General features: G+C 60.3%; 40 protein-coding genes, 1 tRNA gene and 1 pseudogene. 6 read left to right on the top strand and 36 right to left on the bottom strand.

The window, feature by feature from the left end; translation table 11 throughout:
* From Q0J60_RS06395 to Q0J60_RS06360, 8 genes and pseudogenes are all read right to left on the bottom strand, one after another.
* Positions 1-245: pseudogene (locus Q0J60_RS06395) on the bottom strand (cytochrome C assembly protein); the annotation flags it as partial.
* Between the two features lie 93 nt (positions 246-338).
* Positions 339-1022, bottom strand: a complete 684-nt coding sequence (locus Q0J60_RS06390) for a cytochrome c maturation protein CcmE (protein WP_294439679.1) — start codon at positions 1020-1022, stop codon at positions 339-341.
* A 231-nt stretch (positions 1023-1253) separates the two neighbouring features.
* Entirely contained in the window at positions 1254-2024 is a 771-nt protein-coding gene (locus tag Q0J60_RS06385; RefSeq protein ID WP_294439676.1) for a cytochrome c3 family protein, read from the bottom strand.
* A 319-nt stretch (positions 2025-2343) separates the two neighbouring features.
* Complete coding sequence (locus Q0J60_RS06380; protein ID WP_294439674.1) at positions 2344-3207, bottom strand: 4Fe-4S binding protein; 864 nt, start codon at positions 3205-3207, stop codon at positions 2344-2346.
* A 1-nt stretch (position 3208) separates the two neighbouring features.
* On the bottom strand, positions 3209-3517 hold the full coding sequence (locus tag Q0J60_RS06375; protein ID WP_294439672.1) for a chaperone NapD: 309 nt from the start codon (positions 3515-3517) through the stop codon (positions 3209-3211).
* Positions 3518-3652: 135 nt separating this feature from the next.
* Complete coding sequence (locus Q0J60_RS06370) at positions 3653-4072, bottom strand: hypothetical protein (protein WP_294439670.1); 420 nt, start codon at positions 4070-4072, stop codon at positions 3653-3655.
* Positions 4073-4092: 20 nt separating this feature from the next.
* Positions 4093-6636, bottom strand: coding sequence for a nitrate reductase catalytic subunit NapA (gene napA, locus Q0J60_RS06365; RefSeq protein WP_294439668.1), 2544 nt, complete (start codon positions 6634-6636; stop codon positions 4093-4095).
* Positions 6637-6795: 159 nt separating this feature from the next.
* Positions 6796-7428: a 4Fe-4S dicluster domain-containing protein gene (locus tag Q0J60_RS06360; protein ID WP_294439666.1), complete on the bottom strand. Its 633-nt coding sequence runs from the start codon at positions 7426-7428 to the stop codon at positions 6796-6798.
* Positions 7429-7723: 295 nt separating this feature from the next.
* Between Q0J60_RS06360 and Q0J60_RS06355 the strand changes: the two genes are divergently transcribed.
* Together Q0J60_RS06355 and Q0J60_RS06350 are read left to right on the top strand one after the other, a co-directional pair.
* The gene (locus Q0J60_RS06355) at positions 7724-9181 is read left to right on the top strand and encodes a PLP-dependent aminotransferase family protein (protein WP_294439663.1); all 1458 of its coding nucleotides are present in this window, start codon (positions 7724-7726) and stop codon (positions 9179-9181) included.
* 251 nt (positions 9182-9432) lie between these two features.
* Positions 9433-9508 (top strand) — tRNA-Ala (locus tag Q0J60_RS06350).
* Between the two features lie 83 nt (positions 9509-9591).
* Here the strand turns inward: Q0J60_RS06350 and Q0J60_RS06345 are convergent.
* From Q0J60_RS06345 to bilR, 13 genes are all read right to left on the bottom strand, one after another.
* Complete coding sequence (locus Q0J60_RS06345; protein WP_294439661.1) at positions 9592-10494, bottom strand: CPBP family intramembrane glutamic endopeptidase; 903 nt, start codon at positions 10492-10494, stop codon at positions 9592-9594.
* Positions 10495-10669: 175 nt separating this feature from the next.
* Positions 10670-11026: a Veg family protein gene (locus tag Q0J60_RS06340; RefSeq protein ID WP_294439659.1), complete on the bottom strand. Its 357-nt coding sequence runs from the start codon at positions 11024-11026 to the stop codon at positions 10670-10672.
* Between the two features lie 106 nt (positions 11027-11132).
* On the bottom strand, positions 11133-12110 hold the full coding sequence (locus Q0J60_RS06335) for a diguanylate cyclase domain-containing protein (RefSeq protein ID WP_294439657.1): 978 nt from the start codon (positions 12108-12110) through the stop codon (positions 11133-11135).
* Between the two features lie 102 nt (positions 12111-12212).
* Positions 12213-13175: a 16S rRNA (adenine(1518)-N(6)/adenine(1519)-N(6))-dimethyltransferase RsmA gene (gene rsmA / locus Q0J60_RS06330; protein ID WP_294439655.1), complete on the bottom strand. Its 963-nt coding sequence runs from the start codon at positions 13173-13175 to the stop codon at positions 12213-12215.
* Between the two features lie 6 nt (positions 13176-13181).
* Positions 13182-13781, bottom strand: a complete 600-nt coding sequence (locus Q0J60_RS06325) for a flavodoxin family protein (RefSeq protein WP_294439654.1) — start codon at positions 13779-13781, stop codon at positions 13182-13184.
* A complete protein-coding gene (locus Q0J60_RS06320) occupies positions 13781-14914 on the bottom strand; it encodes a TatD family hydrolase (protein ID WP_294439651.1) in 1134 nt (377 codons plus the stop codon). Before Q0J60_RS06320 ends, Q0J60_RS06325 begins: the two co-directional genes overlap by 1 nt.
* Positions 14914-16491 (bottom strand): methionine--tRNA ligase, encoded by a 1578-nt coding sequence (metG, locus tag Q0J60_RS06315; RefSeq protein ID WP_294439649.1) that lies wholly within the window; start codon positions 16489-16491, stop codon positions 14914-14916. Before metG ends, Q0J60_RS06320 begins: the two co-directional genes overlap by 1 nt.
* A gap of 549 nt (positions 16492-17040) precedes the next feature.
* The gene (locus Q0J60_RS06310; RefSeq protein WP_294439647.1) at positions 17041-17826 is read right to left on the bottom strand and encodes a MerR family transcriptional regulator; all 786 of its coding nucleotides are present in this window, start codon (positions 17824-17826) and stop codon (positions 17041-17043) included.
* A gap of 63 nt (positions 17827-17889) precedes the next feature.
* A complete protein-coding gene (locus Q0J60_RS06305; RefSeq protein ID WP_294439645.1) occupies positions 17890-19605 on the bottom strand; it encodes a DHA2 family efflux MFS transporter permease subunit in 1716 nt (571 codons plus the stop codon).
* Between the two features lie 243 nt (positions 19606-19848).
* Positions 19849-20469 (bottom strand): M48 family metallopeptidase, encoded by a 621-nt coding sequence (locus Q0J60_RS06300; protein WP_294439643.1) that lies wholly within the window; start codon positions 20467-20469, stop codon positions 19849-19851.
* A gap of 8 nt (positions 20470-20477) precedes the next feature.
* On the bottom strand, positions 20478-21683 hold the full coding sequence (locus tag Q0J60_RS06295; protein ID WP_294439642.1) for an iron-containing alcohol dehydrogenase: 1206 nt from the start codon (positions 21681-21683) through the stop codon (positions 20478-20480).
* Positions 21684-22208: 525 nt separating this feature from the next.
* Positions 22209-23060 carry a 16S rRNA (cytidine(1402)-2'-O)-methyltransferase gene (gene rsmI / locus Q0J60_RS06290; protein ID WP_294439641.1) on the bottom strand — a complete coding sequence of 284 codons (852 nt, stop codon included), beginning with the start codon at positions 23058-23060 and terminating at the stop codon, positions 22209-22211.
* Positions 23061-23251: 191 nt separating this feature from the next.
* Positions 23252-25213 carry a bilirubin reductase, long form gene (bilR, locus tag Q0J60_RS06285; protein WP_294439639.1) on the bottom strand — a complete coding sequence of 654 codons (1962 nt, stop codon included), beginning with the start codon at positions 25211-25213 and terminating at the stop codon, positions 23252-23254.
* 237 nt (positions 25214-25450) lie between these two features.
* On the opposite strand from bilR, the gene Q0J60_RS06280 reads away from it, so the two are divergent.
* Entirely contained in the window at positions 25451-26299 is an 849-nt protein-coding gene (locus tag Q0J60_RS06280; protein ID WP_294439637.1) for an MBL fold metallo-hydrolase, read from the top strand.
* A gap of 278 nt (positions 26300-26577) precedes the next feature.
* Here Q0J60_RS06280 and Q0J60_RS06275 read toward each other — a convergent pair whose 3' ends face one another.
* The 8 genes from Q0J60_RS06275 to Q0J60_RS06240 all read right to left on the bottom strand — a co-directional run bounded on the left by Q0J60_RS06275 (position 26578) and on the right by Q0J60_RS06240 (position 33564).
* Positions 26578-27405 (bottom strand): formate/nitrite transporter family protein, encoded by an 828-nt coding sequence (locus tag Q0J60_RS06275; protein WP_294439635.1) that lies wholly within the window; start codon positions 27403-27405, stop codon positions 26578-26580.
* A gap of 145 nt (positions 27406-27550) precedes the next feature.
* Entirely contained in the window at positions 27551-28804 is a 1254-nt protein-coding gene (locus Q0J60_RS06270) for an MFS transporter (protein ID WP_294439633.1), read from the bottom strand.
* A 9-nt stretch (positions 28805-28813) separates the two neighbouring features.
* Positions 28814-30229 (bottom strand): NAD(P)/FAD-dependent oxidoreductase, encoded by a 1416-nt coding sequence (locus Q0J60_RS06265; RefSeq protein ID WP_367178802.1) that lies wholly within the window; start codon positions 30227-30229, stop codon positions 28814-28816.
* Between the two features lie 222 nt (positions 30230-30451).
* Positions 30452-31543 carry a hypothetical protein gene (locus Q0J60_RS06260; RefSeq protein ID WP_294439628.1) on the bottom strand — a complete coding sequence of 364 codons (1092 nt, stop codon included), beginning with the start codon at positions 31541-31543 and terminating at the stop codon, positions 30452-30454.
* Positions 31540-32025, bottom strand: a complete 486-nt coding sequence (locus Q0J60_RS06255) for an RNA polymerase sigma factor (RefSeq protein WP_294439626.1) — start codon at positions 32023-32025, stop codon at positions 31540-31542. The genes Q0J60_RS06260 and Q0J60_RS06255 overlap by 4 nt, the downstream gene beginning before the upstream one ends.
* 85 nt (positions 32026-32110) lie before the next feature.
* Positions 32111-32671 (bottom strand): hypothetical protein, encoded by a 561-nt coding sequence (locus Q0J60_RS06250; RefSeq protein WP_294439624.1) that lies wholly within the window; start codon positions 32669-32671, stop codon positions 32111-32113.
* 154 nt (positions 32672-32825) lie between these two features.
* Positions 32826-33233 (bottom strand): type II toxin-antitoxin system BrnA family antitoxin, encoded by a 408-nt coding sequence (locus tag Q0J60_RS06245; protein ID WP_294439622.1) that lies wholly within the window; start codon positions 33231-33233, stop codon positions 32826-32828.
* Positions 33202-33564 carry a BrnT family toxin gene (locus Q0J60_RS06240; protein WP_294439620.1) on the bottom strand — a complete coding sequence of 121 codons (363 nt, stop codon included), beginning with the start codon at positions 33562-33564 and terminating at the stop codon, positions 33202-33204. The genes Q0J60_RS06245 and Q0J60_RS06240 overlap by 32 nt, the downstream gene beginning before the upstream one ends.
* A gap of 1060 nt (positions 33565-34624) precedes the next feature.
* Here Q0J60_RS06240 and Q0J60_RS06235 point away from each other — a divergent pair.
* Positions 34625-36196, top strand: a complete 1572-nt coding sequence (locus Q0J60_RS06235) for a sodium:solute symporter (RefSeq protein WP_294439617.1) — start codon at positions 34625-34627, stop codon at positions 36194-36196.
* A gap of 669 nt (positions 36197-36865) precedes the next feature.
* Here the strand turns inward: Q0J60_RS06235 and Q0J60_RS06230 are convergent.
* From Q0J60_RS06230 to Q0J60_RS06205, 6 genes are all read right to left on the bottom strand, one after another.
* Positions 36866-37636: a hypothetical protein gene (locus Q0J60_RS06230; protein ID WP_294439616.1), complete on the bottom strand. Its 771-nt coding sequence runs from the start codon at positions 37634-37636 to the stop codon at positions 36866-36868.
* Positions 37637-37873: 237 nt separating this feature from the next.
* Entirely contained in the window at positions 37874-38734 is an 861-nt protein-coding gene (locus Q0J60_RS06225) for an alpha/beta hydrolase (protein WP_294439614.1), read from the bottom strand.
* A 504-nt stretch (positions 38735-39238) separates the two neighbouring features.
* Positions 39239-39574, bottom strand: coding sequence for a hypothetical protein (locus tag Q0J60_RS06220; RefSeq protein WP_294439612.1), 336 nt, complete (start codon positions 39572-39574; stop codon positions 39239-39241).
* A gap of 715 nt (positions 39575-40289) precedes the next feature.
* Entirely contained in the window at positions 40290-40982 is a 693-nt protein-coding gene (locus Q0J60_RS06215; RefSeq protein ID WP_294439610.1) for a hypothetical protein, read from the bottom strand.
* Positions 40983-41169: 187 nt separating this feature from the next.
* The gene (locus Q0J60_RS06210) at positions 41170-41778 is read right to left on the bottom strand and encodes a 4Fe-4S dicluster domain-containing protein (protein ID WP_294439608.1); all 609 of its coding nucleotides are present in this window, start codon (positions 41776-41778) and stop codon (positions 41170-41172) included.
* Between the two features lie 4 nt (positions 41779-41782).
* Positions 41783-44140 (bottom strand): molybdopterin-dependent oxidoreductase, encoded by a 2358-nt coding sequence (locus tag Q0J60_RS06205; RefSeq protein ID WP_294439604.1) that lies wholly within the window; start codon positions 44138-44140, stop codon positions 41783-41785.
* A gap of 327 nt (positions 44141-44467) precedes the next feature.
* Between Q0J60_RS06205 and Q0J60_RS06200 the strand changes: the two genes are divergently transcribed.
* Both Q0J60_RS06200 and Q0J60_RS06195 read left to right on the top strand, forming a co-directional pair.
* A complete protein-coding gene (locus Q0J60_RS06200) occupies positions 44468-46267 on the top strand; it encodes a DUF3365 domain-containing protein (RefSeq protein ID WP_294439602.1) in 1800 nt (599 codons plus the stop codon).
* Positions 46248-46946, top strand: a complete 699-nt coding sequence (locus tag Q0J60_RS06195) for a response regulator transcription factor (protein WP_294439599.1) — start codon at positions 46248-46250, stop codon at positions 46944-46946. The genes Q0J60_RS06200 and Q0J60_RS06195 overlap by 20 nt, the downstream gene beginning before the upstream one ends.
* A gap of 513 nt (positions 46947-47459) precedes the next feature.
* On the opposite strand, the gene Q0J60_RS06190 is transcribed toward Q0J60_RS06195, so the two are convergent.
* Positions 47460-51419 (bottom strand): acyl-CoA dehydratase activase-related protein (locus Q0J60_RS06190; RefSeq protein WP_294439597.1); only part of this gene is annotated, 3960 nt, incomplete at its 5' end.

The raw sequence follows: 51419 nt of genomic DNA, 5'->3' as shown, positions 1-51419 counted from the left end.
CTGTGGTTTTCGACCACGTACTCGATGGACATATCGCCCGAAAGGAAGCAGTACACCAGAATGCCGCAGCACACGGTGAGCGCCAGGCACGAGAGCAGCGACGCCACGCAGCCGCCCCACGAGAGGGTCTCGGCGGCGTCGGCGCGCCCTGTGCGGCGCAGAATCTGGCCCGCAAGCAGGCACACGATCGACACGGCCACGCCCGCGAAGGCGACGACCAGTCCGATCAATCCGAATGTAGACATGGAGGGGAAATCCTTTCTTATCCTACTCTATCGCCGCCCGCAGGCGGCACGCCCCAGAAGCTGCCCGGGGTCGGCGGGGCAAGAGCAGCCCGCCTAGCCTTCCTGTGCGACGTCGGTTGCGGCAAACGAGCCGTCGGCGGAAAGCGATCCCGTGATCACGACCGACGTGCCGTCCGTGATGGTCTCGGGCAGAGCGCCGTCGAAATCGACGGGAACCTGCACGGAGGCGTCCTCGGCATCGCACACCACGAAGCGTGCGTCGCCCTGGCCCGCCGCGGTAAGCGTGCCTTCGGCCACCGTGCCGGTGACCTTGACCGTGGTGTCCACGATATCGTCGCCGTACTCAAGCAGGCGCGAGACCGAAAGGGCATCCGTGGCCGATTCGTACTTAGACGGGCACTTCGTGACCAATTCGCTTGCCACCAACACAACGCCGTCCGATCCGGAATCCTGCAGCGTGCCCGTGCAGATGGCGGTCACGCCGTTGCCGAAGGTCGAAGAAGCGGCGCCTTCATAGCGCACATTCAGAGTCTGAGACTGGTCGCCTTCGGGATCGTAGATGGAAAAGGTCAGCACGTTGTCCTGGGTGGTAAACGAGTTGTCCACCACATTGCCTGAAACCTGGACGCGTTGGCCGCCATTGGCCCCGCCCAGGGCGTCGCCTACAGAGATGGTCTTGGCAGCGCCGCTTGAACCGATCACGGCAAGCGCCACCGCAAGCACCACGATGATAACGCCCGTGACCACGACGAGCCTGCGCTTGGTCTTCGTGTTCATGTTCGCTCCTAAGGTATTTCATCTGGGCACATATGCCCCCATACGTAAATTGGCCGCAAAAGCAGCAGCGTAAATTATAAAAAGAAAAGCCCGCTCCAAAAGGCGGGCTTTTCAGGTTTCACATCTTCGCCCCGGAAATACGCTTATTGCGGTACGGGGGTGGATGCGGTGTCGTCATGGCGGGGCGCAAACCCCGCCGTTACGAACTAGGCGATGTGCCTAGGTATCGCGCTATTCGGCGTCGATGGTGTGCAGCTGCTTGGCCTCAGACATGGTCAGCCAACCCTCGGGAACGGGGGCGTCGCTGTGGCACTGCGTGCAGTAGTTCACAGACTGGCTGTGAGCCTTGTGGCACTGAGAGCAGGACACGTCGCCGTGCTGGGTCTTGTGCGGGTTGCGCACCTCGGCCAGATCGGCGGTAGCGGCGATCAGGTCGTCGCGGGTCTTGAGCTCGGTGCCGTCATCGGTCACATGGTGGCAGCTGTCGTTGAGGCAGAACTGCTCCTCATCCTCATAGCCGACGCCCTCAGCCAGGGTGGCCAGGTCGCGCTCGGTGGGGATGGTCTGACCCTTCTTGTTAACGCCTTCGACCTCGTAAGATCCGGTCACCCAGTGGATGCCCTCGTTGATCTGCTGGCTGATAACAGGCACATGGCACTCGAGGCAGGTGGTGCCGTCGGTGACCTTGTGGTTGTAGGCCATCATGGCCATCTTGGCGTTCTCGTCGGTGATGTCATTGCCCCACTTGTCCTGGTTGCCGGTGGCATAGGTCTCGTAGGACGCGTCCATGGGAGTGTGGCAGATGGCGTTGCAGAAGCTAGGCTGCTCGTGCCAGACCCAGAAGCCGGCGCCAGCAGCAACGATCACAACGACAACGACACCGAGGATGATCGGGAGCTTCTTCTTGCCGCCCTTGGCCTTCTTGGCCTTGGCATCCGTGGCAGTGGCCTCAGTGGTCTCTTCGACCGCCTCGGTGGCCTCGTTCTTGATCTCGTCAGCCATGGATACCCCCCTTTCGTAGTTCGTTCCTCTTCCTTCACATGTATTCCGCATGCGACTTGGAGGGGAGCGCTGCGCCGCGACGACACTGACGGCAGCCGCGCACCGGGTTTGGTAGGCCGTATGCGAAATGCATCACTGCACTTTAACACACATCCTCCACACCTTAGCCAGAAATCTCTCACCCATTTGGGGGGAATTTCGCATTTATGCAGGTGAAAAACATGCGTATGCAACGATTTCGCAAAAATTGTTACCTGCGACCCCGCGTCGCGACGAAACCCTGGAACCGCCCCGCCTCATCCTAAGGTTGAGAACCGCCCTAGAGATGAGGACGCGCGGGAAGCGTAGGGCCTATTGCGAGCGCCTTGGCGGGACACGCCTCGACGCATTTGCCGCACAGCATGCAATCGCCGGCCGACACGCGATCCTCCTCCCCCGCTATGGCGGGATCGAGGATCTCGGGGGCGCACAGGCACTGCGCCTTGCACGCATCGCATCCCACGCATTTGTCGTGGTCGATCTTCACGCTCACAAGGCCCACGGCTCCCACCGCCTGATAGAAACCGCCCAACGGGCAGAGCGCACGACACCAGACGCGATGCGCCCAGAAAAGCTCAGCGATCACGATGGCGACGAGAGTCCATATCCCTAGAAACGAGCCGAACAGCAGGGCGCGCGACAGTGCGCCCACGGGGCTCAACGCCTCAAACAGCGGCACGGACGTGACCGCCGACATCACGAGCACGACGAGCGCCACGACGATCTTGGCGTGGCGAGGCACGGGATTCTCCTTGACCTTGATGCCAAGCTTCGCACGGAGCCAATCCACTCCCTCAAGGAGAAGATTCACCGGACACACCCAGCCGCAGAACGCGCGGCCGCGAATGACGCCATAAATCACCAACACGGGCAGGGCCCATAGAAGCCCCGAGAACGCGATGTCTTTGGCGGCGGCAGCCACCTGCAATGCCGCAAAGGGGTCAAGCAGGTCGATGCCCACGATATGCGACGACGAAAGGCTGCCCCATACGGGCAGCTCGGCAGGGGTCGCCTCAGGCTCCTCGCCCCCTGCATAGCGGCCGGCGATTCCCCATCCCGCCGCAACAAGAGGCAGGGCGAACAGGCACAGCATGGCAATCTGAACGACACGGCGGGCGACCGTCCACCCCTTGCGCGCCTTCACCTCACTCGCCTCCTGAAGCTTCGGACGTATCCGCCAGCGCACCGGATTCCGATTCGGCGGGGCGGCCAGAAAGATTCTCATCCTCGAAATTGGCGTACACCAAATCCACGCCGCGCACGCCTTCAATCCCGATGAATCCACTTGCGATGCCGTGGCTTTCTTCTATGCCGGGCGCCTCGATGGTGACCACCACTTTGCCTTCGGACTCATCGGCGCCATGTACTTCCACCCCTTCGCGCGCCGCAAGCTCGCGCGCCACTTCGGCGGTGCGCTGCGGCAGCGTTTCCACTATCAAGCTGGAGATGGTCATTGGGATTCCTCCTCCTTGTCGGACAATGCAAGCCCTCTAATCGGCGGCAAAAACTCGACCGGGGGTCGCACCGCGATGCGGCAACGACCCCCTGCGAGACGGGCGGCTTGCGTCAAGGCGCCCGCAAGCCGCCGACTATTCTTCGCGAGAACCGTGCTGGCCGGTCTCTTCCTCGGCCTCCTCGTAATACGAGTCGTCATGCATCTCCTTGTTCGGATCGACCGAATGGCAGCTGCGGCACTCGTTGCGAATGGGGTCGAGCTCCTGGGTGGAGGGGTCGTTGTTCACATAATGGCCGTCGGGCATTGCCGTGGCGTTGCGTGCATTGGGGTTGCCGCGGTCGGTGGCGCCGTGACAGCCATAGCACTGATACCCGGTATCGTCGGCGTACTTCTGATGGTACGCAGGCATGAGCCGAGGTGTGGTCTCGGTGCCGGCAACGGCATCGGAGGGCGCCTCCTGCGAGGAGGCGCAGCCAGCGAATAGCGCACAGGCCAGGGCGAGTGCCGCGGAAACGACGACGATTCGCACGTTCGCCTTCTTGATCTTGGTCATAGTGTCACTCTCCCTTCGTCTTACGCCTTCGCAATTGCCACGCAGGTCTTCTTGTAGTCGGTCTCCTTGGACAGCGGGCAGTAGTAGTCATGCACCGCCAGGTTGACCATCGTCTCGCGGGCGAAGAACGGCGCGAACACCAGGCCCGCAGGCGGGTCGACACGGCCCGACGTGGACACCTTGATGTCGAACGTGCCGTGGCGCGACGTCACGCGAGCCATATCGCCGTCGGCCAGACCGAGATTAGCGGCATCGTCGACGTTCATATACAGAAGCGCTTCGGGCAGCGCGCGGTTGAGCTCTTCCACCTGGCGCGTCATCGATCCGGTGTGCCAATGCTCCAGCAGACGTCCGGTGCAGAACCAGAACGGGAACTCCTCATCGGGCGTCTCGGCCGGCGGCTCGTAGGGGCGGAACACCACCGAAGGCTTTTGGTCGGCCGACTTGTACCAGCTCACATCGCCCGCGAGGCCCGGTGTGCCGTACTGGGCGATGCCCACCTCGTCGAAGCCCTCGGCCTGGCTGCCGTTGGCGAAGCGCCACTTGGTAGACATCCACTGACCGTCCACCTCGCGCACCGGCCAGCACAGGCCGTGCTGGTTCAGGTACTCGTCGTAGGGTGCCAGCTGCTTGGCCTCCATCTTGAGCTTCTTCTCCTCGTTGATGGCCGCGGCGCTTTCTTTGAGCTGCGGGTTGGAGAAGATGCGATACTCCTCCCAGATCGCCCGATTAATCTCGCGATCGTCGCCGTTGAAGTTGTCGGCCTGGGAATCCCAGATGAATCCGAACAAGTGCGTGAAAGCGTCCTCGCCGTCGATGGTCTCGCCCTCGAGCACGCGGCGGGCCACCTGCATAAGCACCCACGCGTCCCACTTGGCCTCTCCCGGCGGGTCCACCGCCTTCTCGAACACCGAGGTGCGGCGCTCGGCGTTGCCGAACTGGCCCTCGCGCTCGACCCACATGGCCACGGGGAACACCACGTCGGCGTAGTCGGTGGTCACGGTGGGATAGACCTCGTTCACCGCAATGAATGTGTCGTAGATGCCCTCGTGCTCGCCGTCGAGCCCCAGAAAACGCGTGAGGTTGGGCAGCGACTGCGCCCAGTTGTTGTGCGCGCTCCACAGAAAGTCGATGTTGCCGTTGGACATCTCGCGGAACAGCTTGATGGTATGGAAGCCCGGCGTCGCGATCTCATCCAGGTACCCTTCGGGCAGATCCCAGATCGCTTCGGTATAGCGACGATGGTCCTCGTTGTTCACCACGAGGTCGGCGGGCAGGCGGTGGGAGAATGTGCCCACCTCGCGTGCAGTGCCGCACGCGCTGGGCTGGCCCGTGAGGCTGAACGCCGTGGAACCCGGCTTGCCGTATTTGCCCGAGATCAGATGCAGGTTGTGGATGTTGTGATTCATCCAGGTTCCGCGGTTGTGCTGGTTCACGCCCATGGTCCACAGGCTCATGATGCGCAGGTCCGGGTCGGCGAACAGCTCCGCCAACTCGGTCAGATCCTCCACCGACACGCCGGAAAGCTCGCTGGCATATTCCAGCGTGTATTCCGACAGCCGCTCGGCATATTCCTCGAATGTAGACGGCTGCGTGGCGTCGGCCGTCGACCCTTGCTCGCTCTTGTCGTAGCCGTCCTCGTAGGCGTTGCCGATGTTCTCGGACCCCGTCTTGAACTGCAGATGGTCGGCCACGAACTCGTGATCGTATTTGTCGTTCTGGATCAGATAGTTGGCGATGGCGTTGGCGATGGCGAGGTCGGTTCCGGGCTTGAACACCAGCACCTTGTCGGCGGACGCGCTCGTACGCGTCCTGCACGCCGTCAGGTCGTAATGGCGCACGTTCTCGCCCGAGAGCTTATGAGCGGTCAGGCGCGAATACAGCATGGGATGCGCCTCGGCCATGTTCGCGCCCCAGGTGATGAACACGTCCGCCGTATCAAGATCCTCGTAGCAACCGGCAGGCTCATCGGTCTGGAACACGTTCATGAAGCCGACGACGGCGCTCGCCATGCACATGCGCGCATTGGGATCGATATTGTTGGAACGCAGGCCCGCCTTCCAGAATTTGGAGGTGAGGTATCCCTCGGTGATAGGCTGCTGGCCGCTGCCCCAGAACGCCAGGCGGCTCTTATCGGCCTTCCAGGTTTCCTTCAGCTTGGACGCCACCAAATCAAGCGCCTCTTCCCATTCGGCCTCGCGCAGGCCGCTGCCGGTGCCCTTGGTGCCGGCGTCGTCGCGGATAAGCGGCTTGGTCAGGCGGTCGGGGCCATACAGAATATTGCCCAGGTAGTAGCCCTTGATGCAGTTGAGGCCTCGGTTGGATTGGTTATCGGGGTCGCCCGTGACCGAAACCACTTTGCCGTCACGGGTCTCAACCAGCACGCCGCAGCCGCAACCGCAGAAACGGCATACCGCGGTGTGAATCTGGCTTTCGCCCGACGCCGGCTGCGTGGTCTGGCCTCCCTGGGAGCAACCCGAAAGCGTCGCCAGGCTTCCGCCTGCCGCCGCCATAGCCGCCGCGATTGCGGTGGCCTTCACAAAATCACGCCTTGTAACTTCCATCCTTCCCCCTTCTTTCTCGTCTCGCACTGTATTCCGTCTTCTCTAGGGCACATGGCCCAGCGGCATCGCCGCATATGAACCCGGGTAAGCGATCGGCCTCGTGATGCCCGACGCCCGGCCAATGCCGACCGACGCCGATCCGGCACCTTGCCGAACGCGTCAGAGCACCGTCTTGGCCTGTTCCTCTTCAATCAGCCGCACGGCCTCATCGCGGTCGCGTACGATTTTTATGGCGGGCTCGGGATCGCCTACGGGGCAGCGCTCCACGCATAGCCCGCACCCCGTGCATTTCTCGGTATCAATGATTGGTTCAAACACCGAATGGATGCTGTCGCCCTCCCGCATGCGGTAATCGATGGTGATTGCCTCGTCGATAAGAGGACATGCGCGATAGCACACCTCGCATCGCATTGCCTTGACGGCGATGCACAGGTCGCGGTTGATGACCGCCAGGCCCATGCGCACATCGCGCCTCGAAGAAAGGGAATGCAGCGCTTCGGTGGGGCAGGCAGCGATGCACGGAAGGTCCTCGCAGAGGCGGCACGCCTGGCTGCGCATGTCGAGCGTAGGGGTGCCCGCAGCGGGACCCACGACAGATCGGTCCGCGTACAGCGCTTTGTAAGGGCACGCCTCGATGCAGCGGCCGCATTTGATGCAGCGCGCCAGGAAATCGCGCTCGTCCAACGCTCCCGGAGGACGAAGCGTGTCGGAGGTGTCACGCGTTAATGCAAGGAGAGCCTCGGCGCCCACGATGGCGCCCGCACACACCTTTGCGACTGTTGAAAGACCCATACGACACCCCCTGGCGCATGATGCCCGCTTGACATTGGGGGAAGGCGGTGGGAACCTGCGATTGTTCAGATCATGCAGGCGTGCCCGGCGTGCGCCTGGCTATATATCCCGCCCGTCTCCCCTTGCGACGGCATCTTATTGCACGGTCTTTACTGTGTTTAGGGATGCTTTCGACTATATTTATAGGGACGCTTTCCGCATTCGGGACGCTTTCCGCATTCGCGGGGAACGCGCACGCGCGCCACTTCGGTTTCGCGCTTTTCGCGGCACACGCGCCGCAGGAGGGAGCAGGACAATGATCGCCTTGGATTTCGAATCGCCTGAGCCGCTCTACCAACAGATATATCGCTCCATTCGCGACGACATCGTCACGCGCAACCTTCCGGCAGGGGCAAAGCTCATCGCCATCCGCCGTTTGGCGGATGACCTCCATGTTGCCCGCAACACCGTGGAAACCGCCTATCTGCAGCTTGCGGCAGAAGGCTACGTGGCCAGCCGACCGGGGTCGGGCTACATCGTGGAAGACTTGGATTTCGACTCGCTGGGCACACCGGGATCGGCCGCCAAACGTGCGAAGGAGCGCATCGAGCGAGCGATGCAGTCGCAAGAGCGATTCCGCGACGAGCCGTTCAACCGCCATGACAAGCTTGCCTACGACTTCACCTACGGCGACCGCCCCGTGGGGAGCTTTCCCTCTCAGATATGGAAGTCCCTTACCGATGAGGCGCTGTTCACCGCGAACAACAAAGCAGCATGCTACGGCGACGGCCTTGGCGAGCCGGACCTGCGCAGGCAGATCGCGCAGCGCGTGCACGTGTCGCGCGGCGTCAATTGCTCTGCCGAGCAGGTGGTCATCCAGCCCGGAACGCAAGTGGCGCTTGGCAACCTGCTCACGCTGTTTGATCCCGCGCGCGACGCCGTGGCCATGGAGGAGCCCGGATACGACGGCGTAAGCACGGTGCTTCGCAACAGAGGATTTCGCCGCATTCCCATTCCCGTGCGACCCCTCGATGGCAAAAAGGCTGGATCACAGGTGTTTTTCGACGCCCTTGAAGCAAGCGGCGCCTCGCTGGCGTTCTGCACGCCGTCGAACCAGTTCCCCACCGGAATGACCATGCCGCTTTCATCGCGCATTCGCATGCTTGACTGGGCGAAGCGAACGGGCGCATTCATCATCGAGGACGACTACTGCCGCGAGTTTCGCTACGAGACGCGACCCATTCCCAGTCTTCAATCGCTCGATGAGAACGACCGCGTTATCTACATGGGCACGCTTTCCAAAGTGCTCTCGCCCGCCCTGCGCATGAGCTACATAGTGCTGCCGCCCGAATTGCTTGAGCGCTGGCGGACGGTGTTCGCCAACTACTACTGCCCCGTGCCTTGGCTTTCGCAAGAAACCCTACGATTGTTCATGGAGAAGGGCCATTGGGACCGATACACGCGCAAAACCGTGACTGAGTATCGTAAGAGGCGCAACGCGCTGATGGCGGCGATAGAACGCGAGCTGGATGGGCGCGTCGATGTACTTGGTGGCCAGGCGGGGCTCCATCTGCTTATGCGAACGCGCGACGAGCGAGGGCAGGATGAGTTGGTCGAGGCGGCGAAGACGCAAGGCGTGCGCGTGTATAAGACCGAGAAGTACTGGATGGGGCAGCCGCACTCGATGGAGGACTACGTGCTCGTAGGCTTTTCAAGCATCAAGACCGAACTCATAGACGAAGGCATCCGACGCTTGGCGCGCGCGTGGTTCTAAAGCGCCCATGCGATAGACAGACGCGCTGACCCCCTACCGCCCATCTCGCCAGTGCCACTGGCGCCGATGACCAGCACGCCGGTTCCCCCGTCTCGCCAGTGCCGCCGGTCTCCCGCCTCGCCAGTGCCACCGCTTCGATGCGCTGCCTTGGCTGCCCAGTCCGCACTCTTCTCCGTGGCGAAATCATGATGTCGGAATTTGCGGTTGACAACCGCATGCAAGAGAGGCACAATACCGTCTTGCCTATTTCTGGGGATGTAGCTCAGCTGGGAGAGCATCACGTTCGCAACGTGGGGGCCGAGGGTTCGAATCCCTTCATCTCCACCAGGAAAACCTAACAGGTCCGGGAGATTCCCGGGCCTGTTTTTATTTCAAGCCCAAAGGGAGACGAGGGAACCGCTTAAAACAACTTACGCGCCTTCACCCTCTTCTTCGCTCATGAGAACGCGCGTAGGTGCTGGGCCGCCGAAATAATCGGGGTCGGTGTTCATCTGGTACCGCTTATACGCGAGCACGGCTAGGTTGTACAACGCATGCGCAACGGCAACAAGCGCGATGCTGCCCGAGCAGAGGTACACGGCACAGAACGCGACTCCGAGAAAGAACGTATTCATCTTCTGTCCCATGTCGGCGTAGTGAGCGTGGGCGAACACAAACAATATCGACGAGACCACCGATGAGATTGCCGCAGAAGCGAAATACGGCACGACCGAAGACAGCATCGCAATACCCAAGCCCAAAAGCGCAAAGCGGAACAGCAGTTCCTCGACGCAGCCGACGATGCCCATAAGTACCACGAGCACCGGAAAGGGCATCCGAGGAACCTCGCCGTCAATGCCGCGGCGGATAGGGATCATCTCCTCGACTCCCCGCTTCGCGATAGCACGCTTCTCAAGGATGAAAGCGACTGCGAAAAGAGCTCCGGCAAACAATACCGCCCCGCCAAGCGTGATGCTCGTCGGCAGCGCGCGAACCGATTGCTCCACAAAAGGCGCCCAGCCCAGACCCACCACGGCTCCCAACCAGTCGCCGGACGTGGCACCAGCGAGAATCGTCGAAACGACCACACCCCAAACCAGCATGATTCCCTGGCTGAGAAGCGTGCTCAACACGATGGCGACCGCCTCATCAAAATCGAGTTTCGCAACCTTCATGTGCTCCTCTTTTGCGAATTTCCCCTGTAAGCCTCTGCGCTTTCCCGCCGCAGACCTGGTTTGCCAACCTACGTGCGCTCCTTGCTGCGTCTCTTGCGCCCCATACTCCTGCACGCCCAGCGCCGCACGCTCCTGCACGCCCAGCGCCGTATGTCCCATACACTTCGCGCTGCGGCCCCGCCTTTTGCAATCTTGCCCTGAAATGCGAAAGGCCCCGAAGGGCCTTTGGTGCGCATTATTTTGCGGGGTGCGCAATCCTCACGACGTCCCGCCATGGGCGATTCTCACAACGCGCGATGCGAGGCATGCCAATTGGACGGTCATGGATGGTCGACTAGAAGTCGTCGTCCTCGTCGTCGGAATCGTCCGCATCGTCGAGCAGAGTGGGCAGATCGTCATCGGTCTGATCGTCCATGAACTTGCCGAACAGCGGCTCACCCGTTGCGGCGTCGAACAGCTCGACCATACCGGTGAGCACATCCACGTACTGGTACGACTGGCGCGCAGTGCGACCGCGCTTGCGATCGACTTCGAGAATGAACAGCGAGGGGTGCGCCTGCTTGAGAACCCCCTCAGCTTCAACGATCTTAGAACGGCCCATGTTGGCACGAATCTTGAGACGGGTGTCGATGCGCGACACGAGCTCCGCCCGAATGTCATCAACGATACGGGCCTGCTTTTCAAGTTCCATACAGTAAGTAATCCTTCGTTTTGATACGCGGCAGTGTAGCCGGAGATGATACCACGATTTGTCAAGTGCTACACTTTAGCGCAGGTCAAACCACATTTTGCACACGTTAGGCAGGGTCAGCGCCCTCAGATGTCTCTTTCAGCTTCGAGCGTTTCGCCGCATACATCGCCGCGTCCGCCCGAGCCACTGCATCGCGAAATACGCCATCCACACGTGCGAATCCCACGGAAATGCTCGGCGAGAAACCCGCCGACCCGCCCACGCCCAGAGCGAATTGCTCATCAACCTTGCGCACAAACGCTTCGGCGGCAGAAATGGAATCCATGCGCGCCATGATCGCAAACTCGTCGCCACCGATTCTTCCTACGATATCCTTCGGACCCGCTTGGCTCAGCAGCGCCGACGCAAGCGCCTTGAGCGCCTTGTCGCCCTCAAGGTGGCCCCATCCGTCGTTGATGCCCTTGAAATCGTCCACGTCGGCGACGAAGCACCACCATCCGTCGGGCTGCGTCGCAACCGCGTTTTCCGCATCTTCGAAGAAGGCGGCGTGATTCAACGTACCCGTCATCTGATCGTGTCGCGCAAGCTCGCGCATGCGGTTGGCAAGTTCGATAGCTTCGCAGGCCTTCTCAGAAAGCGTGCGCGGATAGAACTCCCCCGCCTTCTGCTCGAAATAGGGCAACGATTGGTGGATATGCACAATGTGCCATGCGCCATCGCGGTCGTCGTGCCGAAATACCAGAGAGAACCGCGTATCCATGTCCACAAGCGCCTCGTTTTCATCGGCCCTCTCGCGCGCATGAATGCCACCGTAAACCAGATAGGCCGATTCGCTTATGCGACGATGCTCGTACCATTCGTCGACGATCTCGAAATCGATGCCTTCCGACTCAGACAAATCGAATTCGAGCGCCTTCTTGAAATCGGCCAGATGCTCGTAGAACTCATGCTTGCCAGTGCCGATGATCACGCACGATTCATCGAGAAGCGGCAGCAGCCCCTCTGACGATGAGGAGCCTTCCAATAGATAGCCATGCCACATACGTCGGGCAAGATTGCATAGATATTCGCCAGTTGCGTCCATAATGCGACCTCCTGGAGCATGGGCCGGAAACGCCGGCCGGGGTAAAGCCGCCCCAGTATACTCCCGCGGCAGGTGCCAGCGGCGCGACCGGGCGAGTCCTCGCTAAGCCTCCAGATACGACCCCAGAACGCGACCGAGCTCAATGAATTCCTCAAGCGAAAGCGTCTCGCCGCGACGACGCGCGTCGATGCCGGCGCGCTCGAGGATTGCAGCGACACTCGCAGACGCCTGCTTCATTCCGGCGCGTCCCGACAGATACGTCTTCATGGAGTTGGCGATGGTCTTGCGGCGCAGCGCGAACGCGGCGTCGGCGGCGAGGGACGCAAGTCGCGCCTCATCGGGCGAGATATCGAGGTCGCATCGACGATCGAGCCTGATGACCGACGACGTCACATGCGGCGGCGGAAAGAAGTTTCCCGGCGCCACCTGGAAGCGTCCGGCCGGCTTGGCGAGAAGGCGCAGCTTGACCGTATAGGCGCCGTAGTCTTTCACGCCGGGGTCGGCCGACATGCGGTCGGCGACCTCGCTCTGCACCATCACCGTGGCGCTTTGAATGCTGTCGAAGCGCTGGAAATAATCCAAGACCAGCGTCGCCGCAACCGCGTACGGCAGATTGGCGATGAACTTGCTCGGCGCCTCCCCGGCATCGGCGGCGTCGCCGAATGCGGCCTTGAGGTCTTCCGGCGCAAGGTCGAGCGCGTCCTTGGAGACGAGCGTGAAGTTGTCGAAGCCGCCGAGCGTTTCGGCAAGCACGGCAGGAAGGTCGGGATCGCGTTCCACCGACAGCACGTGCGCGGCGCGCGGCAGAAGCGCCGCGGTCAGCGTTCCGATGCCAGGGCCCACTTCGAGCACCGTATCGCCCTGCCCCACATCCGACAGCTTGCAGATGCGGCCGATAACCTCGTCGTTCACGAGGAAGTTCTGGCCGAGCGACTTCTTGGTGGCAAGGCCGTGGCGCTCCAACACCGCACGCGTGGCGGAGGGAGTGGCAAAAGGAGAATACTCGTCGGCGAAACCGGCGTCATCGCGACACCCCTTGCCGGCATTGCCGTAACCTGCAGCCATCAACACTCACTCCCCTTCCGACTGAGCGGGAAACGTTTGCTTTTCCGATTCGGATTCCGGCTGGCCCCAGCCCACGCGGTCGACGACCTCGACCACGCGAAAACCCGCCGAGCCGAACGCCGAGCGCACGATGGTCTCCAGCGGAGCGAACCCGAACGGGTCGCCGCCCGCGCCGATCACATGCAGCGTCACGGGGCGCTTGGGGGCATCCGCCGCGCCGGGCTGCGCATTGGGGCCGCGACGCAGCTCCCAATACGGCTGAAGCCGATCGAGCACGCACTTGAACTGCCCCGGAGGGCCCGCGAAATACACCGGGCACACCAGATGCACTTCGTCCGCGGCATCGAGCATGGTGTAGAGCTTCTGCATGTCGTCGCGAATGACGCAGTAAGGATGCACGCCCTCGCTCGCATCCGCCGCCCTGCGGGCGGCGGAACGTCTCCTGCATGCTTCGCAGCCTGTGCAGCCACCGACGGAGGATTCCGCCATATTCCACCTGCCGATGCGCGCATCCATGCCGCCAAGCGTCGAGACGAGCTCATCCGCATAGCGAGAGCACACCCCGCGCCTGCGGGGCGATCCCGTAATAACCAGGATGTTCTTCACTACGCCTCCTCGAATTGCTCGGAATCGATGCGCATGGCCTCGGCGGCAGCCGACTCGTGCGCGCGCTGCCACGCCGTAGGCTCGCGGTCAAGCAGGCCAAGCGCCGCCGCGTGCATGCTCTCGAGCAGCGCCGCGCGTCCGGCACCCGGCTCGACCCCACGCTCCTGCGCGATACGCTGGGCGGTGTACAGCGTGAACTCAGGCCCGCATTCGATGCCGCGGAACGGAACCGGCGCCATGTAGGGCGCATCGGTCTCGGTGAGCAGGCGGTCTTCGGAAACGATGCGCACGGAATCGCGCAGTTCGTCGCTGCGGGCGAACGTCACCGCGCCGCCGAACGCCACATAGCATCCGCGGTCGAGCCAACGACGCAGCTCATCGGGGCCTACGCTGCAGCAATGCAGCAGCACGCCCGCCTGGGGCCAGCCCTCTTCTTCCAGAATGGCGAACCCGTCGTCGTGCGCGTCGCGCATATGCAGAACCAGCGGCAGCCCGCATTCGTGCGCAATGACAACCTGACGGCGGAACACGTCGCGCTGCACATCGCGCGGCGAAAGATCGTAATGATAGTCCAGACCCACCTCGCCAAGCGCCGCCGTACGCGGATCGGCGAGCATGGCGCGGAGCCGCGCTTCCACCTGCGCATCCCATCGGCTTGCGACGTGCGGATGCACGCCCGTGGCGATACGCACGTGCGGAATGGGCACCTCAGCACACGGGCAGCGATACGCCCGCCACTCATCGACGGTCATGTCGGTGGGCAAAGGGGCGCCCGCCGCAGCAGCCTCTTCTCGATAAGCTGCCATCGCGCGGCGCGTTGCCTCGAACACATCGGGCAGGATGCGCAGCGCCTCGCTGCGCCACGCATCCAATTCGCGATACGTCGCCCATCCGTCCTCGACGGCGTCGGTGATGGTGCACACGAAATCAACGCCCTGCACGGAGCACCGCGCGAGCGACAGGGCGGGATTGCTCAAAAGCACCAGATGGGCATGGGTATCGGCCACCGGCCCCTCAAGGGCGGGAGCCGGAGCCTCCATAATCTGCCACGCGCCATGCTTGCGCTGTTTGCGAAACAGCGCATCGCCAAACGCCAGATACCCCGCAGGGCTTTCGAGGTCGATAGCCGCCATTACAGCTGGATTTCCTTAACGTCGAGGCGCGGGAAGAGCGGATCGCCCTTCTCCACGAGGTTGCCGGCGGGCAGCTGTCCCCAAGCGCTGGCGGCCTTGATGTCGTCGATGGCGCACACGTCGCCCAGACCCAGGCGACGGAACACCTCGGCGGAGGTGTTGGGCATGAACGGCGCAAAGAACAGCGCCAGGATGCGGCACGCCTCGAGCGCGTTGTAGAGCACCTGCGCAAGCTGGCCCTGCGTCTCCTCGGACTTGGCCAGGTTCCACGGCGCGCTCTCCTCCACGTAGAGGTTCACGCGGCTGGCAAGCTCCTGCACTGCAGCGGCAGCATCGGTGAAGTTCACCTCGGCCATGCAGGCGTTATAGCGCTCATACAGCGTATCGGCGAGCTCCTTGAGCGGGTTGGGCTCGGCGGCAAGCTCGGCCGGAACCTCGGGCACCTTGCCGTCGAAGTACTTGCCCACCATGTTGAACACGCGCGAGCACAGATTGCCCCAGGTGTTGGCCAGATCAGCGTTGTACACCTGCGTCATACGCTCGATGGAGATGTTGCCGTCGTGGCCGAAGCGCACGTCGCTCATGAAGTAGTAACGGTACGCGTCCACGCCGTAGACCTTCACCAGATCGGCGGGCTTGATGCCGTTGCCCTTGGACTTGGACATCTTCTCGCCGCCTACCAGCAAAAAGCCGTGACCAAACACGCAATCGGCCACAGGCAGACCGGCGGCCATGAGCATGGCGGGCCAGATCACGCAATGGAAGCGCGTGATGTCCTTGCCCACGAAGTGGTACTGCATGGGCCAGCGGCGCTCGAACTCGCCCTCGCGCTCGGGGTCGGCGTAGCCGATGCCCGTGAGGTACGCCAGAAGGGCGTCGGCCCACACGTAGCACACGTGGCCCTCGTCGAACGGCAGCGGAATGCCCCAGTCGAACGTGGAACGGCTGATAGAAAGGTCCTGCAGGCCGCCCTTCACGAAAGTGACGATCTCGTTCTTGCGCGTCTCGGGGCGGATGAAATCAGGGTGTTCTTCGTAGAACTTCAGCAGCGGCTCCTGGAACTCGGACAGCTTGAAGAACCAGTTCTCCTCGCCGGAGGCGCGGCGCACGGGACGATGGCAGTCAGGGCACACGAACTCGCCGTCCTCGTTCTTTTCCAGGTCGCTTTCGTTGTAGTAGGTCTCCTCGTGCACACAGTACCAACCCTCGTAAGCGCTCTTGTACAGGTAGCCCTTCTCGTAGAGGTCGGTCCAGAACTTCTGCACCGAACGCGTCTGGCGGTCTTCGGTGGTGCGCACGAAGTCGGTGTAGGTGATATCGAGCATGTCCCACGTCTCTTTGAACGCGGGGACCATGGAGTCGCACCACGCCTGCGGGGTCATGCCGTTCTTCTCGCCCGTCTCGGCGACCTTCTGGCCGTGCTCGTCGAGACCGGTGACGAAGGCCACGTCGCAGCCGTTCATGCGCTGGTAGCGCGCCTCGGTGTCGGCCGCGATGGTGGTGTAGGCGGTGCCCAGGTGCGGCGCCGCGTTCACGTAGTAGATGGGCGTGGTGATGGAGTATGCGGGTTTGGACATGCGATCCTCTTTCTAGCGCTTGGGACTGATGATGCCCCGCGCGCCCTTGCGGCTACGAGCGGCGAATGGTGCCGTTCGCGCCTTTGCGCCGGCGGCCCAGAATGCCGCGCGACGGCCGGTCAGATACAAAGCCTGCCTATTGTAGCGCAGGAGCGGTGCGGGCGGCCGGGGATTGCGGCTTGCCGCCACAAAGTGGCAAGAACCAGAAGCGGGCGAAATCAAAACAGCGGTATGAAAATCTCCTTATGTGCTAAGAAATGGACCCCTCAGTATGAAAACTGGCTTATATGCGTGCCCGATTGCGGCGCCTTCGCAGCATCTTCGCGTTTCACCACCGCCTCTTTCGACAAAACCCCAGGTCGAAAGAATTGCCACGAATTTCGAAGCGGGCCATTCGGCACGAAAGGCCGAATGGCCCCACAAATAAGGGTGTTTTTATACCGAGGGGCTGAAAAGTTAGCCAATAAGGCTGTTTTTATACCTGCACGATGTTTTATACCCGCACGATCGGCATGCTTTTGCATGCGTCAGCAGAGCCGGAAGAAAGAACTACAAGTTCGCCACCAAGGCATCGCGGAGGAATTGGGTGGCACCTGCTCCCGCCGCTCCGTCATAGAACGAGGTGAAGCGCTCATCCGCCAGGTAGCCTTCAGCCAACCCCAGGTGCGCCTCGCGGGAATAAGCGCCTTCAGGCCAGTGGGCTTTTATCCACGCCGCATGCATGCGCGCGAGCTCCTGCGCCTCAGCGCCGTGAGCGTCGCCCGTCGCCATCGCGGCTTTCAGCTGTTCGATAATCGCTTCGCCCAAAGCCTGCACGTCGGTCCACTCCCCTTCGTCCATCGCGAGCAGCTTCTTGTTCGCCGCATCGATCACGTCGTCGCCGTAACGTTCGCGAGCCTCGCGTCCGTACGCGCGCTCGTTGTCTTCAACCGCCTTGCGCTTAAGGCCTTCGAACCGCTCGGTATCAGTCATAGCGTATGCTCCTTCCAGCGATGCGATGGTCTTCTCAACCGTCGCAATCAACGTTTCCAGTTCTTGCTTCTGCGCAGTAAGCGTTGCAAGATGATGGCGAAGGGTTGTTGCCGCGTCGAATCGGGGCTGTGCAAGCGTGCGGCGAACTTCTTCCAGCTCCACCCCGCACGAACGAAACAGCAGAATCTGCTGCAGCGCGTCAACGTCGGTCGGCCCGTATTCGCGATAGCCGTTCGCCTTGCGCTTCGGACTCAGAAGTCCCAGCTCCTCGTAGTAGCGAAGCGTTCGCGCGCTTACGCCCGAAAGCTTGGCCAGCTGGCCCACGGTGTAATAATGCGTCTCGCCCTTTTTCTTCACGCTCATCACCTCGCGCAGCATGGTAAACCTTTCCGCAACGTGAAGGTCAAGAAGAATTGTGCAGACTACTTATTTGCGGCTGCCGTCCTGCTCCTGCGCGTTCGCCCTACGCGCTTCGGCTACCATGTCGCCCGTGGACACGAGCGCATCCTCACCCTCCTGCCACTGGGGCGTGCCGGCGTCCACCACGTCGCCGATCTTATCCATAGCATTGCCCATATGCTCGACGGCGCTGCCCACGGCGCTTTCCACGTGATCGCTGACGATTTCGGCCGCATCCGCAACGGTGTCGACCGCATGCTCGACATGCACGGCAGCGTGCTCCATGCCCTCAATTGCGCGCTCCACCAGGCGCTTCTTCGGCTTGACCACCATGAGCACCACAATGAGCGTGAAAATGATAAGCGCGGTCTGAAGCCCGAAACTCGCATGGAAGCCTACCATGGAAAGACCCGACTCCGCCGTAGGAGCGCCGGGGTCAAGCTCAAGCGTGGCCGCCGCCATCATGGACACCATGAAGCTGGATCCGATGGAGCCGGCAATCTGGCGCACCGTGTTCACGATAGCTGTGCCGTGCTGCACGTCGCCGCCGGTCAGCTTCTCCAGAGCGTACGCCGTCATGGGCATAACCAAAAACGTCAGACCCACCATGCGCACCGCGTACATGGCGGTGATGATAATCGCGCTCGTGTGCTCGTCGAAAATCACAAACGCGAACGTACCCACCGCGAGCACGCTCAGGCCGACCGTGGCGCTCACGCGCATGCCGTGCTTATCGTAGAAATTGCCCACCGGCGCCGAAAGCAGCGCGTTGAGAATGGCGCCCGGAAACAGAATCAGGCCCGACTGCAGCGCCGACATGCCATGGATCTCCTGCACGTAAAGCGGCACCTGCAGCGTGCCGGCGATTACGCCGATCTGGGCCATCGCCACTAGGCCGACGCCCAGAAAAAAGTGCTTGCTGCTGAACAGCCCCACCTTGAGCAGGGGCTCCTCCATGGAAAGCTGTCGGCGAATGAACGCCATCAGCAGTAAGAACGCAACGAGGACGGGCACGTACGCCGACCAGGAATAGACGCCCGTCTGCTCGGCGGACGTGATGCCCAGCATCAGGCACACCAGACCGCCCACGAAAAGCAGGCTCGATTGCACGTCAAAGCGCACGTTGGCGTGATCGACCGCATCGCGCACCGTGAAGAACGCCGCGATCCAGCTGATTCCGCCCAAACAGCCCAGAATCATGAAGATGGATTTCCAGCCCCATAAATCGGTGATGACGCCGGAAAGCGTGGGACCCAACACCGGCGCGAACGCGATGACCATACCCACCAGGCCAAGCGCGAAGCCACGGCGCTCTTTGGGGTAAATCGCCACGGCAACGGTCTGGATGAGCGGCATCAGAATGCCGTTGCCCACCGCCTGCAGGCACCGCGAAGCCAGAAGGCAGGGATAGTTGGGGGAGATGATGGCAAACACGCAACCCAGAACGAAGAAGCCTAACGCCGTAAGGAACAGGGTGCGCGAACTGAATCGCGTGATGAGGAACGCCGTCATGGCGCTGGTGATGCCCAGCACATAGATGTATGCGGTGGTGAGCAGCTGGCCCAACGTAGCATCGACGGAGAATTCCGCCATGATGGCCGGAAGGGCGGAGGTGAGCATGCTGTAGGCGGTCGAGGACACGAACGCGCCCACCAACATGACGAACAGCATCGGCTTGGAGCCGACGTTCAAAACGAACGGATTCTTATGTCGCGTGCCCTGGGCGGCGGAGGTCGCTGCCATCGTCTGCGCCTTTCGTCTCGCGGATCGATGGGGCGGCTGGACAAAAGCTCCTGGTCGTATCACCCATCGACCCAGCTGCGCCGGAGCGCGACGCAGCGTTGTCTTCGGTGTGTTGCATGGGATTGTATAACCGAGTCACACGCTTGGCGAGGCATTCAAATGCAAAAGGAACGTACAGACCACAAACGGCGCGGACGAAAAAGCGCGCCGAGGCGAGTGCATGCCACGACGCGCAAATCGACTTTATCGACGGATGCCGCCCTTGAGCTTCGCTTCGGCTTCGCGCCAATGCGGCAGATGGGCATTGAGCAGCGCCTTGAAACGCGGGCCGTGATTTGCCTCATGCAGATGGCACAGCTCGTGCACCACCACGTATTCCAAACACTCCGGCGGATGCGCGGCCAGCTGCACGTTGATGCAAATGCGCCCGGTTTTCACGTTGCAGCTGCCCCAGCGGCTCACCATGTTGCGGTACGCCAGCTTGCCGGGGCGCACGCCGATGATGGGCGCCCATTTCTCGACGAGCGCCGGCGTGAACGCCTCCACCACGGCGCGCCATTCGGCGAGCTCGGCCTTCGTGGGAGCGCCCTTCGAGCGCCCGCGCCTACCCGCAAGATTTCCCTCCTGCGCACGCGTGCGTTCGCGCTCCAGCAGCTGCGCACGATGCTTGAGAATAAGATCCTTCTTCTCGCGGACGAACCACGTGATTTCGTCATCGGTGAAATGGAGCGGCGCCGTGACCACAACGCGCCCGTCCGGCGGCTTCACGCGCGCGTACATGTTCTTCTGCCGTTTGCGCGTAACCTGCACCGAAAGGCCGTCCACGTCGAGCGTCGAAACGCCGCCCTTGGCCGAACGATTCATCCGCAGCCTTAAAACGCGGAGAGGTAGATCGCCTTGGCGTCATCCATCGTGAGTTTCTTGAAGTCGCCAAACACTTCGCCCTTGTTCTTGGCGAGCGTAGGCAGAAGCTTGTCCACGTCCTCGGGAGCAAGACCCAGCTCGCCCATCTTGGTGGGCATGCCCTGACGCGCGAAGAAATCCTGGAGCTCGTCAATGGCGGCCGTCACGGCATCCTCGATTGCCTCGTCCGTTCCGTTAACAGGTTCGATGCCGAACACGTCCCACGCGAAGTCGAGGAAGCGCTGCGGATCCTCGCGCCACACGTAGCGCATCCAAGCGGGCATGATTACGGCAAGACCAGCGCCGTGCGCGATCGAGGGGTCGAACGCCGACATCTCATGCTCGAGCGCATGGCTCTCCCAGCCGCCCGCGCGGCCGCCCGGCACCAATCCGCGGCCGCATCCGGCCAGGTCGTTATGGGCAAGCGTGCCCGCCCACATGATATTGGCGCGCGCGTCGTAATTCTGAGGGTCGTCCACCAGCTCTTCCGCCGCATCGATGATGGCGCGAATGAGCCCGCAGGCGATGTTGTCGGTCACAGGAACCGCGCCCACGCCACTGAAGTAGCGCTCGCAGATATGGGCAATCATGTCGGTCACGCCGGCGCCCGTCTGGAACGTGGGCAGCGTGAACGTGAGCTCGGGATCCATCACGGCAAGCACGGGACGGAACAAATCGGAGTTCACACCCGTCTTCATACCCAGCTCGTCGTTGCTGATCACGCACGAGTTGGAACCTTCGGATCCCGCTGCGGGAATGGTGAGCACGCACGCCACGGGCAGCGCCTCGCTGATCGTGGCCTTCTTGGAGAAGAAGTCCCACACGTCGCCATCATAGGGCGTACCGAACGCAACCGCCTTGGCGCAGTCGATGGTGCTGCCGCCGCCCACGGCGAGGATGCAGTCAACGCGACGGGCGCGGGCGAGCTCGATGCCTTCGCGCACCAGCCCGACCTCGGGATTCGGACGCACGCCGGCAAGCTCCTCGACCTTGATGCCGGCCTCAGCGAGCGACGCTTTCACGCAGTCAAGCGTGCCCGTGCGCACCACCGAACCCTTGCCGTACACCACAAGCGCATGCTTGTAGCCGCGCGCAGCAAGCTTCTGGCCCACCTGGTCGGTCACGCCGCGCCCAAAGAAAAACTCCGTCGGAGAGTAGTAAGTGAAATCATTCATAAAATGCCTCCTAAATATACCCACATGCCACGCGACCCCGTATCGCATAACCCGACCGCCACGCATGTGGCTTATACGCGATATGACGCGTCGCAACCGCCTGCAAGCCCCACGCCACACATGCGGCTTGTGCGACATGCGTCCGTATCGTTTCGCACTATCGTCCATAGGGTGCCATATTGCAAGAGAATCCACGGTTCATGGACGTTTTTTCGACTTTACCGGGCTTGATGCCAGGTTCGCGCCAAACCCCGCTGTTCTATTGCTGAACGAGAATACTTCTCACCTGCTATTATGCATTTGCGGTTCTCAAGAGATCCACCACCCTATTCCTCCGAATGGCGTTGATGGCCTCAAAACAGCTCTGAAGCGTACTAAACCGCCGGGAAAATCGCAAAAGTGTCCATAAGTTAGCGATTTTCTGGCGGCCGCGGCCCAAAGGAAGATCGCCGTATCGCAACAGAGGAAAGCCTCATGCACGCGGCTAGGGGCGCAGCTTAGGGCACGACAGGATGCCGGGAGCCTCTACGCCCCGTGCACGAGTTCGTATGCTTCGTTGCGCGAGATGCCGAATTCGTCGCGCAGCGCGCGTACGATGTCTTTTTTGGATAGCTCGCCGGCGCTTAAAAGTTCGGCGGCGCGCTCGGCTGCTGAAGCGGCGCTCTCTTCGGCGGATGCTTGTTCCTCGTCAGCAGTCGGCGGGCCGATGACCAGGGCGATCTCGCCTCGCACGCCCTCTTCGGCATCGCGACGGGCGAACTCCTCCGCAGCATCCGGCGCACTCGCGCGGAACACCTCTTCATGAAGCTTGGTCAGCTCACGGCACACCGCCACCTCGCGATGCGGAAGCACCTCGGCAACCACACTCAGCGCGTCGGCAATGCGGCGCGGGCTCTCGTAGAACACCAGCACGGCGTCGAGCGATTTGAGGCCTTCCAAAGCGGCGCGACGTTCCCCCGCCTTGCGCGGGAAGAACCCGCCAAAGTAGTAGCGAGGATTATTGAAGCCGCTGGCCACATAAGCCGTCGATGCCGCCGAAGCCCCGGGGAGCACCACCACATCGCAACCTGCCTGCTGCGCCGCCTCAATCAGACGCGCGCCCGGATCCGACACGCCCGGCATGCCGGCATCGCTGCAGAAGGCGATAACCTCGCCCGCAGCGACGCGCTCAGCCATATGCGTCGCTTGCCGCGTGATGGTGGCCTCATCCAGACGCTCGAGCCGCTTCTCGATGCCGAAGTGTGCCAGCAGCTTGCCCGTCACGCGTGTATCCTCGGCGCACACCACATCGGCCGCACGCAGTTCCTCGAGCGTGCGCAAAGTCATATCGCCCAAGTTCCCGATGGGCGTAGGACAAATGACAAGCCTGCCAGCCATGGTGCCGCCTTTCTGGTGCGTGCGCTCGCTTCGCGCACATCGTCGTGTGTATCGCAGGGATTATAGACGATGCCGCCATGCGAAAACGGAATGCATCAGAAGGTACGCGTGAAAATAGAAGACGCGAAAGGGGCTGTCGAACATGCTCGACAGCCCCTGCCTTTGTTGATATGACTCTTTGCCAGAACGGCTTACAGCGCGCAGGCGGCCAGGTAGCCTGCCGTTACAGCTTCGTCGATGGCGGCTACCTCGTGGCAGTCGCCCACGAATGCCACAGGAATGTCGGCCTCCTCAAGCGACGTCGCATCGAACGACACCGGAGAAGTGCCCAGGGCAAGCACGGCAAAATCGCACGGAATCTCGCGACGCTCGGGCGCCGCGCCCTCACCGCCCGCAACTTCCACGACAACGGCCGGCGTATAGCCCGGATTCTCCGCGAATTCAACCACCTTGGCACCCGTGAGCAGCTCCACGCCATGCTCCTGGAAATCGGCCATCATCGCGGGCAGCACGGTGTTGGATTCCTGTGCGGCAACCTTATCGGCCATCTCGACCACCGTCACATGGCACTCGGGCATGGCGTTGGCAATGTATTCTGCCGTCTCGGCGCCCACCAGGCCGCCGCCGATGACCGCCACGTTGCCCTTGAGCGCGCGCGTCCCACGCAGCACGTCCCACGAATCCACCACGAACGGCGCGTCGATGCCCTCGATACGCGGCCAGGCGTTCTTGCCACCCACGGCCACAATCACCGCGTCGAAGCCGGCTTCCGCCAGCTCGCGCGCCCCAACGGCAGCACCCAGACGCATGTCTACGCTCGCAGCCTCAAGCGCAGCTTTCCACCACTCGATCGAGCGTCCCATCTCGGACTTGCGCGGCGGCACGCACGCGATGGTCAGCTGGCCGCCCAGCTCGTCGCACGCCTCGAACAGCGTGACCTCGTGCCCGCGCAGCGCTGCCACACGCGCGGCCTCCATGCCCGCCGGGCCGGCGCCCACAACGGCGACCTTCTTGGCCTCGGCCGCCGGCTCGATAACGCGCTCGTACTCGTAGCCATTCTCGGCGTTGAGCACGCACGAGAGGAAGCGGCGGTTCTGAATGGCATCCGTACAGCCCTTGTTGCACATCATGCAATGGCGAATGAGCTCCGGCGTGCCCGCCTCAAGCTTGCGCACGTAATCGGGATCGCACAAAAGCGAGCGGCCCAAGCCTACGTAGTCGCATGCGCCCTCTTCGATCATGCGCTCGGCGTCTTCCGGCATGATGATGCGACCCACCGTGGACACCGGCACGCTCACGGCCTCCTTCACCTGGCGCGCGTAATCCTCCATGAAGCAATACGGACGCGTGCCCATGACGGGAATGGTGTCGTTCATGTTGCCGGTATGGTTCGCCTGACCCACGTGGAACGTGTCCACGCCCGCCTCTTCGAGAAGCTTCGCCAGACGCACGGCCTCGTCGATGAACAGGCCACCGCGACCGATCTGCGGGTTCTCGGTAATGATGGGCAGTTTGTAGTCGATGCAGATGTCGGGAGCGCCCGCGCGAATCGCGCGCACCACCTCGAGGGCGAATCGCGTGCGGTTTTCGAAGCTGCCGCCGAATTCATCGTCGCGCTGGTTGATGAGCGGCGAGCAGAGCGAACCCACCAAACGATCGCCGTGAACCTCGATCGCGTCCACCCCGGCCTTCACGCACCGCTCGGCGAGCGCGGTGATCAGGCCCAGAATCTCCTGCAGGCGCTCTGCCGTCACCTCATTCACGTAATGCTTCATGTCGTGCATGAGCTTGGCGCGAGCGCCCTGCATGTCGCCCGCGCGGAAGAGCTCCGCCACGGCAACGGTGTCGTATTCGGGGTGGAATACCTGCAGGCCCAGCTTGCAGTCGAACTCGTGCAGTGCATCGGCCAGACGGGCGAATGAGGGAATCTGCTCGTCGGTCACAAGTTTAGGCGTGGGCGAGATGGTATGCACCGGACTCACATCGCCCACCACCACGTAGGCCACGCCGCCCTGGGCAAGACGGCGGTAGAAGTTCACACTCTGATCGGTGATGGAGCCCGCGCGATCCTCATAACCGGTGGTCATAGGCGGAAACATCACGCGGTTCTTGAGCGTCATGTGATTGATAGCAAGCGGCTCGAGCAGCTTCATGGGCATCCCCCTTCATCGGATTATCTTTACCCATTATAGCTGTTTTGTCCCAAGGAAATGCAGCGTGTCTTGCTGCGATGCGCCATTCTGGCACGTTCCGCTTGCCCAAGATTTCCTGTCCTTGAATATGGTGCTAATATTTTTGATTTCCGAGACGCATTTATACACATACTTGGGCGAAAGCGAATGCACTGCACATGGCGGGCATTGGAGTGCCGAGCTTACACGGAGAACAGAATGCTTAGACTACACATCCTTGCAAGCGGAAGCCGCGGAAACGCATCAGTAATCGAGGACGCCGACACCGGACGCGCCGTGCTTATCGACTGCGGCATCAGTAAGAAAGACTTCATGGCACGTTGCGCCGAGGCGGACTTCGACCCCGCGCGCATCGAGGCCATCCTGGTGACGCACGAACACACCGACCACACCAAAGGCCTTGGCGTGGTGCTGCGCGGGCTGGCGAAACTTGACGCACGCCCCGACGTGTTCGCAAACCCTGCCACGCTCGCCGCAAGCAAGCCGCTTCAAGAGATTGCCGAGACGCACCGTGTGCTGTCGTTTGGGGCGGATGCGAGCGGCACGGGCAAAGCGGGCATCGGCATCGCGCAGAAAAGCGGTCGCCCGACTGAACTCGAGCTCGCGGGCATGCGCATCTTCCCCTTCGTCACGTCACACGATGCGGCGGCATCGTTCGGATTCCGCATCGAGTGTGACGGCGACGTGGTGGGATTCATGACGGATTCGGGCATTGTCACGCCCGCCGCCCACGATGCGCTCCAAGACGTGCGGCTTTTGGCTCTGGAATGCAACCACGATTCCAAGATGCTCGAGCGCGGACCGTATCCGTATGTGGTCAAGCAACGCATCGCATCTGAATTCGGACACCTCTCCAATGCGCAGGCATCCGATGAGCTTGCCTCGCTCTTGAGCAACAGACTCGAAGCGGTTGCCGCCATGCACATCTCCGAGAACAACAACGAATACGACCTGGCCCTTAAGACGTTCGCTGAAACGCTCGCGCGCGAAAATCATTCCGCTCGCGTATGTTGCGGCTACCAAGGACGTCTTACCAGTATCGGATAAATTGCTGACAGTAGCCATTCTTCCTGTTCATGAGTATTTTATACAGTGTATAGAATACTCATGAACCGCATTTTAGGATGGAGTACACCGCTCAAGATCATACATTTGTTGCAGGATGGGCAGCTATCGCCATACTCTTGTCGCCAGGCCGCTGTTGCTGGACGTATCGCTCTGCCGCTGTTTGCCATGCCCCGTTTCCACATCGCTGTCGCTAGGCCGCCATCGCCTTGTGGCTATTGTCGCGCCAACGCCATAGAGCCGCAATCACGCCCGAAGAGCTACTCGCCCTTCTTCGCGTAGATGAACCAGTAGGCCATGCCCACCAGCAGGCCGCCCACGATGTTGCCCAGCGTGGCCGCCGAAAGGTTATAAAGGATGCCGCCCATCGACATGATGCCGGGATCGCCGAAACCTGCCATATTCAGAATGAGGCCCATCGGCAGGAAGAACATGTTCGCCACGCAGTGCTCAAATCCGCATGCCACGAAGGCGGAGATGGGAAGGATGATGCCGATTACCTTGTCGACCACGGTGCGGCCAGCGAACCCGATCCATACCGCCAGACACACGAGCACGTTGCACATGATGCCTTTGAAGAACAGCGTAACCCAGTCGGGCGTCACCTTGCTTGCCGCCACGCTCACCATGGCCTCGCCCACGGCACCGCCGTTCATCGCCCACATCTGAGCGAAGTAGATCAGTGCTACAGCCACCAGCGCACCCGCGAGATTGCCCACCCACACGAGTGCCCAGTTCTTGAGCATGCCGCCCCAGCCTATCTTGCCGGAGGCCTTCGCCGCACACATGAGGATATTGCCGGTGAACAGCTCGGCTCCGCACACCAGCACAAGCGCAAGCCCCAGACAGAAGCACATGCCGCCTACCAGACGCTGCACGGCGAAGGGAATGGTGGGGTCGCCCAGGAAGAGGCAGAAGAACATGCCGCCGAACGCGATGAATGCGCCCGCCAGCATGGCCGACACGAAGCACTTCGCAGGCGCCATGCCCGCTTTGGTAACGCCGATGCCCTCGGCCTTCGCCTCGGTTTGCGCAGGCGTTAGCGCGTCCGGCTTGAGTGCGTTCAGATCCTCCTGAGACAATGCCATATATCGGTCCCCCTTTGCCATGACGCCACAATATATCGTGGTTCACTGATTCGATATGAAACGCATGGTATCGCCGAATCCATCGGCGTAGAGCCCTCAAGAGGCATTTCTTGGCGAGCGGCAGCGAGGCAATATGTGCGCGGCTCTATTGCAGACGTTCGGCGCGACGAGCGGCACGTTCAGCGCGGGCGGCGGCGAGGCGCGCAAGGGCGACCTTCTTAACGGCCTTGGGAAGCACCAAGGCGCACAACGCGCACGACACCGCAACGAACACAAAGCCCACGAACCCGATGGAGCCCATGCCCAAACTCACGCTGGCGGCTCCGCCGATTGCCGCGCCGGTGCCAATCCCTAAGTTGTAGATGCCGGAATAGATGGACATGGCAACAGGAGAAGCATCCTCAGGCGATACCTTGATGACCTCGGCCTGAAGCGCCACGTTGGTGGCGGTTCCGCACACGCCCCACAGCATGCACAGCGCGAACACGGCCGCCGGTGTCAGCGCCGCAACGCGCAGCAGCACCAGCGCCACAGCGATGCCTCCCACCGCAATCGCAAGAAATGCGAAGCGCCGCGTGTCGTACAGGCGCGAGAACAGCACGCTTGCCGCCACGCCCGCCACGCCGAACAGCGCGAGCGCGATGGTGATGCCCTGGTCGGACATGCCGCCCATCTGCTGCAGGAACGGCTCGATGTAGCTGTACGCCTCGTAATAGCCGGTCGCCATGAGCGCGGTGATGATGTAGAGCGCCAAGAGCGCCGGATTCTTCAACAGCTCCGGAAGGCGACGCAATGAGAACGGCGCACCCGAATCAAGCTTGGGAAACACGACGAAGAAATACGCGAGCAGCGCCAGCGATACCGCGGCGATGCAGACGAACGTCGCACGCCACCCGAGCGCCAGGCCAATCACGCGGCCCAGCGGCAGGCCCGCAATCATCGCAATCGAAGATCCCACGACAATCACGCTCATGGCCATGGGGCGATACGGCAACGGCACCAGACGAATGGCGATAGGCGACGCAACCGACCAGAACACCGCATGCGCGCAGGCCACTACAAGGCGAGCGCCCATGAGCATCCAATAATTCGCGGCGATGGCCGACACCGCCTGTCCCAGCATGAACACCGCGATAACGCCCAGAATCATACGGCGGAAATCGAATCGCGACGCGAAAATCATGAGCGGCAGCGACAGAATCATGACCGCCCACGCATACACGCTCACCAGCATGCCCGCCACAGCCTCGCTCACCTGGAAATCGGCGGCGATGTCCACCAGCAGACCCACCGGCATGAACTCGGAGGTATTGAATATGAACGTCGACACCGCCATGCCCAAAAGCGGCAGCCACGCTTTGGCCGTCATCGGCGCGTCTTTCTCCATGCCTTTGCTCATATTCCGCCTCTACTCCCCCGCCAGTCGCTGTCCCATGAGCCAGCCCATGACGCTGGCCATCATGAGGCCGCGCGTCCAGCCGCTCGAATCGCCCAGACAGTGGAGGTTGTCGATGTTGGTGTCGAAGCGCTCGTCCATCTTCACGCGATTGCTGTAGAACTTGAGCTCGGGCGCATACAGCAGCGTCTCGTCGGCCGCGAAGCCAGGAATGGCCTCATCCACCGCGCGCATGAAGTTGATGATGGACGTCATCGTTCGATACGGCAGCGCGCTGGTGATGTCGCCCGCCACGGCGTCGGGCAGCGTGGGCCGCACGTTGGAACGGTCGAGTTCGTGCTGCCACGTGCGCTTTCCGTCCAGAATGTCGCCGAACCGCTGCACCAGAATATGACCCGCGCCCAGCATATTCACCAGCTTGCCAATCTTTTGGGCATAGGCGATAGGCTGATCGAACGGCTCGCGGAAATTGCTCGAGCACAGAATGGCGAGATTGGTGTTCTCCGATTTGCGCTCCTTATAGGAATGGCCGTTGACCACCGCCAGACCGCCGTCGTAGTTCTCTTGGCTCACGAACCCGCCGGGGTTCTGGCAGAACGTGCGCACCTTGTTGCGGAACGGATTGGGGTACCCGATAAGCTTGCTTTCGTAGAGCACGTTGTTCACGCGCTCCATGACCTCGTTGCGCATCTCCACGCGTACGCCTATGTCCACCGGTCCGGGGGCATGCTCGATGCCGTGCATGGCGCACAGGCGCTCGAGCCAATCGGCTCCGCGACGACCCGTAGCGATGACCGTGCGGTCGGCAAGGATGTCGAACTCCTCGCCGTCACGGCACACCCGCACGCCGCGGCAGACGGGCCCCACGTTGTGCACGCCCTCCATGATCACGTTCAGGCATTCGGTCTCGAACAGCAGCTCGACGCCGGCGGCGCGCAGGTGGTCCTCGATGCGACCGTAGATCTCCTGCGCCTTCTCGGTGCCCAGGTGCCTGATGGGGCAATCCACCAGCTTGAGACCCGCCTGAATGGCGCGACGGCGAATCTCTTTCACCTCGTCAGGATTGCCCACGCCTTCCACATGCTCGTCGGCTCCGAAGTCAAGATAGACGCGATCGACCTGCTCAATGGTGCTTTGAGCGAGATCGGCGCCGATAAGGTCGGGCAGGTCGCCGCCCACCTCGTACGAGAGCGACAGCTTGCCGTCGGAGAAAGCGCCGGCGCCCGAAAAGCCCGTGGTGATGCGGCAAGGGTTGCACCCCACGCAATGACCTACCTTGGCCTTGGGGCAGCTGCGGCGTTCGATGGGCAGACCCTTCTCCACAATGACGATATTCGCCGAAGAGCCTGTGGCAAGCATGCCCAACGCCGTGAAGATGCCCGAAGGCCCCGCGCCCACGATGACGACGTCGGTATAACGCGTATTCATGCTGCTCACACCGTGAATGTCAGCGCTCTGATTGCTCATGCGAACTCCGATTTCTCGCAAAGCGAAAAGCCGCGACGGAAATGCGATTCTTCACAAAGCCGTGCGGCAGTCCCAACCCGAAAAAAGGCGCGACGCCGAAGCGTCACGCCGTCATACTCAAAAACGACACGCGATTATAGCAAAGTCGAGAAAAATGAATGCAAAGCGCTTGTCTATTACCCGTCACTCATGTCCATATCCCATGCCGTGGCCGGACCTGTGCCCCTGCCCATGGCCCTGGCCGCCCTGACCGGAACCTGATCCCGAGGCCTGGCCTGCACCCTGACCTTGGTTTTGGCCTTGCCCCTGACCTTGCGCACCGGCGCCTGAAGCATCGTCGCAGTCGACCGATTCCGCATCCGCCGAACCGTCCGAGGCCCCCTTGCCGCTTCCGTGGCCTGCGCCGTGCCCCGCGCCGCAGCCCCACTCGATATCGACGCCGGCATCGGCGCCCAGGTCGTAGAGCTCGCGCATGGTCATGGCGCTGGCCTCATCGGCGGTAATGTCCACGCCCGCGTCGCTGAGCGCCTGATAGGCGCGGTACTTGCCCAAGCCCATCCCGCATGACGCGGCCTCATGATGCTCGTCGGCGGTGGCGCGCGAGCAATGGGCGCCCGATCCCGAACCGCTGAAACAGTTCATGCAGGTCGATTCGATGGAAGCGTAGCGATTGTCGTCATCGCACACCACATTCACTTCGATTACGGAGTCTTGAGCGAGATAGCCCTGATCGGCCATGGCCGATTCGATGGCGGCAAGCGCATCGGCATAGGCCATGCCACGCACCTGAGCCTGGTCGAGCACCGCCTGGCCATCATCGTTGTACGCCTTGGCTTCGACCACGTGGTCAAAACGGTTGATGCCCAGTTCGATGGAAGGGTTCACGTCTATGCCGACGTATGCCGTCGGCGTGGCGATGGCGAACCCGCCCACGCCGAATGCGGCGAGCACCAGACATGCGGCCACGGCGATCTTGGCTCCCAGCAAGCGGAACCCGCCGCGCTTCTCGCGAGGGACGCGCTCCCGACCCGCGACGGACGCCTTGCGAGCGGAATGCTCGCGTCGTTCCTCGCGGCGCACATCAGCAGTCACGTTAACAGCAGCAACGTCGGAATCAATCACGCCAGGCGCCGTGGAAGATGCCAACGTGCGCCCCTCAGAGGCAGCCAGCTCCGCTCGCTTCGCTTCGATGGCGGCAAGGGCGTTCGCCTTCACGCACTCAGGCGCATGCACGGCATCGAAGGCGTCATGGACGCGCTTTTCCATATCGCTCATGACAACGCCTCCTTAAGCCGCGTCTTACCACGCGAAATCCAGGAATACACCGTGCCTTCAGGCATGTCGCATATCTCCGAAATCTCACGTGCGGAATAGCCTTCATACAATGAAAGATAGAGCTGGGTTTTGGGCGGATCGCCCAGCGAGTCCATAGCGTCCAGGATCTCGCGTAATCCCTGGGCGCTCCCCGACTCCACGCCCAGGTCCTCGTTACCGCAGCTCTCAAGCCGCTCATCGAGCGATGCGTTCCTGCGCCGCGCCGATTTGAGCACATCCTTACATTCGTTCATAGCCACGCGCAAAAGCCATGCCTTGACATGCTCGTCACCCCGGAAAGGAGCATCATGCATGGCGAATTTGAGAAACGTATCTTGGAATACGTCCTCCGCGTCTGTCGGGGGAAGATAGAGAATGCAGGCGCGCCACACGGCGTCGCCGAACAGCCCCATGACTCGCTCTATTTCGCGCGATTCACGCACCCATCCCCCTTTGAAGTTCAACCACACAATGCTTCATGCGAAGCGGACCGCATCGCGACCCGCTCTTCGACAGAAGTTCTATCTGCTACCAACGCCCGCAGCCGTGGCCAGCGCCGTGGTGGCCGCCGCCGTTGCCACAACTATAACCGTTGCCGGTGCCGTAGTTATCGCACACGCCGTCGCCGTCGGAATCGACATAGCCCGCACCCGCGCCGTTGCCGGCACCATAACCGTTGCCAGCGCCGTTTCCGTTACCCGCACCATTGCCGTAGCCGTTGCCGGTGCCGTAGTTGTCGCACACACCGTCGCCGTCAGCATCGACGAATCCGGGGCACGATCCGCAGGTGGTCCCGCAGTTGTCACAGATACCGTCGCCGTCTTCGTCCACATAACCGGGGCAGGTCGCCTGAGCGCCTCGCGCGGAAGAACCAACCGCAACCTCCTCGAGCGCCGACTGGGTGGCGGCAACCGCCTGAGACGCATCGGCCTGAATGGCAGGCTCGCCTCCCTCGACCGCATTAGCCGCGCAGCCCGCCAGCGCTGCCATTGCGGCAACCATCAGGGCAGCAGTCGCAGCGGCAATCCAAGCCCGCTTTCCAAACGTCTTCTTGCTTGCGCTGAACGCCATGCTCTCCTTCGCCTTCATAATCGCGCCGCCTTTCTCTCGATATCATAGTGTACGTCTTTTCGCGATTTCCGAGGGGGAATCCGGGCTTTTCACCTTGCCCTTCGACCCTTCTCACCATGAACACGAGCCAGCTCGACGAATCCTTGCAAGAATTTGAAAAATTTTTTCGCTCTTAACCCTCTTTGACGTCTTGCGCTGCCTGGGCCTCACGCTGCGCCAACCTTGCATCGATAATCTTTTTGAGTACGCGTTCATCGGTAACGCACGATACATCTTCCTCGGTCTTAACCATATCGTCCCCCTCACGAATGTAAGTGACCACCCGTCGAGGCAAAGCGGAATGCATCCCGCGACGTTCGAGCCCTTCGTCAATCATGATTTTGATAACCGCCTGGCGGGGAATGCTCAGCCGCGCAGCCTCCCTATCGAGTTGGGTAATCATCCAGACGGGAAGATCAACATTGACCTTGCGCGTTTCCATATTGGGAGCGCGCACCGACCCCTTGACTAAAAAGGGGGTGATGTCCATGCCATCATCAAATAGCCTGTCAAACTCCGATTCGGTAAACTTCTCTGTCATAAAACGCAACCTCTTTCCTTGTCGCCTTTCTCACCGAGATGATTCTCACTTTTTCGCCACGACGCGTTGCTATTGCAACCCAAAGTCCATCCGAAAGATGGCCAATAACTGCAAGACGATACTCCCCCTTATATTCGGAATGCATCTCGAGTTTTCTGGGGTCGCCCCACAGCGCCTGAGCCTCTTCGAAGTCAATTCCGTGCTTCTCCATATTCTGGTTGCTTTTTCGAGGGTCGTATTCGAAGCGAATTTTACCATCTTCTAGGTATTCATTGGGTATCTTTCCGCCCCTTATTAGCCTAAAACGGCCCTTATCTTTATGCTTTGCCATGCCGGCCTCCCACGTCGAGCTTCCGTTTCAAGCATGGCATACAAACCTTGCAGAACCCTTTCCCAGCACCGCCCCAAACCTGCCCGGTTCCATCCCGGACCCTCTTATCGCATGCGACGAATTATTCCCATAGCCCTTGCAAGGTATATGTTGATTCATCGCGCCATTCCCTCGATTTCTGACCAAAACCTTACCGGATTCTTGTCACAATCCATCAGGCTCACCACGGCCAGAACGCAACCGCGCCCGCAGCCGTTCTCGGTCTCGATAGGGAGCACACTCCCATCGTTGCCCCTTTGTAAAATGTAGCGCTTTAACGCAGTAGAGTGTTGACGCAGCGAAGACGCTACGTTATCCTTCGTCCAACGTTTTCGAGCAAACCGCCAAAACGTCGGATTCTGCAACCAACGCCGCGCGCCCTGCGGCACCATGAAAGGCACTGCGTGACCATCGCCTCCAACATATCTTCGAGGCTCGCCGAAACCGGCTCGCTTGCGCACGTTCGCGCATGCGCCGTCCAAGGCGCCATGGGCAGTGCCGCCTTTTACGCAATCTATTCCTATCGATATCTTTAGCACGCGGTCGGGCAGTCCGTGTCGGCGTCGCATTTGCGATGACCTCGCCCGGTTCGTGTGCGCCTTCGCCGCTTGAGCGGCGTTTCTTGTGCTGAGCATCGCGATGAAAGATCGCTTTCCTGCGCTTCGCCCCTAACGCTTCGCTTTTGGCATCGTGCTTCAAGCATCGCATGCCGCATCCAGCGCAAAGCCCCAGCCTTGCGACCGCAGCAAAAGAAACGTCCCGTCAGCACCCCTGCCCGGCTGCGCGCCAACGGGAACCCCTCAAATGTCCCGGCGCCGCAGCAGCCCGCACCTCCCGACCGGACACCCGCGCACGACCTGCTCGCACAACGCCACGGCACAAGCTATCCCGTCATTTTACGCAGCAATTCGCCCGACTCGACCAGATCAGCGACCAAATGACGGGGCTTCCATGCCGATTCGCCCACGGCACCCAGGCAGCGCGCACCAAGCACTTGCACCCCTGCTCGATAGGAACCACCATGCTCGTCAAAATCATCATGGTCGCAGCGTTTGCCGCCGTGGCCGTAGGAATCGGATTCATTTGCCGCCGCCACGCCGCCAGCGTCGATGGCTTCGTCCTGGGAGGACGCAACGTGGGCCCCTGGCTCTCGGCGTTCGCGTTCGGCACCTCGTACTTCAGCGCCGTCATCTTCGTGGGCTACGCCGGCCAATTCGGGTGGAAATACGGCCTAGCTGCCACCTGGGTGGGCATTGGAAACGCCATTTTGGGAAGCCTGCTTGCCTGGTGGGTGCTCGGCCCGCGCACGCGTGAGATGACGCAACGCCTGCGCGCCTCCACCATGCCGGAATTCTTCGGCAAGCGCTACTCGAGCCAAGCCCTGCGCATCGCGGCAGCGGCCATCATCTTCGTGTTCCTCATCCCCTACACCGCCAGCGTCTACAACGGCCTCTCGCGCCTGTTCGGCATGGCATTCGGCTTGCCCTACGAGGCATGCGTCATCGGCATGGCGCTTGTGACCTGCATCTACGTTGTCATCGGCGGCTACATGGCCACCGTAGTGAATGATTTCGTACAGGGTATCGTGATGCTATTTGGCATCGTGGCCGTGGTGGCTGCCGTGCTCGCCGGCAACGGCGGGTTCAGCGAGGCAGTCATCGAGCTTTCGCAGGTACCGGCGGAAGGCACCGAGCTGCAAGGCGCGTTCGTGAGCATGTTTGGCCCCGACTTGCTCAATCTCCTAGGCGTCATCGTGCTCACCAGCCTGGGCACCTGGGGTCTGCCGCAGATGATCCAGAAGTTCTACGCCATCAAAAGCGGTCCCGCCATCAAGCAGGGAGCCATCATCTCCACGCTGTTCGCCATGGTGGTGGCCGGCGGAAGCTACTTCCTCGGCGGGTTCGGACGCCTCTACGGCGACCAGATCGCCTTCGCCGCCGACGGCACGCCGGTCTACGACTCCATCATTCCCACAATGCTGTCCGGTCTGCCCGACATCCTGGTTGGACTCGTGATCGTCCTGGTGCTTTCGGCCTCCATGAGCACGCTGAGTTCGCTCGTGCTCACCTCGTCCTCCACGCTCACGCTCGATCTGATCAAGGGCAACCTGGTGAAGGATTTCGGCGAGCGCGGCCAGCTTCTGTGCATGCGCGGGCTGCTGGTGGTATTCGTGGTCATTTCCGCAGCAATCGCCATCGTGCAGTACAACAGCTCCATCACGTTCATCGCCCAGCTCATGTCCATCAGCTGGGGCGCGCTGGCCGGCGCGTTTCTGGGGCCGTTCCTCTGGGGGCTTTACAGCAAGCGCATCAGCCGCGCCGCCGTGTGGGCAAGCTTCATCGTGGGTGTGGGACTCACCACCGGCAACATGATTCTGGGATTTGTGGGCACGCCGCTCATCGCCAGCCCCATCAACTGCGGAGCCATCGCGATGCTGCTTTCGTTGGTCATCGTGCCGCTGGTGAGCCTGGTCACCAAGCCTGCGCCGTTCGAGCTTGAGATTGCGCACCCCAGCCGCAAAGGCGCCATCGACCGCGAGCTTGAGGCTGAAGCGCGCGAGGCAGAGGCAGGGGCTTCGATATCCGAGCAGTAGGTCAGTGCGTCCCGCATCGAGCATTTCAGCGCTTCAAGCGCTTCAAGCTCTTCGCGCGGTCCGAGCATTTCGCGTGATCCGAGTGCTCCGAGCATTCCGCATGATTCGAGCGCTCCGAGCATTCTGGGCATTCCGAGTGCTTCGAACGTTGCGGATACTTCGCGCATTCCGAGCGATTCGAGCGCTTCGCGCGGTCCGAGCATTCCGCGCACGTCGAGCACTCCGAGCAACCCAAGCGCTTAGAGCGCATCAGACCCGGTTGCTTACGCCCGCACGACCAGACCACCGGGCCCTCGCAGCGGATGACGCCACATCGTAACTGTTTGCGCCTGGATGGGCAGCCCGATCGGGGCTTGCCCGTCCAGGCGCAGCTCGCATGCGTATGGCGCATCTGCAAACCGTGCTCAACCGAGCTTGCTCATCCGGAATCCGGACGCAGCTCGCATCTTTGAACAGGCCCGAACACCGTCGCCATTGCGCGCCACCGCCCTATTTTATCCATCCGACACAGTACCGCCGCAAACAAAGGGCGATTTGCTGCAGTTTTCGAGGACAGTCCAAAGTATATCGCCGTTGGACTCATGGTTTCCCCAGGTCACAGAGGCGTCAATTATGGGCTACTTGGCATGATGGGTGAAAACTGCAGCAAATCGCCTTTTGTTGCAACTGCTATCCCGCCAGTTCCGCGGAATCAAGCACTCCCGACCGCGGATAGTAGGTAAGAAGCGCTTCGCTCCCTATTTTGGTCACGCCGGCCACCGCATACCGATCGGCCTCAGCTACGGTCACATGCACCTCGTTGCCATCCTGCGCAGCAAAGGAAAGCGAAATCGTGTCCTGGCGAAAGCCTGCAAGCCTGCCCGTGGGATGGTACTCGTCGAACTCTTGCAGCACGCACGCGACGGTGCGTGGCCCCGTGACCAGATCAGATGCCACCTGCGAGCCAATAATGAGCCCCGGAATAAGACCCACAAGCGTAAGCGCGGCAAAGAGCAAAAGCACACCCACGTTTGAAAGCATGGTGAAACGGGCGCCGCTTCGCACACGATGGCGCCTCCATAAAATGATGGCGGCAACGCACGCCGCACACACCACCGCAACGAGCGCCACATGCGCAAACGAGTTAGCCCTGTCGAGGGAGGAAAACGCGCCCAATGCCAGAATCGACCCGCCGCCGTAGATGAGCAGGTTGAGCAGCAGCATTACGACCTCGCGCCCTAGCACCGCCTTGTCCGTTCCCTGGATTGCGTTATCGGTGCCCGATGCGAGGCGGGCATCGGGCCTCTTCGCCGCAATCGCGGGCGATGCGCGACGCCCCATCTCAGAAAGGGCGGACGCTTTTGCGGCAGACCCCTTCGCACCGGCATGCGACCCCCAAAAGATGCGGCGACCCGTAGGCGCAATTGTCTCAGCGACAAACACGGTAAGAAAGAGACCCATCGAAACCCCGAGAAGAGCGAACCCCGCCGCAAAAACAAGCCTGTTTACAAGCCCTGCAAACCCTACGGAAGGCCCCCATTCGCTACCGAAAAGGCATACGAGACAGCACGGTAAAAGGACGGCGCCCGCAATAATCAGCGCGCGCCGCCATCCGGTTCGTCTTTGGTCTGTTGACGCTTGGGTCATATATCAAGCACATCCACACCAATCGCCATCGCCGGCAGACGGCCATGGCCTTTAGTCCTCGATAATCTCCTCGTCCTCCTCGTCGATGTACTCGTATTCCATGTCGGCATGGACGCCCAGCCAATCGAGCGCGTCCTCGATCACGGCGTCCTTGTCGTACTCGTTGAAAATCTCGTGGTACAGGCCGGCATAGATGCGCAGGCTCTTGTCGTAGGAGCCGATCTCGTCGAAGAACTGCAGGCTGTCCTTGGGGTCCACCAGGCCGTCGTCGCCGCCGTGCAGGATAAGCACGGGGTCGGTGAAGCGCTGCGCGTTTTCCTTCATCCACGCATGGCCCTTGGAAAGGTTGCGGAACAGGCCCAGCGAGATTTCCTTCTCAACATACGGATCGTCCACGTAGGCCTGCACGACTGCGGGGTCGGAACATACGCCGTCGCCCAGCTCGTTGGGGGTGTAGTCAAGATCGTCGCCCTCGGCCGCGGCAGCGCCCGTGCCCAGGCCCTTGTTGTCGCGCGTCCATGCGCCGGACAGGACGTAGCCGTCAACCTTGCCCGGGAACATGTGGCCGTACAGCGAGGCGCAGTAGCCGCCCATGCTGTGACCGATGATGAACACGGGGATGTCGGGGTTCTCGTCGAGCGCGCGGTCGACCACGACGTCGGTGTCCTTCGCGATCTCGTCGAAGGTGCTGTAGTACACCTTCTGGCCGCCGCTGCGACCGTGTCCGCGATGGTCGAAGCGATAGACCGAATAGCCCTGTGCGTTCAGGCGGGCAGTCAGATAATCGTAGCGGCCCTGATGCTCGCACAGGCCGTGCACGATCACCACCGCGGCGCGCGGCATGTTCACCGCGTCGGTCTTGCCGTACAGCTCAACGCCGTCGAAGGTCTTGAACGTGTACTCTTCAGCCATGGGAATCGACCTCTCTCTCAGAGACACCCCGCCGCAGCGGGAACCACGCGCGCAGGCATCGGATTGCAGCATTCGCAAGCCGAATCGTGTCCGCCACGCCTTCATGCGAATTATACCGCGCCGCAGGAACGCGCATGCTGAGGCATAGGTTAACTTCCCGGCCTGCGGCTACGGTCACGCCCGCAGACAAGCCTGCCGTCCAATTACCGCGCAGGCACTGCTCGATTACCTCTCGCCCACCTTGCATCCGGTACCCAGTTTTTCGAACTTATGCATATCGGTTACTGCCATGCCGCGGTCGGGACGCTGGCGTTTCGTATGCTGGCGCGGCAGCTAACTTCAGGCTTTGCGGCGAGAGTCGGAACGTGCGGGACGATTTGCGCCACCAACCGATGCGCCGCGTTTCGCATGCGCGAATCGCCGCCGATATTCGACGGCGTCAGCTATCCACCACCAATCCACCGCCGTCGATTCGCGCAAGCGCCCCGGTCGAACGCTTTGCCCCTATGCCGCCTTCGACACCTTCTCCAGCTTCTTTTTGGCAATCGCCTTGCCCTTGCCACACTTTGGCTTGGAGAGCGGGCAGCGCTTGCTGCAGCACGGGCACGTGAAATCAGCGAGATTGATTGCGATAGCGGTCGCGGCTTTCTTTTGCTTTCTGGCTACTTTGCACTCGGTCTTCGACTTTGCGGAAGCTCTACCATCAACCTTCTTCATGTCTTTATTCTCAGCCTTCTTCGCAGCTTTCCTCGTGGCCCCCTCTTTCTTCGACACGGTGTTTTTCTTTAGAGCAGCCTTTTTCTTTAGAGTGTCCTTTTTCGCCTTCTTCTCTTTCGCCATGATGCTTCCCTTTCCTCGTTTTGGATGCATCATACCGTATATATGTTACTAAGTTAGCAACATATAACTTTTCCATAGGAGGGATGGTCGGGAGTGGGATGGGCAATGGGTTGCCCGTCTATCATTGCAGACCGCCCCGCCATCAAACTGTCCAACACCCCAATTCACTCGACGCACTAATCCACTGCGATTATGATTTGCCATCACCATGGGCCGCCCACCATCCCCAATCGTTCGCTTCCTAGCATGCCCAGTCCTCTGTCGCCCACCGCCCTCAATCATCCTCCGCCATGCATGGCAACAGCAATCTGCCCCGAATACGGACGATTCATTCACTCGAACGCGTGAATGAAGCACTTCCGCCCCTTAATTCACGCGAACGAGTGAATGGCGTCGGCAAAAGAGTTAATTCAGCTCAAAAGCACTAAAACCAGAACACCCTCAGGAAAGTTGACTGGAAAGCAGATGACTTAATCGACGACATCGCGTCACAACGACTTATTTTGTTGCGCGTTTAAGACACACGCAAAGGGCTGGCCAGACACGGCAAGCCCCATCAAACAGGACCAGCCCCATTAGCGTATCGACAACCCCATCTGCTGCAAAGTACGCTGCTTATTATTTTGCCAGCTTCATGCCCCGCAGCCTCTCATGTGGTTTAGGAGCCATCCGAAAACCTAAAAGCAATGGCGTGAAAGAAGCGCTGATAATCGGTTTACGCGGCGGCGTTCTCCCGACTCTCTTTACGATCACAAGCGTAACGCACGATACGAAGAATCATGTATCCGATACCAATCGCAAGATAAACCGCCACGACAGTCTGCGTTTCAGCCCTGCCTGCAAGTACCGAAGGCATGAGGAACAACAAAAGATGAACAAACATAAGGCCGAAAAACACGTATGAAGTTCTTTGGACGCGTTTCCAAAGGATAGGATTCATGCTATGCCGAACAGCGAGGAACGATGTCACGAAAAGCACTAAGCCAACGAGTACAAGAACAATTGCAAGCATAAGAGAAATCGCGACGTTATTCAGGGTTTCCAGTACGTTGCTTGCCAGATACGACCTCGTATAAAACGCGATATGGGGTACAAGCAGAATGCAGCCGGCAATGGAGAGCTGTCTGCGGATGGGCCCAAGCACATCCCTAAGCCTGGATGCCTTGGGAAGCACCCCAATGTACATAACAATGGTAAGCAGCGCAAAACCAAACGTCCCTCGCTGCATGACTTTCAAAAATGTTGCGTACCCGTAGTTCACACGCAAGTCGGGAGCAACGAAAGATGCTAAATAGGCGATGCTGACCGCCACAGCGATTAGATAAAATACCCAAGGCATTTTCCTAATTGAGTTATGGAAGATAATGGAAATTGCAAACATCACCAGAAGCGCAATGAGCACCCTCATGACACAAATCACCTTCTAACATCACGCGATATCACGAAGTCTCGTGCGCAAACAGACCCAAACACAATAGAACGGGGCTGGGCATGTGCAGCAACCCAACCCCGTACGAGGGAGGGGAAGGCGCGCATGGCGGAGGGAGCATACGCGCCTTGATACATTGGGATCCGGTAAAGGAGTGTGCTAAGACTTAGGCTCCAGCAGCGTCGATAACGTCCTGATTGATCTCAATCGGCGTATCAAGCACTTCTTCAGCAGTGTTATCGGGCTCTTCCGTAAGGAGAGGATCAACCGTAATGACGAAATTCGGACTGGTGCCGGAATTCTCGTCGGAAACGATATCCGCCTGGTGTGCGCTTTGAAGCTCTTCCATCTCCCCAACGGCGATGTTCATGCCCGGACAAGCCGCCACACAAGCAGGCAGAAGTCCCTGCTCCTGACGATCAATGCACATGTCGCACTTAAACACCTTGCTCGTCTCTTCGTCGTAGAACGGAGCATTATACGGGCACGCCTCGATGCAGGTCTTGCATCCAATGCACAGCTCATGATCCTGCTGGACAATGCCGTTCTCGAGCTTCGTGTAAGCACCGACGGGGCAGTTTGCCATACAAGCCGGAGACTCACAATGGTTGCATGCCATAGACATGAACGACACCGCCAGAGGATCGTCCTGTTTGATTTCGACCACGTGACGAAGCTGCACGCCCAATCCAAGCTGCTTCTCGCTTTTGCAAGCGATGGCGCAAGTCTTGCAGCCATAGCAGTCTTTGTTATTCATCCAAAATCCGAGCGACATGGCCTTACGCCTCCTTCTTCAGCTCAACGAGCGTATTGTTGCAGCAATGCGTGCCGCCCAAGGTCTTCCACTTGTCATTGGTCACATAGCTGCTAGAGCCTCCTTGCTGCTCCCACCAGCCGTTCTGCAGACCAACGACGCCCTTCTTAACGCGGTTGCCCACCTCTGCGACGCCATGATGCTCGCCGCGATCGTTAATCACATAAACTGCGTCGCCATTGGCGATACCACGCTCGTCAGCGTCCTCTTGGTTGATGAGAATGACGGGCTGCTTGTCGTAAACCTCATCCATCCATTCGAGGTTATTGAACGTGGAATGGACACCACGATACGTCTTGCGCTGAACGGCAAACAGCGGGTACTTGGACGCGAGCTCGCTATCGTTGCGAGAATCCTCTTCGGCGCGGGCATAGCTCGCGATGGGATTAAAGCCCTCGTCCTTCCAGGCACGCACCCAGAATTCCGCTTTCTGGGAAGCCGTGAGGAAAATGCCGTCCTTGTAAGGAATGTAATCCTGGCCCACAACGTCAATGGCTTTCTCCTCGACAAGCTGGTCATAGGTCAAACCGGCGGGCTCGACAACCTTTTGGATCATCTCGCTCATAGGCTTGCTGAAGGCGTCGCCGAAGCCGAAACGATTCGCCAACTCGGCAAAGATATCGAAATCGCTCTTCACCTCACCAGGACCGTCAACCGCCTTCTCGCACAGCTGAATCCAATGGCTGCGATGGTTGGCGAGCACATCCTCATGCTCGAACTGACCGGCAACGGGCAACAAAAGGTCCGCGTAAAGACCGGTGGAAGTGATGTACTGATCGACCGAAACGACGAACGGAATCTTTTCAAGAGCCTTACGCACCATATTGGTATTGGGCCACTGGGTCATGGGATTGCCCGTCATGGACCACAGCACGTTCACCTTCAAGGGGTCTTCGTTCAGCACTGCCTCGCCAAACTTGAAACGAGGAATAGACGGAGCAGGATTCTCCACCGTGGGAACGTCGATGGGATTATCCACCACGACCTCGTTAATGCCGCCAGCATCGCTGATACCGTCGCCTTCATGGCCCACATGCCCGCACAGAGCAGCCAGGTACAGCTGCGTGGCAACTGCATAAGTACCATTCTCAGTGCGCATGAATCCACCCATGTTCTGGATAATCATGGCCTTATCTGCCTCGGCGTATTCGCGAGCAAGCGTCGCCACCACGTCGCCGGAGACACCGCACTCGGCCTCAACCGCCTCAAGCGTCCAAGGCTTTGCCTCGGCGTAGATGAGTTCGAATTCCGTATTGTATTCATCCGCGGCAGAAGTGCCCTCGAGCGTCAGCGCAGCCTCGATACCTTCCTGGTCATGACGGACAATTTCCCCGCTCGCGGTATCAAACACAACGAAAGAAGTAGGATCATCGGCATCCTGCAGTACAGGCTCGCCCGTTTCCTTGCTCACCAAACAAGGAGCGCAGGTATGTGCGAGCGTATACTCTTTGTCGTAGAGCTCCTCGTCGATGACAACCTTAAGCATAGCAAGGGTCATCGCGGCATCAGTTCCAGGATACGGAGCAATCCACTGAGAAGCCTTAGTGGCAGATTCGGTAAAGATAGGGTCGATTACGACGACCTTTCCGCCGTTAGCAACGACCTTTTCGAAACGCTGATGATATCCGCGCTTCGAGATGGCGGGATTGGTACCCCAAATGATGACGTAGTCGCTATTCTCAATTTGATTACGCGTGTCAAGGAAACGCTGACCGTAGATTGGAATCTGGGCTGCAGTTGTGCCAGCGCAGCAAAGCGAGCCAACCGTCGTGCTCGCGCCGCCCAAGTGCGCAAAGAAGGCATTCGCAACCGGGCCGTGCATGGAACCGAAATTGCCAGAACCGGTGACATAACAAATGGACGAAACGCCATCGGTGTCAATTGCTTCCTGGAACTTCTCCTGAATCAAATCGAAGGCCTCGTCCCAGCTGATCTCCTCAAACTCGCCAGAACCCTTTTCGCCCGTACGCTTCATAGGCATAGAAAGGCGATTGGGGTCGTTCACCATGTAGGAGCGAGCAATGCCGCAAGCGCAAGCAGCACAGTCGTTCAACGGAGACGATTCGACCTTGACCAGCTTTCCATCTACGACATAGCCGATAAGATTGTGATGCTGGCATTCCGGAGGACAGGTCGTGTAAAACACCTCGGCATTTGCCAAGGGGTCTTCCGCAGCGGTCTCCTCCCCCTTGCTTTCGCTTGCGCCTTGCGGCGAGCAACCTGCTAGGCCGCCTATCGCGGCTACGCCCGCAGTCGCAGCAGCTGCGCCAACGAATGTCCTACGAGACAAAGACGGCATGGTCTTTTCCGCAGATTTTTTCATCGCGTTTTCTCCCCCTTCTTCTCTTGTGTCTCAGGGGGAACAAATGACTTCCAGACGCAATTACGGGCCACTTACAGAGTGCCTCTTGTGTTCATTCGCCATGGATATATGCCGAATCCCCCTTGTCACGAATTCTCCACATTCTGGGATTTGCATGCAATTTATTCCGACCAAAGTTTTCATGAATAAAGTATTCCAATTCATAAAAAAGTATTACCATCTGCCATCGTCAGCTGCCTCAAAGCATGGCTGATAGATAATTGCCTTATGGATGAATCCGCAGATTGATGCCATTTTTGGCAGATATAACCTGCGTTTCGGAAATACATGCAGAAGATTATTCATGACGAGAATCCGCAAGCGGACGAGGGGGACGTCATGCAGCAGAATAAATCCGACGCAAAGAAGCCCTTTCGCGGGCTTCGCTTTAAATTCGCCGTCATCATCGGCATTCTGGTCACTGTCTTGATGGTGGCGGACGCTATCGTCAGCGTTTACGTACAGACGCAACAAGCAGAACGCGAAGCACTTGAAAAAGCAGAGGTTCTGGCCGATGAGATGCGTGCCGCATGGGACTTCATCGATATGAACCAAGATGTCATCAACCGTAATGAGAACGGTTCATTTCGAACAAAAACGCTCGTTTGCGCCGTTGCGGCAAAGTCTATCAGCACTCTCTTCACGTCGGGCACCGACTACATCATTAGATTCACGAGCGAATCACCCCGCCAAAAAGCAAATGCACCGGACGACTTCGAGCAGGAAGCATTCGATGCATTCAATGCAGATAGGTCTCTGGAGTCGTACTGGGACATCAGAACAGACGAGGAAACCGGAGAAAGCGTATTTCGCTACGTAGAGCCGCTTGAAGTAACTGAAACATGCTTAGAGTGCCACGGTGATCCCAAAGGGGAGCTCGATCAATACGGCTATGAAAAAGAGGGCATGCGCGAAGGCGACATCGGCGGAGCCATGTCAATTACCGAGCCCATGGACATATACGATTCGGCAATTAGCGCCTCTGTTGCTCAGCAAGTATTCATGATGCTTCTCATGCTTGCGATTGCTTGCGTGGGTATTTACATCCTCGTCAATCGAGTAATTCTGCATCCAATTGATAAGCTCAGCGCAGCAGCAGAGAGCATCGAGCAAGGAAGTTTCGATAATATTCGAAATATCGTTCCAGTGGGCATAACTGGACCCGATGAGCTCACAGAGTTTGCTCGCGATTTTGAACGCATGGCGCAACAGCTCGAGCGACTCTACAGCAATCTGGAAAACGAAGTTGAGAAACAGACCGATGAACTAAAGGTGCTCAACGACCTGCTGCTTTACCAAAAGAAGGAACTCAAGCTTGCCCTCGACAAGATTAGCGAGGAAGCCGCCTACAAAAACGAGTTCTTCGCCATCGTGAGTCATGAACTGCGCACTCCCCTCACGTCCATCCTGGCCTTTGCCCGCATCCTCCAGGAGAGCAAGGAGCTCGACGATAGAGCACGATCCTCCATCATGGAGATAGAGTCAAACGCCACCCTGCTCCTTAATCTCGTGAATAATATTCTCACCATATCGAAGGCGGAGGCCCATAAAAACGAACTTCTTCCGGAGCCCGTTGATTACGTTGACCTAATCAGCTTCATTCGCAAATCCCTTGAGCCTCTTGCCGCAAACAAAGACATTACGTTCACGACAAAAGCCGACCCCGACGTGCCCGTCTCCATGGCAGACTGGGAAAAGCTTCGTCGCATCGTGGAAAACTTGACTGATAACGCAATTAAATACACTCATCGAGGAGGAAAAGTTAGCGTCCATGTCCACTTCGAAGAAACGCGCAGCCTAAACGGTTCGCCGGGAACCATCGTAATCGACGTCGCCGATGATGGTATGGGAATCGCCGAAGAAGACCTCGTCGACATCTTTGACCTGTATAAGCAGGCGGGACAATCCGCCAACAGACGCTATCGAGGCACCGGGCTGGGTCTCGCCGTGGTCAAAGAGCTTACCGAATTACATGGCGGGCGAGTGTCGGTAGTTTCCCAATACAAGCATGGCAGCACTTTCACAGTGGAGTTACCCTATGTTCCCGTTGACGAAGAGGAGGAAGACGATGAGGATTCTGCTTGTTGATGACGAGTCCAGCATCAAAAGGCTTGTGTCCGATCTTGTTTCTGATGCGGGATACGACTTTTCATATGCAGAAGACGGTCTCGAAGCTCTTTCCATCATTGAGCGAGAAAACGTTGACTTAATCATAATGGACGTCATGATGCCTCATTTGGACGGGTTCTCCACGTGCAGAGAAATTCGCTCGCGAGGACTCACCACCCCCATCATCTTTCTTTCGGCAAAGGGCGACATCGTTGATAAAGGCATCGGGTTCCAAGCGGGCGGAGATGACTATATGGTTAAGCCCTTCGACCCAAGAGAACTCATGATGCATGTCGAAGCGCATCTTAGGCGCACACAGATGACCGCAGTCGACACCCGTCCCAAACCAGAAACGATTACTATTGGACGATTCGTTATAAACCTTAAGCAATATCGCGTCTCCAAAGACGGAAGCCCCGTGAAGCTCACACTGAAGGAGTTCAAGATCTTCAGCGCCCTGGCAGAGAACCCCGGAGTGGTCTTGTCCAAAGATGAGCTCATCGAGCGGGCATGGGGGAAAGAATTCGTTGGCGAAACCTCCAGTATCACGGTGTTCATTAAAAAGCTGCGCAGCAAAATTGAGGATGATCCGTCAGATCCGCGTATCATCCAAACCGTCTGGGGAGTCGGGTATCGGCTTGAGCCGGAGGCTTGCTAAATCCGGCTTCTCGCACTTGGAGGTGGATTAGAAAAGTTACCCTCGTACAACAAAATCGCGAAACGATTGCATGCAGAGTTCAAAACTTGCTCCATTTGACACTGAAGTGCAATTGAACGAAGTATTGAACTCTTTCGCGCAATAATCCGCTGGAAACGTTCATAAAACCCCAGTTCGCGAATTTCCATATGTCGCAGCGGAGCTAAATACAACCGCTCGAGAGTTCAATACTTAACTTATTCGACAACGAGCTGCATTTCGTGCAAGTATTGAACTCTGATTCTCGAATTGAGCACGCATTGAACCCCATCCAAGCGAATAAGTTAGCAGCGGAATCGAAAACACCGCGGTCGATAGGCCGTCATCAAAAGAGCCCGTCGAATAGGCGGGCTCTTTTGGGTTCAGACTCTTGCAGCTTGGGGCGCAGGACTCGAATCGGGCGCTCAATGAGAGACTCGGCCCGGATGCATTCCCGGATAGCAGCTGCGACCTTGCACAGCGAGCTCTTTCCCGCTACTTCGTTACGGTCTCCTCGATCTCGAGGTCGCCCATGAGCTCGGTGCAGGCGGCGCATCCGCCGGAGCAGCCGGCTGACGCATCGTGCATCAGCTTGTCGGCCTCACGCGACACGTCGCGCAAGGCGCGCGCCTCGCCCTCTTTGGCCTCAAGATTGGCCTTGGCAACCGAGATCATCAGCTTGATGCGGTTGAGCTGGTTCACCTCGGAGGCGCCGGGGTCGTAGTCAACGGCCACGATGTTGCTCTCGGGATAGCGGCGGCGCAGCTCCTTAATCACGGCCTTGCCCACCACGTGATTCGGCAGGCACGCGAACGGCTGCGTGCACACCACGTTGGGCGCGCCCGTACGAATGAGCTCGACCATCTCGGCCGTGAGCAGCCACCCCTCGCCCATGGAGTTGCACAGGCTTAGGATCTCGCTCGCATATTCGGCCAGCTCGTAGATGTTCGCGGGCGGCTCGAAGCGCACCGAATCGCGCAGAGCATCGTTGAGCGGCTTGCGGATCTTGTCGAGCGCAGCCAGCGCCACGCGCGCGCCCGCAGCGCCCTTGGCGGAACGGCCCAGCGGATCCTTCTGGAAGATGGAACCGGCGATGCCGAACAGGAAGAACTCGGTGAGTCCGGGCACCACGGCCTCGCAGCCCTCGCGCTCGATCACGTCCACGATCTGGTTGTTGGCCGTGGGGTGGAACTTCACCAGAATCTCGCCCACCACGCCTACGCGCGGCTTGGTTCCCTCACCTACCAGCGGCAGCGTGTCGAAGTCATCCACGATCTGGCGCACGGTCTTCTTCCACTCGCTGCGCTTCACGCCGCGACGCAGCTGCGCCTTGCACACGGCCATCCAGTGGTCGAACAGCGCCTGGGCGGCACCGGGCTCGGCCTCGTAGGGACGCGTACGGTACAGCGCCATCATCAGCAGGTCGCCGTACAGGATGCCGTAGATCTCCTGGTAGAGCATGGGCGCCGTCACCTTGAAGCCGGGGTTGCGCTCGCCCAGGTCCTTGAACGACAGCGCAATCACGGGAATATGACCCAGACCCGCGGCCTTGAGCGCCTTGCGGATCAGCGAGATGTAGTTGGTGGCGCGGCAGCCACCGCCCGTTTGCGTGATGATGACGGCCAGCTTGTCGGTGTCGTAGCGCCCGCTGGTCACGGCCTCCATGATCTGCCCCGTCACCAGGATGGACGGGTAGCAGATGTCGTTGTTCACGTACTTCAGTCCCGCATCCACCGCGCCGTGGTCAACGCTGGGCAGAAGCTCCAGGTTGTAGCCGTTGCGCTGGAAGATGTCGATCAGCAGGTCGAAGTGGATGGGCGCCATCTGCGGGCACAGGATGGTGTAGCCCTCCTCCTTCATCTTCTCGGTGAACTGCACGCGCTCGAACTCGGTGGACGTGCCCTCGCGCTGCTTGAAGCTGTCGGCCACGGCGCGCGCGGCCTTGGCCTCGTGCTCGCCGGTCTTGCGATCCATGCGCTCCTTGGCGTGACGCGCGTGCTCCTTCATCTCGTCCTCGGGCACGGCGGCCTCGGTGGGATACTCCAGTCCGCACGCCACCGTGGGGCAGCCCATGAGCGGGCGGTTCGCCTCGGCCTCGCGGTCGGCCTGATCCTTGAGGGCGGCCAGCAGGCTGCGCACGCGAATGCGCGCGGCGCCCAGGTTGGACACCTCGTCGATCTTGAGCACAGTGTAAATCTTGCCGGCGCTCTCCAGAATCTCCTGCACCTGGTCGGTGGTCAATGCGTCCAAGCCGCAGCCGAAACTGTTGAGCTGAATGAGGTCCAGGTCGTTGCGCTGCGTAGCAACCTTGGCGGCCGCGTAGAGGCGCGTGTGGTACATCCACTGGTCCACCAAGCGGATGGGGCGCTCGAGCGTGCCCAGGTGCGCGATGGAATCCTCGGTGAGCACCGCAAGGCCGAAACTGGTGAGCAGCTCGGGAATGGCATGGTTGATCTCGGGATCGTTGTGGTAGGGGCGGCCGGCCAGCACGATGCCGTGCGTGCCCGTCTCTTCCATCCAGCGAAGCGTTTCCTCGCCCTTGGCGCGAATGTCTTCCTTAAACGCCATGTCCTCGGCCCACGCGGCATCCACGGCCTCGTCAATCTCGGCCTGGGTGGGCGGCGTGCCCTTGCGGCAGGTGGCATCATGGAAGTTCTCTACCAGCTCGACATACAGGCGCTTCTTGAGAGCATCCTTCTTGTCGTAGGGCAGCCACGGGTTGAGGAACTTCGTATCGGAATCGCGCAGCTCGTCGATGTTCAGGCGCAGCGCCTCGGCGTAGCTTGCCACGATCGGGCAGTTGAAGTGGTTGCCGGCGCCTTCGTCCTCCTGGCGTTCCCACTTGCTGCAGGGGAACCAGATGAAATCGGGGTGCTTGTCCAGCAGGTTCATCACATGGCCGTGGCTGAGCTTGGCCGGGTAGCACACGCTCTCGGACGGCATGCTCTCGATGCCCGCCTCATAGGTCTTCTTGGTGGACGGGTCGGAGATGAGCACGCGATAGCCCAGCTTGGTGAAGAACGTGAACCAGAACGGGTAGGTCTCATACATGTTGAGCGCGCGGGGCATGCCCACCGTGCCGCGCGTGGCCTCTTCCTCGGTCAGCGGCACGTAGTCGAACAGGCGGTGGCTCTTGTAGTCATACAGGTTGGGAACGTTCGCGCCCTGGCTCGCAACGCCGGCGCTCGCCGCGCCCTTCTCGCAGCGGTTGCCCGTGATGAAGCGGCGGTGCTTGCCGGTTTCGGGGTCTTTGCCAAAATCGTTGATGGTGAGCAGGCAGTGGTTGGAGCACGCCTTGCAGCGGATGGTGCGATGCGTGGGGCTGAGGTTCTCGATCTCGGCCAGCGAGAGCAGCGACGAGCGCACCTCGGCGGGCTTGGCGGGAACGGCGCCGGTCTCGGCCACTGCCTCTTCCTCGGCACGTTCGGCGGCGCGCACGGCCGACTCGTAGCGGTCACGTGCGAGCAGAGCAGCACCATAGGCGCCCATGTTGCCGGCGATGTCGGGGCGCACGGCGTCCACCTCGGCCAGCTGCTCGAACGCGCGCAGCACGGCGTCGTTCAGGAACGTGCCGCCCTGCACGATGACCTTGGTGCCCACCTCGTGCGGGTCGCGAATTTTGATGACCTTGAACAGGGCGTTCTTGATGACGGAGATGGCCAGGCCCGCAGCGATGTCGCCCACGGTGGCGCCTTCCTTCTGCGCCTGCTTCACGCGGCTATTCATGAACACGGTGCAGCGGCTGCCCAGGTCAACCGGGTTCTTGGCGGCGTTGGCCGTCTTGGCGAACTCGGTCACGTCCAGGTTCAGGCCTGCGGCGAAGCTCTCGATGAAGCTGCCGCAGCCCGAGGAGCACGCCTCGTTGAGCATGATGTGGTCGATAACGCCGTCGCGCACGCGCAGGCACTTCATGTCCTGGCCGCCGATGTCGAGGATGAACTCCACGCCCGGCAGCATCTCCTGCGCACCGCGCAGATGCGCCACGGTCTCGATCTCGCCGGAGTCCACGCGCAGCGCTTCCAGAAGCAGCGCCTCGCCGTAGCCGGTCACCGTGACGTGGCCGATGCGCACCAGCGGGCGGCCTTCCTCGTCGACGGGCAGCGCATGGTACATGGCAGCAAGCGCCGACTTCGCGCAGCCCAGCACGTCGCCCTTATTGCTGGCGTAGTGGCTCCACAGAAGCGCGCCGTCCTCGGAAATGAGCGCCGCCTTGAATGTGGTGGAGCCGGCGTCGATGCCCAGATACGCCGTGCCCTCGTAGGACGCCAGGTCGCCGCGGCGCACCTTCTCGGTGCCGTGGCGGCGCTTGAACTCGGCGTAGTCTTCCTCGCCCTCGAACAGCGGGGCCAGGCGCACCACTTCGGAGCCCTGGACGTCGCCGAGGTTGCGCAGGCGCTCGACCACGTCGTTGAGGCGCTCGGGCTTGGCGTGCTCGCTTTCGGCGCCGGCGATGGC

It is taken from the genome of uncultured Slackia sp. (genome assembly GCF_944321625.1).
Classification (GTDB): domain Bacteria; phylum Actinomycetota; class Coriobacteriia; order Coriobacteriales; family Eggerthellaceae; genus Slackia.
Note: the sequence above shows the minus strand (reverse complement) of the source record. Positions and strands in the feature narration are given on the sequence as shown.

What these genes read in the sequence shown, in the direction of transcription:
- Q0J60_RS06390 (WP_294439679.1), bottom strand. Translation starts at nt 1,022, where the DNA reads ATGAACACGAAGACCAAGCGCAGGCTCGTCGTGGTCACGGGCGTTATC.
- Q0J60_RS06385 (WP_294439676.1), bottom strand. Translation starts at nt 2,024, where the DNA reads ATGGCTGACGAGATCAAGAACGAGGCCACCGAGGCGGTCGAAGAGACC.
- Q0J60_RS06375 (WP_294439672.1), bottom strand. Translation starts at nt 3,517, where the DNA reads ATGACCATCTCCAGCTTGATAGTGGAAACGCTGCCGCAGCGCACCGCC.
- Q0J60_RS06370 (WP_294439670.1), bottom strand. Translation starts at nt 4,072, where the DNA reads ATGACCAAGATCAAGAAGGCGAACGTGCGAATCGTCGTCGTTTCCGCG.
- napA (WP_294439668.1), bottom strand. Translation starts at nt 6,636, where the DNA reads ATGGAAGTTACAAGGCGTGATTTTGTGAAGGCCACCGCAATCGCGGCG.
- Q0J60_RS06360 (WP_294439666.1), bottom strand. Translation starts at nt 7,428, where the DNA reads ATGGGTCTTTCAACAGTCGCAAAGGTGTGTGCGGGCGCCATCGTGGGC.
- Q0J60_RS06355 (WP_294439663.1), top strand. Translation starts at nt 7,724, where the DNA reads ATGATCGCCTTGGATTTCGAATCGCCTGAGCCGCTCTACCAACAGATA.
- Q0J60_RS06345 (WP_294439661.1), bottom strand. Translation starts at nt 10,494, where the DNA reads ATGGGACATACGGCGCTGGGCGTGCAGGAGCGTGCGGCGCTGGGCGTG.
- Q0J60_RS06340 (WP_294439659.1), bottom strand. Translation starts at nt 11,026, where the DNA reads ATGGAACTTGAAAAGCAGGCCCGTATCGTTGATGACATTCGGGCGGAG.
- Q0J60_RS06335 (WP_294439657.1), bottom strand. Translation starts at nt 12,110, where the DNA reads ATGGACGCAACTGGCGAATATCTATGCAATCTTGCCCGACGTATGTGG.
- rsmA (WP_294439655.1), bottom strand. Translation starts at nt 13,175, where the DNA reads ATGGCTGCAGGTTACGGCAATGCCGGCAAGGGGTGTCGCGATGACGCC.
- Q0J60_RS06320 (WP_294439651.1), bottom strand. Translation starts at nt 14,914, where the DNA reads ATGGCGGCTATCGACCTCGAAAGCCCTGCGGGGTATCTGGCGTTTGGC.
- metG (WP_294439649.1), bottom strand. Translation starts at nt 16,491, where the DNA reads ATGTCCAAACCCGCATACTCCATCACCACGCCCATCTACTACGTGAAC.
- Q0J60_RS06310 (WP_294439647.1), bottom strand. Translation starts at nt 17,826, where the DNA reads ATGAGCGTGAAGAAAAAGGGCGAGACGCATTATTACACCGTGGGCCAG.
- Q0J60_RS06305 (WP_294439645.1), bottom strand. Translation starts at nt 19,605, where the DNA reads ATGGCAGCGACCTCCGCCGCCCAGGGCACGCGACATAAGAATCCGTTC.
- Q0J60_RS06300 (WP_294439643.1), bottom strand. Translation starts at nt 20,469, where the DNA reads ATGAATCGTTCGGCCAAGGGCGGCGTTTCGACGCTCGACGTGGACGGC.
- Q0J60_RS06295 (WP_294439642.1), bottom strand. Translation starts at nt 21,683, where the DNA reads ATGAATGATTTCACTTACTACTCTCCGACGGAGTTTTTCTTTGGGCGC.
- rsmI (WP_294439641.1), bottom strand. Translation starts at nt 23,060, where the DNA reads ATGGCTGGCAGGCTTGTCATTTGTCCTACGCCCATCGGGAACTTGGGC.
- bilR (WP_294439639.1), bottom strand. Translation starts at nt 25,213, where the DNA reads ATGAAGCTGCTCGAGCCGCTTGCTATCAATCACATGACGCTCAAGAAC.
- Q0J60_RS06280 (WP_294439637.1), top strand. Translation starts at nt 25,451, where the DNA reads ATGCTTAGACTACACATCCTTGCAAGCGGAAGCCGCGGAAACGCATCA.
- Q0J60_RS06275 (WP_294439635.1), bottom strand. Translation starts at nt 27,405, where the DNA reads ATGGCATTGTCTCAGGAGGATCTGAACGCACTCAAGCCGGACGCGCTA.
- Q0J60_RS06270 (WP_294439633.1), bottom strand. Translation starts at nt 28,804, where the DNA reads ATGAGCAAAGGCATGGAGAAAGACGCGCCGATGACGGCCAAAGCGTGG.
- Q0J60_RS06265 (WP_367178802.1), bottom strand. Translation starts at nt 30,229, where the DNA reads ATGAATACGCGTTATACCGACGTCGTCATCGTGGGCGCGGGGCCTTCG.
- Q0J60_RS06260 (WP_294439628.1), bottom strand. Translation starts at nt 31,543, where the DNA reads ATGAGCGATATGGAAAAGCGCGTCCATGACGCCTTCGATGCCGTGCAT.
- Q0J60_RS06250 (WP_294439624.1), bottom strand. Translation starts at nt 32,671, where the DNA reads ATGAAGGCGAAGGAGAGCATGGCGTTCAGCGCAAGCAAGAAGACGTTT.
- Q0J60_RS06245 (WP_294439622.1), bottom strand. Translation starts at nt 33,233, where the DNA reads ATGACAGAGAAGTTTACCGAATCGGAGTTTGACAGGCTATTTGATGAT.
- Q0J60_RS06240 (WP_294439620.1), bottom strand. Translation starts at nt 33,564, where the DNA reads ATGGCAAAGCATAAAGATAAGGGCCGTTTTAGGCTAATAAGGGGCGGA.
- Q0J60_RS06235 (WP_294439617.1), top strand. Translation starts at nt 34,625, where the DNA reads ATGCTCGTCAAAATCATCATGGTCGCAGCGTTTGCCGCCGTGGCCGTA.
- Q0J60_RS06230 (WP_294439616.1), bottom strand. Translation starts at nt 37,636, where the DNA reads ATGGGTCTCTTTCTTACCGTGTTTGTCGCTGAGACAATTGCGCCTACG.
- Q0J60_RS06225 (WP_294439614.1), bottom strand. Translation starts at nt 38,734, where the DNA reads ATGGCTGAAGAGTACACGTTCAAGACCTTCGACGGCGTTGAGCTGTAC.
- Q0J60_RS06220 (WP_294439612.1), bottom strand. Translation starts at nt 39,574, where the DNA reads ATGGCGAAAGAGAAGAAGGCGAAAAAGGACACTCTAAAGAAAAAGGCT.
- Q0J60_RS06215 (WP_294439610.1), bottom strand. Translation starts at nt 40,982, where the DNA reads ATGAGGGTGCTCATTGCGCTTCTGGTGATGTTTGCAATTTCCATTATC.
- Q0J60_RS06210 (WP_294439608.1), bottom strand. Translation starts at nt 41,778, where the DNA reads ATGTCGCTCGGATTTTGGATGAATAACAAAGACTGCTATGGCTGCAAG.
- Q0J60_RS06205 (WP_294439604.1), bottom strand. Translation starts at nt 44,140, where the DNA reads ATGAAAAAATCTGCGGAAAAGACCATGCCGTCTTTGTCTCGTAGGACA.
- Q0J60_RS06200 (WP_294439602.1), top strand. Translation starts at nt 44,468, where the DNA reads ATGCAGAAGATTATTCATGACGAGAATCCGCAAGCGGACGAGGGGGAC.
- Q0J60_RS06195 (WP_294439599.1), top strand. Translation starts at nt 46,248, where the DNA reads ATGAGGATTCTGCTTGTTGATGACGAGTCCAGCATCAAAAGGCTTGTG.